The following is a 57,671-nucleotide window of genomic DNA, read 5'->3' as shown; positions in this document are numbered from 1 at the left end:
CAACCTCTTCGTGCTCAATGGCCTCGGCAACCGTATCAATGCCGTACAAATACGCTACTGGTGTCATAGCTGTATGAGCTCCGTTTAAAATCCTCACTTTACGAGTGCGATAAGGGGCCATATCATCCACCACCAGCACATTAAGACCTGCTAGTTCAGCCGGGAACTCCTTTTTAATCCACTGCGGTCCTTCAATCACCCAAAGATGGAATTGCTCGCCGACAACGACCAGCTTATCCTCATAGCCCAATTCTTCTGTAATCTCAGCGATGGTGTCTCTTGGATATCCAGGAACAATGCGATCTACCAAACTACAGCAGAAGGTGTTGGCTTCATTCATCCAGTTTACAAAGCCCTCTCCCAGATTCCACAGGTCAGCATATTTCAAAATAACCTTCTTAAGCTCATCCCCATTTCGGTCAATCAGCTCGCACGGAATGATGATAAAACCTTTAGAAGCATCACCGTTAAAAAATTCAAAACGCTTATACAATAAGGCCGTCAGTTTACCTGGAAAACTGCTCTGCGGAGCATCGGTTAACTTGTCGCCTGCTTCAAAAGCAATTCCCGCCTCAGTGGTGTTGGACACGATAAAGCGCAGCTCTGGATTCTCGGCAAGCTTCATATACTCCTCATGCTGGGCAAAAGGATTAAGCGTTCGTGTAATACAGTTGATGACCTCATGTTCTTTTACCGCTGCTCCATCTTTGATTCCTTGGAGATACAACGTGTATAAACCGTTCTGAGCATTTAGCATTTCTGCAAGTCCGTTACCCAGCGGTTGTACAACCACCACGCCACCATTGAAATCTGTTTTTTGATTCATGGTATGAATCTGCCAATCTACAAAAGCGCGCATGAAATTGCCTTCACCAAATTGCAGAACCTTCTCAGGATATTGCTTGTAAGCTTTCCAACTATCACTATTTAATCTGTTCATATAAACGCCTCCTATTTATAAATGCACACGTGAAACTAATTAAATATGCTTTAAATACAATGTTTATATTATTTTATTGTTAATTTATGCACACGTGAAAATTTTAGTTTAAAATCCTTCACAAGTGAAAGGATCATGCTGCTATGCGCAGCTTTTTGCTTCTACAGTTTCCTAACCGATTCTCTCGCAATAAACTTCGTATCAATGGAGGTTAGCCCGTCATTCTCCAAAGGTTCTTTAATTAAGCTTAGCAGCTTGCGGGCTCCTTGCTCGCTGATCTTCTCAATAGGACGTTTAACTGTGGTAAGCGAAGGATTCGCAAAGAGCGAAAATCCAATATCATCAAAACCAACAATAGAAACATCGTTCGGCACCTGCAGCCCGCGCTCAAACACAGCTTTCATAGCCCCGATCGCCATATCGTCATTGGAACAGAATACTGCCGTCGGCGGTTTTTCCAAATCTAGCAGCTTGCCCATCGCCTCATATCCACTTTGCATATCGTAATTACCATTTCTCATATAATCGTTACGAACAGGGATATTATGGTCAATCAAAGCTTTTATAAAACCGTCTCTGCGTTCCTGCGTGGATTTAAAGCCCTCAACACCTTCAATGATCGCAATGTCTTGATGCCCGGACTCAATCAGGTGTTTGCCTGCATGATAAGCGCCTTCCCGATCATTCGAGATGATATTAATAATGGAGCGATCATCTAACTGCCGATTCAGCACAACGATTGGAATGCCTTGCTGGACAACATGGTAAATGAATTTATTATCTGCTTCACTCTGGCTCATTAGAATAATTCCATCAAAGCGTTTGTGATGAATAGAGGAATATTCCGCATAATCGTCGATCCCACGGATGAACAGATTATACTCTACATCTATGACACTATTTACACCACGAATCGTATCAGAGAAGAAACCAGACGTGGTGCCGTTGGCGATACTCGTGAAGAACAAGCCAATGGTGTATGACCGCTGCATCACAAGGCTTTTGGCATTGTAATTGGGGACATAACCCACTTGCGCAGCGATCTCGGCAATTTTTTTACGTGTAACTTCTTTAATTAGGGGACTGTTGTTAAGTGCTCTTGATACAGTTGTATGTGAAACATTCGCCAGTTTGGCGATATCCTTGATTGTAGGTGCCATGGGTCAACCTTCCTTATCAAACGGGTTTGGCTCTTCCATGTAAGGATATCATAACGATTACCTAGTCACCAATGCCTGTTTCGAGAAATTGAAATAATGATCAGCGTTATTGTAACAGATATTCTCAATCATACTACCCAGTAGCTCCATATCCTCCGGAGCTTCTCCATTCTCTACCCAAGAGCCTACAAGATCACATAGGATTCTTCTAAAATACTCATGTCTGGTATATGATAAAAAACTTCTGGAGTCTGTTAGCATCCCGACAAACTGGCTAAGCACACCGAGGTTAGCGAGCGTCTTCATCTGTTCCAGCATGCCATCCTTATTGTCATTGAACCACCATGCCGTTCCGAATTGAATTTTCCCTGGAATACCGCCCCCTTGGAAGCAGCCCATTAAACCAGCAATGACATGATTATCATTAGGGTTCAGTGAGTACAAAATGGTCTTAGGCAGCGCATTCTCACGGTCCAGCGCATCTAACAGACCTGCCAGCGGTTTAGCAATCACGCCATCATTAATCGAATCATAGCCGGTATCAGGGCCGAGTCGTCCGAACATTACGCTGTTATTATTGCGTAGCGCATGGATATGGAATTGCATCGCCCAATCCAGCTCGTTGTACAATTTGCCAAGGAATACTAATGTGAACCCTTTATATTTCTTTTCTTCTCTCTCACTTACAGTGCCTTCACGAAGAGCTTTGTTGAATATAGCCGTAGCTTCCTCCAAGGTAGCAGGCTCAAACATTACTGCATCCAAAGCATGATCGGATACACGGCCCGCTCTGGCATGGAAGAATCTCACTCTGCTCTCCAATGCTTCTAGAAACTGACCATAATTCTCAACATCCATTCCTGAGACTTCGCTTAGCTGGGCTACCCAAGGCTTGAAGGTAGGACGATTAATCTCAAGGGCTTTATCTGGACGAAACCCCGGAACTACGCTGGCATCGAATCCACTCAAGCTGCTGATTTTTTCATGATATTCCAGAGAATCTACTGGGTCATCGGTGGTGCATACAACAGTTACTTTCGATTTAACAATTAGATCTCTCGCTCCATATCCTTCACCTTGCAACTGTCTGTTCACTTCATCCCAAATCTTCGGAGCATTAGCCTCATTTAGCAAATCATATACTCCAAAGAAACGCTGCAACTCAAGATGTGTCCAATGATAGAGCGGATTCCCGATAATCTTAGGAACGGTTCTAGACCATGCCAAGAACTTTTCATAGTCACTAGCATCACCAGTAATGAACTTCTCCTCTACACCATTTGCCCGCATCACTCTCCATTTGTAATGGTCGCCATACAGCCAAGCTTCGGTAATATTGTTGAACGTCTTGTTCTCATAGATCTCTTGAGGACTGAGGTGGCAATGATAGTCGATAATAGGCATATCTTTCGCATGATTATGAAACAGCTTAATGGCGGTCTCGCTCGACAACAGGAAGTTCTCATCCATGAATTTTTTGCTCATGAGGTTTGCTGCTCTCCTTTATAATCATAATGGGAGTTACGATTAGTTTAACGTGAACATTTTTCAGATTATGATATTTTAACTTATTTATTTCTTTAAATTATAATAATTTGGTTTCTAAATATGTTCTAATTGTTCACGTTAACATTATCTCTTATTGTAAACGTATTTTTAAAATGCGCAAGCCCTTTTCGAAAGACATTGTTACAGTTATTTTAACAGCACCCAGCTTCCTGCTACAAAAAAAGCAGGCGCCCCTTTAAGATAAGGATCACCTGCTTGAATTCATTCCGATTAAATTTAGTTATATTAACTACCCAAGTTTTCGCTCCAGTCATGTACCATTGTGCCCTCAAGATATTTCTCAGCGTCCATTGCTGCCATACAGCCAGTCCCTGCTGCGGAGATCGCTTGACGGTAACGGGTATCCTGTACGTCGCCGCAAGCGAATACACCCGGAATGTTCGTCTCGGTAGTACCTGGATTTACTACAATATAACCATTGGTATCGGTCGTAATCTGACCGCCCAAGAATCCGGTATTCGGCGTATGACCAATAGCGACAAACACGCCGTCCGCTTCGATGAGTTCTTCAAGCCCTGTATCATTGTTTCGAACCGTCAGTCCCTTAACTCCAGACTCGCCGGTTGTTACTTCAAGCGGTGTACGGTTAAGTGCCCACACAACCTTACTGTTATCGCGTGCGCGGTCCTGCATAATTTTTGAAGCTCTGAGCTCATCACGACGATGAACCACGGTTACGCTAGAAGCAAATCTTGTTAAGAAGCTGGCTTCCTCCATCGCAGAGTCTCCACCACCGACCACGATAATCTTCTTGTTCCGGAAAAAGAAGCCATCACAAGTAGCGCAAGTGCTGACCCCACGGCCCACATTCTCCTGCTCCCCTGGTATTCCTAAATATCTGGCAGAAGCACCGGTAGAGATAATTACCGACTCTGCCTCTAATACACCCAAACCATCTACTGTCACTTTAAATGGACGCTGTGAAAAATCCACTGAATCCACCCAACCATTCTTGAATTCAGCACCAAAACGTTCAGCCTGCTTCCGCATGTTGTCCATTAAATCCGGGCCGAGAATCCCTTCGGGAAAACCTGGAAAGTTCTCCACTTCCGTTGTCGTTGTCAGTTGTCCACCTGGCTGCATCCCTTCAATTACAAGTGGGTTAAGGTTGGCACGTGCCAAATAAATAGCAGCAGTAAGCCCGGCCGGGCCTGTTCCGATTACAATCGTTTTGTACATAACAGTGGCCTCCTCACAATAGGGTTTATGCATCAAGAATTTAGATATTTTCAGTAAACGGGGGAAGACTGTCGCTCACACTTCCCTGAAAACTACATTCATCATCGATACGCCGAGCATAACGACTGACCATCGACACGGATACGTCATAACGCTGAGCTACCTCGCGGTAGGTGACTGGAAGGTTATGCATTTTTGCGATCAGATATTCTAAAGCAGCACACCAGCCTTCCGTTTGACGGATAAAAGGAACATCTGGATATATGCTACTCACGAATTGCTTCCAAAGTAATTCAGCATCTTTTTTCTGAACGGCATCAAATCTCCGGTCCATCATACTTACCGTCTGGTCGATGACTTTTTGCCAATCTTCTCTCCATTCTGGCAATCCCTTCAGACGCGCAGTAGGCGTTTCTTTGGCTTCCTGAAGTACATTTTCCTCCGGAACACTACCAATCAGTCGCTGCAGGCTCAGAAGCGCAGCTTCCTGCAGCTTTTCTTCCTGCAATGGCTGTTGCTTCAGAAGTCCTTGTAGAATCTCGGACATTTCTTCATCCTCAATCCAGCGCAGAGCTTCCGTAACCTGAAGCTTCGTATTGGCATCACCGTAGCGAAGTGCCCAGAAGAAGGAAGATCGAAGCAGTGGATTATTCCGCACCTCTTCAGCAAAGCTGCCTTTGTTGTCTTTCCACAGCTTCAGCTGCTCTTGAAATGGGAGCTGATAGTTGTAACTGATTGGAGACAACGCCTTGCCTTCCCCCTGCGCTTGCTGCAGTTGGGCCAGAAAAAATCTCGGCACAGCCGATTCCGGATCCAGCTTAGCAGCTTTTTGCCAGCAACGCTGAGCCTCTGCATAGAGACCGCTATTACTTGCTGCTGCCGCACAGTAATGGTACAAACTGGCGTCACCGCCGACTTCCTCATCTTTCAGCAGGCGCCGAAAATGACCATAGGCGGTTCTATGCCGTCCCAGAATCCCCATCGTAGTGGCCATCTTGAATAAATGCTCCTGGTGAAAAGGAATAGTCGTCTCTAGCAGACGTAATAATCCAGCCAGTTGCCCGCGGTCACCTTCATACTGCAAAAAGATCGCCAAGTTACAAAGTGCGTGCAAATTCCCAGAGTCCTGTTCAAGCACCCGCATAATGCATTCTTTGGCTTTGGTAAAACGACCCATATAGAAATACGCAAGGGCTAGGTTGTTATGCGCCGCCAAGAAGTCTGGCGTATTGCTCACAATCTCTTCAAGCAAAGTTACGGCTTGTGTAAACTTGCCTTCCTCCAACAGCGCTCGGGCCCGCTCATGCTCTATTACCCCTTCCCGGCTTCTAATCCGGATAAGTGGTGCAGGACGATCGAGCTCATATTGCAGAAGTTCCATCAACTCTTCCGATTCGGCCAGAAATTCACCGTTCACATCTTCTTCGAGATAAGTAACAAGTGAGCGTTCTGCCTCCTCATAGCTTTCCATATTGGCGAAGTTGTTAGCCATATAGAAATAACATTCCGTCATTCCAGGATCAATATTCTCCAGCACATGGGTCAAAATGTCGTTAGACGCCTCATAATTACCCATCTCTGATAATACGCCTGCTACGTTACAATGATTTACCGGGTTCTCCGGTTCGTACTCTACAGCTTTGCGAAAATTCTTTAATGCCTTATCATATTGAAAGCGATCCAAGGACCGAACGGCTCTTTCAAAGAAAAAATTGGCATTCAGAGTGACAGGAATAACATTACCATTCTCCTCATACTCTGAAGTTCTCTCCATCATGGAAGCAAGGCACCCCCTTATAAGAAGCTTCCTTTTATACTAACGAAAAAATAGGAGGACGGCGCCCAATGGGGTATACCGGAGCTCCAAACTTAATCGCTATTCCGTTCCCTTTATGGGTGCGGCTATCTTCACACAGTATACCACATGTGACCGCGAGATTCTCAAGTTGAGAAAGACTCTACCACTCTACAAACAGCAACTTTTTCACATAAAAATAAAAAAGACGGGGAATTAAATTCCCGCGTCTCTGAAAAGCTTATCGATCGAACCGCCCTCAAGAATAATACGTGTAGCTTGTGCAAGCATCGGTGCCACCGATAATACCGTAAACCGACTTGAATGATCATCTGGCAGCGCAATAGAGTCCGTAATGACCACTTCCTGAACAGAGGGATGGTCAAGCCGCTGCAGCGCAGGTCCTGAGAACAATCCATGCGTTGCACAGACGATACTGTCCTTCGCACCTCTCTCTTTCAGACCCTCAACCACATTCACGATGGTAGTCCCTGTATCAATAAGGTCCTCGATAATGATCGGTGTACGTCCCTCGACATCACCAATGACATGAGTGATTACAGATTCATTATGGGCTGGACGCTTCTTGATCATAATGGCAAAAGGTGAATCCAGCTTATTTGCCAGCTTCTCAGCCATAGATGCACGTCCGGCATCCGGAGAAACAATGACCAAATCAGACATAGCCTTGGCCTTCAAATGGCTGCTGATCAAATCGAGAGCAGTCAAATGATCGACCGGAATGTTGAAAAAGCCTTGAATTGCCGCTGCATGCAAATCGATAGTAATTACACGGGTTGCGCCCGCGGTCGTAAGTACATCCGCTACCATCTTAGCCGAGATCGGTTCACGAGGTGCAGACTTACGTTCCTGTCGAGCGTATCCATAATACGGCACAATAATGTTAACTGTACGTGCTGATGCCCGTTTAGCAGCATCTATCATCACGAGCAGTTCCACGAACATCTCATTAATGGGATGGGATAGGGATTGCACCAAAAATACGTCGCAGTTCCGGATGCTCTCTTCGTAATGCACGTAAATCTCGCCGCTCATGAAACGGGTCAGCTTAATCTGCCCCAATTCAACACCAAGTCGCTCTGCAATATCTGCCGCCAGCTTTGGATTCGACGAACCGGAAAAAATACGTAATTGTTGATGATGCATAATACCCTCCTGCGGATTATAAATTATAGTTTGAACGGAACAGTGGTACGACGGCGTCCCTCAAATACAGCCAGCTCACGGAAGCCTGTGTGCCAAAGCATGCTACGTGCCTCTTGCAAGCCGTCACCAAGCTTGGCAGGGTCATGTGCATCCGAGCCGAGCGTAAGCGGTATACCGAGCTTTAAAGCCTCCTGTAGCAGATGTTCCGCCGGGAACATCTCAGCACATGGCTTGGTAAGTCCTGAAGCATTCAGCTCCATGGCGATTCCGCTATCCGCTATAACCTTTAAGGTTTCCAGCTCCAGCGTTCTCACCTCTGCTTTACCTTCTGGTGTCTGAGGACCATAGCCGAACCGTTTAATAACATCCATATGTCCTATAATATCATATAATCCTGATAACGCCGACTTCTTTACAGCATCATAATAAAGGCGATATACCTCTAGTTCATCCTTGCCTTCCCAGCCATCAACCTGTCGATAATCCGTGATATCCCACTCCCCGAGAAAATGCACAGAGCCTATCAGATAATCCCATGGGTAAGGAGATAAAATCTCACGAATTTGATCCTCGTAGCCTTCAATATAATCTGCTTCCAGCCCTACCCGCAGGTCTATGACTCCGCGGTAGCGTTCCTTCAGCGTCAGGCATTCCTCCACATAACGAGGCAGTTCAGCCATTGGCATGGCCATTTCAGGGTAATAGCTAGCAGGATCAACATGGACGAGCGGCAAGTGGTCGGATAACCCTAGCTGCTGAAGACCAAGCTGTATCCCACGCTGCACATACTCCTCAAGCTTGCCCACGGCGTGACCGCAGCGCTCATGATGCGTGTGGTAATCGATATGCATCCGTCAGTTCCCTCCCTAGTACTGGTCCCGGCGTGGGCGCTCGTGGCGGGTACTCAACTCTTCCATGATTTCATCCAGCGGAAGCTTGCGCTCCTGTAGCAGTACTAGTAAGTGATAGATCAGATCACTAACTTCAAGACGCAGCTCGGCATTATCTTTATTTTTGGCGGCAATAATCGTTTCAGAGGCTTCTTCGCCTACCTTCTTAAGGATCTTATCGACACCTTTATCGAACAAATAAGTTGTATACGCGCCTTCCGGACGCTCTACTTCCCGCTCAGCAATCACACGCTCCAGCTCACCAAGAACAGCAAAACGCTCACCATCCGTAAAGCTAGTAGCTACCGATTTCTGAGATTCCTTGGCTTGGTTATTCAAAGGAATGTCACGGAAAAAGCATGACGTAGCTCCAGTATGGCAAGCTGGTCCTTCAGGGACAACCTTCACGAGCAGTGTATCACTATCGCAATCATAGGATATGGAAGTAATCGCTTGTGTATTGCCTGAGGTTCCACCTTTGTGCCAAAGCTCGCTGCGTGAGCGGCTCCAGAACCAGGTCTGGTCACTTTCCAATGAGAGCTGCAACGATTCCGAATTCATATAAGCAACCATCAAAACTTCTAGTGTGTTAGCATCCTGCACAACGGTAGGCACCAACCCCGCTTCATTCCAGCGAATGCCGGCCAGTGCTTCTTTTTGGCTAATGGATGTATTCTTTTCTGTTTCGCTCATCGGATCTCTACCCCTTTTTGCTTCAAGTCAGCCTTTAAGTCGTTAATGGCAATCTCTTTATAGTGAAAAATGGTCGCCGCCAGTCCCGCATCGGCTTTCCCTTCCGTAAATACATCGTAAAAATGCTCCTTCTTTCCAGCGCCGCCAGAAGCAATCACAGGAATACTAAGTAAATCGCTTACTGCTGAAGTCAGCTTCAGGTCGAAGCCATCTTTCGTCCCATCTGCATCCATACTTGTGAGCAAAATTTCACCTGCACCCAGCTTTTCAGCTTCCTTGGCCCAGGTCAGAGCACGGATGCCAGTGGGCTTGCGACCACCATGTGTATACACTTCCCATTCACCAAATGCCTCGTTATATTTAGCATCTATTGCTACCACAATACATTGAGAGCCAAAACGGCGTGCACCTTCCAGAATTAACTGTGGATTAGTGATAGCAGCCGTATTAATGCCGATTTTGTCTGCACCTGCACGAAGAATCCGCTTCATATCATCAGGTGTAGAGATCCCGCCGCCCACTGTAAAAGGAATGGCGATTTCACCTGCGGTCTGCCGCACAACCTCAATCATGGTCGCCCGGCCTTCTACGGAAGCCGATATATCGAGAAACACAAGCTCATCTGCACCCTCACGGTCATACAGCGCTGCCAGCTCTACCGGATCTCCGGCATCACGCAGATTCACAAAGTTAACGCCTTTGACTACCCGTCCGTCCTTAACGTCAAGACAGGGGATGATACGTTTTGCTAACATTATTAATCCCCCTTTCCATGTGTTTGCCTAAAACATTTTGATCCCCCTAAATCCCGCTCCACTCACTCTATAATCACTATGTTCCCACGATTCTTGCTCTAGCAGGACGACGGGCTCGCGACAACCGCAAGACCACATTCATTTAGGCGATCTGTGGGCTCGCGCTCATGATATAATCGGTTCATTTAGTTGCACAATGTGCAGTTATTTGACCGTCCATCCAGCAAACTAGGCATTTAACTGCATTTCGTACAATTAAATCTGGGAATGAACTTAAATATAAGCTCAACTCTCATTTATAGCTGCACGAAATACAATTAAATTAGCAAACACGCTCATAATTGGAATAATAGTTGTATGAAGTACACTTATATCATCCCTCTGAGGAATAATGTCCGGTTCTACTAACTTAGTCGCTCGGCAGCTGGTGGCTTATAAGCCTAGTTCAGCGTTCTATTGCGCAAAATATAACAAAAACCAAAAATAAGACTTTTCACAGAGTAAGAACGAGTTAATTAGTCAGGTTCGTCAACTAACGCACATACTCAGCACTATTTCTGCCCGAGCGCCTGCAAAGCTTTGGAAAGATCAATATTGCCCGTGTACAACGCCTTGCCAACAATAGCTCCGCCCACACCGCTGCCGCTGTGTACATTCAGACGTAACAGATCATCAAGACTGGTGACTCCGCCGGAGGCGATCACCGTTTTACCGCTGATCTTCGCCATGGACACAATGCCCTCCACGTTCGGACCCTGCATCATCCCGTCGCGGGAGATGTCGGTGTAAATAAACGTCTCGGCTCCTTTTGCAGCCAGTTCCTTAGCCAGATCCTCAGCACGTACCTCAGAGGTGTTCAACCAGCCATGTGTCGCAACATAACCGTTGCGCGCATCAATGCCGATAGCTACTTTATCACCGTATTTAGCCAATACCGCTTCAGTAAAAGCATGATCGTTAATCGCAGCAGTTCCGATAATAACCCGACTAACACCAAGCCCAAGCAATTTGTCCACGTCCGCAAGATTACGAAGGCCACCGCCCACCTGAACAGGCACATTAGCATTAGCAGCAATAGCGCCGATAATCGCATCATTCACAGGATGACCTGCTTTCGCGCCATCTAAGTCCACCAGATGAATGAACTTTCCGCCCTGCTCTTCCCATGATTTTGCCACCTCCAGTGGGCTATCATTGTATATCGTTTCCTGACTGTAATCCCCCTGCTGCAGCCTGACACATTTTCCATCCCTGATATCAATCGCCGGATATACAATAAAAGAAGACATTTGGCGCTCCCCACTTTCGTTACATTATATTTATAGCGCGGCTTACGCCCGCTCTCCCTTTAATTTCAAAAAATTTCCCAGCAGCTTGATTCCCAGCTCCCCACTTTTTTCAGGATGGAACTGCATGCCGAACACATTATCTTGCCCCACAATAGCTGTGACTGGGTAACCATAATCGGTGACTGCCAGCAGATCACTCTCATTCGCTACAAGCGCGTGATAAGAGTGCACAAAGTACACATGACCCTCATCAAGATCTGCAAAAAGCGGACTTAGCGGCTGCCTAAAGCTCAGCTTGTTCCAACCCATATGCGGTACCTTATAGCCATCTCTAGGAGCGAAACGCACCACCGAGCCTGAGAGAATATCAAGTCCCTCATGGCTGCCATGCTCTTCACTGCTGCTAAACAGTAGTTGCATACCAAGACAGATTCCTAGCAGCGGCTGGGTTCCGGCAGCTACCTGTTTGACCACACGATCCAAACCACTTTCCCGCAGCTGCTCCATCGCATCGCCAAATGCACCGACACCAGGCAGAATGACACTATCAGCAGCGAGAATTTGCTCGGCTTCCCCCGTCACTACACACTCATAACCGAGACGTTCTACCGCCTTGCTCACACTGTGCAGGTTGCCCATGCCATAATCGACGATTGCAACAGTCATGCTACAGCACTCCCTTCGTAGAAGGCACACCCTTCACACGTGGATCAATCAGTGTCGCTTCATCGAGTGCCCGTCCGAGCGCCTTGAATACAGCCTCAATCATGTGATGTGTGTTAGAACCGTAGTGTACGATCACATGCAGCGTAATCCGAGCTTCCAGCGCGAACTTCCATAAGAATTCCTGAACAAGCTCCGTCGAAAAGCTGCCCACCTGCTGTGAAGGATACGTTGCGCGATATTCAAAGTGTGGGCGATTGCTGATATCGATCACAACCTGCGCCAACGCCTCATCCATCGGTACAAAAACACTCGCATAACGTTTGATTCCCTTTTTATCACCCAGTGCTTCGTGCAGCGCTTGACCTAGGCAGATCCCGATGTCTTCAACCGTGTGGTGATCATCAATTTCGATATCTCCCCGCGCCTGTACTGACAGGTCAAACTGGCCGTGCTTCGTAAATAGGTCCAGCATATGATTCAGAAATGGAACATCCGTCTCCAGCTCGGAAACTCCACTTCCATCTACGTTAAGAGACAGCTTGATATCCGTCTCGTTTGTTTTACGGCTTAATCCTGCTTGGCGCAAGGCCTGTTCATTATTGTTCTCCATATCCGTCTCCACCTTTTCCTTCGTTCTTGAGTCGAATCTCAATGGCTCGTGCGTGGCCTTCTAACCCTTCGCGACGCGCCAGCTCTATAATGGTCTTTCCATCCCGCAGGAGGGCTTCTTTACTGTAATAGATCAGACTTGATTTCTTTATAAAATCATCCACATCCACTGGCGATGAGAAGCGTGCCGTACCATTGGTCGGGATAATATGATTCGGTCCGGCAAAATAGTCGCCCACAGGCTCCGAGCTATACGCTCCCAGGAAGATCGCTCCAGCATTCTCGATGCTGCCCACAAGGCCCATTGGATCCTCGACAACGATCTCTAGATGCTCTGGTGCCAAACGATTCACTACGGAGATTCCCTCCTCCATAGATTCCACAACAATGATCGCACCGTAATTTTCTACGGATGAACGGGCGATCGCCTGTCGCGGCAGCTCCTGTAGCTGACGCTCCACTTCAGCAGCCACGCTATCCGCCAAGCTCTGCGATGGCGTGACTAGAATCGCCGAGGCCATCTCGTCATGCTCGGCCTGCGAGAGCAGATCCGCTGCGACATAGGCCGGCTCAGCGGTCTCATCTGCGAGCACGACAATTTCGCTTGGTCCCGCGATACTGTCGATGTCCACGGCACCATATACCTCGCGTTTCGCTAGCGCAACGTATATATTGCCGGGCCCACATATCTTATCTACCGGCGCTATGCTCTCCGTCCCAAAAGCCAAAGCAGCTACCGCCTGCGCTCCGCCCACACGGTAGATTTCATTCACCCCTGCTTCTGCAGCAGCAACCAGGATGTAAGGATCAATCCCTTCTTTGCCGCCGGTGGATGGCGGGGTTACCATAACGATCTCCGGCACGCCTGCGATCTGTGCAGGGATCACGTTCATCAGCACCGAGGAAGGATAAGCTGCCTTACCACCAGGAACATATACCCCTACCCGCTTCAGCGGACGAATAATCTGTCCCAGAATCGTGCCATCGGGCTGAAGATCCATCCACGAATTCCGTTTCTGTCTAGCATGAAAAGCCCGGATATTTGCTGCAGCCGCTTGAATAGCGGATACGAAAGATTCTTCTACCCGGCCATACGCCGCCTGAAGCTCTTCCGGCGTTACCCGCAGCTGATTCGGCGTGAGCGTGACCCGATCAAATTGCTCCGTGTAGCGAAGAAGCGCCGTGTCTCCTTCTTTTTTAATCGCGAATACAATTTCCTTTACCGCCTGATTTTGCTCTGGCGTTCCATACTCGACTTCTCGCTCTAGCTTAAAATCCTTGCTCGATACAACCTTCATCGCCGGTTCCTCCCTTTACCCCTTAACATCTGTCACCTACCGCAAATTTGGTTCCCCTATAACCGCCTGTAGTCGGTCACACAGCTGCTGTATCTCTTCATTTTTCATCCGATAGCTCACACGATTGGCCACAAGACGGCTCGTAATTTCGAATATGCTCTTCATTTCAATTAATCCGTTATCCCGCAGCGTTTGGCCCGTCTCTACCATATCCACGATACGATCAGCGAGACCAATCAGCGGCGCAAGCTCAATTGAACCATTCAGCTTCACGACTTCAACCTGCTGTCCCTGTTCCCGGAAATACTTTGATGCCACATTCGGATATTTCGTAGCTACACGCTGCTGAATCCCCGGCTGCCAGTTCGGCAATCCAATGATCGACATCCGGCATCGAGCGATGCCAAGATCAAGCAGCTCATATACATCACGATCTTCCTCCAGCAATACGTCCTTGCCCACGATTCCAATGTCGGCCACACCATATTCTACATATGTAGGTACATCTACTGGTTTAGCTAATATAAACTCCATGCCTGCCTCAGGCAGCGGAATAACAAGCTTGCGGGATGCCTCACCATCCGGTGGAATCGGGAGACCTGCCTGGCGGAACAGCTCAGCAGCCTTTTCATAAATCCGACCTTTTGGCATAGCGACCTTCAAAATCTGTGCCATCGTTAAGTTGCCTCCTTTTCCATTTCCATACAAAATTTATCTTAACCGCTCATTCTTGCTAGCGATATCTCAGCCATGCTCACTTACAAAAGATACAAAGGTATAGATTTCGCCGTACCGCATACCATCTGCTTCGATCGTATCCGTATCTAGACGCTTCACCGTTTCAAGCTCTTCTGGACCTGCTGCCAGTCTAGTCACTACTGCGTGCCCTTCCGACCGTAAGCGTGTTGCCTCTTCCAGACCTTCTTTTCTGCGAGTAGCATCATATTGGATCAAGATAGGCAGCTCTTCCTCTTCGCTCGATCCAGCCACACCATCGAGGATACGATTCGTTTTTAAAGAAAAACCTGTAGAAGGGATCGGACGTCCAAACTGCTGAAGGAGATTATCATATCTGCCTCCACTACATACCGGAAACCCTAATTCCGCTGCATAGCCTTCGAAAGTCATCCCTGTATAATAAGAGAAGTCCCCGATCATCGTCAGATCGATCAGCACATGCTGTGATACGCCGTAAGAGACCAGTACCTCCCACACCTTGCATAAATGATCTATCGAATAACGGGCAAGCGGATGATCGCTAAGCTCCAGCGCCTGTCCACAAATCTCCTTACCTCCACGCAAACGTAACAGTCCATCCAGTTCATTCTTCTGAGCTTCCGTCAGATCCAGCCGGCGTAAGGTCTCCCGAAAAGAGACGTAGTCACGGCCCAACAAATGGCTTTTGAGCTCCTCCTGAGCCTCCGGCAATTGTGGAAGTGCCTCTTGAAATAATCCATTCAGAAAGCCTACATGCCCCATAGCGATTTTAAAAGACTTCACACCCGCAGCCTGCAAAGATGAAATTGCGAGCGCCACTACTTCAGCATCAGCCTCAGGTGAATCGTCACCTACCAGCTCGACCCCTGTCTGGAAAAACTCCGCTTCCCGCCCTGCTTCTTCCTCAATGGCACGGAAAACATTAGCGTGATAGGACAACCGCAATGGCAATGGCTCATCCTTTAATAAAGATGCCACAACACGGGCAACCGGAGCTGTCATTTCAGAACGAAGCACTAGCGCCTGACCACGATTGTTGAGCAATTTATAAAGCTTTTGGTCGGACGTAGAGCTAGCCACGCCAACTGTATCGTAATATTCTAGCGTCGGAGTCATCATTTGCTGATAACCCCAGCGACTCATGCAATGCAGTACATCATTCTCAATTTTGCGTAATTTCGTTACGGCCCGGGGCAGATAGTCCCGAACGCCAGACGGCTTCTCAAATCCCTTTGGTTTGGACATCTTCATTGTTCACCTCGTCAGTTATCATTAGATACTGTTTATATTTACTTTACTATGGTAAAGTGGTAGCAAATTAAAGTATTTTCAATATCGTATCATGGTCACTGCTTTTTCGTCAATCTAACGGGGTAAAGCTATGACTTCAATTCTAATGCTTGTATGCTTAAAGCTTGTCTACCTAGGTTGAATTGTTCACAAAGAAAATCTAAATCAAACACTTATGTACTTCGAACCAATACTTGGGAATCCCTTTATTTTGCCTCCACGTTTATCCAATACTATAATGAGCTAATATGATTGTACTTCATAATTCTGTAATTAGTGTTCTAAAAATCTACTTACAACTAGAAAGAAGGGCTAATGCGTGACTAAATCCTATATGATTGGCGTTGATATTGGAACTACAAGTACCAAAGCAGTTCTCTTCGAGGAAAAAGGAGCCATAGCTGCACAAGCTAATGTAGGATATCCCTTACATCAGCCCTCACCCTCAATAGCGGAGCAGGACCCAGAACAAATCCTGAGTGCAGTCTTCCATACTATCTCTAAAGTTATGCGGCAAAGCGGTGTATCTGCGGATGAAATCCTATTCGTCTCCTTCAGTTCAGCCATGCACAGTGTCATTGCAGTTGATAAACTGGGTAAGGCCCTAACTGCCTGCATCACATGGGCTGATAATCGCAGTGCCGGATGCGCACTTCGTTTGAAGGATGAGCTAAACGGTCATGAATTGTATCTACGCACAGGTACACCTATACACCCAATGTCTCCGATCACCAAGCTAATGTGGCTTCGTGAAGAGCAGCCTGACGTATTCCAACAAACCTATAAATTTATTTCCATTAAAGAATACATATTCGCAAGATTGTTTGGCGAATACGTCATCGATCATTCCATTGCCTCTTCCACAGGCATGCTCAATCTAGAGAATCTAGAGTGGGATAAAGAAGCTTTAGAGATTGCTCATATTACAGCGGATCAACTCTCGCGGCTTGTTCCCACCACACAGATCATGCAAGGGCTGCTCCCTGGTCTAGCTGAGGAACTTCTGCTGCTCCCTACAACCCCATTTGTTATTGGCGCCAGTGACGGCGTCCTGTCCAATCTCGGCGTAGGTGCAATTGAACCCGGTGTAGTTGCCGCTACGATTGGTACGAGTGGAGCAATTCGTACCGTGGTGGATCACCCGCTCACCGATCCCAAAGGACGGACCTTCTGTTATAACTTAACCCCAAAACATTGGGTGATTGGAGGACCCGTCAATAATGGTGGCATGCTGTTCCGCTGGGTACGAGACGAGTTCGCGGCCTCTGAAGTTGAAACCGCCAAACGACTAGGCATTGATCCTTACGAGGTTCTGACTCGCATTGCAGAGCAAGTTCCTGCGGGAAGCGGTGGACTTTTATTCCATCCTTACTTGACTGGAGAACGAGCGCCGCTGTGGAATCCGGATGCCCGCGGCTCCTTCTTTGGCCTTTCTATGAACCACTATAAGGAGCATATGATTCGCTCAGTACTAGAGGGCGTAATCTTCAATATGTATATGGTTCTCCTTGCTATGGAAGAGCAAATCGGACGCCCAAGCAGAATCCTTGCCACTGGCGGCTTCGCCCGCTCCTCAGTATGGCGGCAGATGATGGCTGATATCTTTGATCAGGAGGTTGTCATTCCGGAGAGTATCGAGAGCTCCTGCCTCGGTGCGGTTGTACTTGGCCTTTATGCTACGGGTCGTGTAGATTCCTTTGATGTGGTGTTTGACATGATTGGTTCAACCTACAAACATGATCCATTGGATGAACATACCAAAATATACAAGCAGCTGCTGCCGATCTATATTTCTGTCTACCGTAGTCTCGAAAGCCAGTATCAAGCCATTGCAGAATTTCAGCGGGAACAAGCTGGAGAATAAGGCAAAAATAAAAAGCGTCGGTTTGCCCACATATGTGGGCAAACCGACGCTTTTATATTTCCTTGCAATAGACTATGCACTTTTTGATTCTGCTTTTGCTTTCTGTGGACCCGAGCCGAAGATGATCCAAGCCGATTTAATATATCGGAAGGCAAAGGCCACTACCACCCATGAACCTAACAACGCAAAGAGCCAACCCCCAGCAATCGCTGCGGTATATGCAAGAGAACCCCCGTGAAACGGTAATTTTCTATAGAAAAATAGCAGTAACGGATGCAGTAAATAGATTCCGAAAGAGCAAGCTCCGGCAGATAACAACAGTCTTGTAATCAGGCTTCGGCCCACTCCGTACAATAAGAAGGAGACTTGTAGCAACACCACACAAGAGAGTAGCGCATGAAGGTTAGAGAATCCCTCATACCATAAACTATTGATGACTGTTTTCTTCGTATAGTTGTTAAACCATAGCTCAACATGAACAACCCCAGCTACGATCCACAACAACCACAACGTAATCCATACCGGACCTTTACCGGCGCGCCAGCCTTCACGTGAAGGTACCAGCCATTTTTTCAAAGAAGGATAATATACTGCAATCCCAGCACCCAGCAAGAAATACGAGAAATAAGTGATTGCCAGACTCCCCTTGGACAACTGCCAATACCCGTTATTAGTCATGTATTTATTCAGAAGCACAAAACCCCATTGTAGAGCCAATCCGATTAGCGGTGCCCAAGCCGCCAGACGACGAACCTTTTGCAGACACCACAGAATGAGCGGAAACAATACGTAGAACTGAATAATGATAATAATATAATACAAATGCGTGTATGCTGTTCCTGTCCACAAATACTTCCAAAGCTTAGAAGCCATCTCCCCTGGAGGTAAACTCCATGTATGTCCCGCCGTCATTTTTAATGCAAAATACAACAGTGAAAATAGTACATAAGGCACGATAATATAAAGCAGCCTTCTACTGTAGAACTTCCCCAGCGTCTTTCCGCCCAGAGGACGATCAATATAGTTATAGAACAGCACGAGCCCACTCAAAAATATGAATGAAGGTACAGCAAACTGGCTGAATTTATTAATAAATAAGAACGGATGAAACATGTTTGTACCTAGTGTCTCCGCCAACGTTCGTGAAGTAGCATGAATAGCTAGCACTGCAAAAATAGCAATCGCTCGAAAAATATCCAGCTGCGGAATTCTTTCTTTTTTTCTCATTATCTTTCCTCCTGTTAAGCTCCGCATCAAAATGATGCCAAATCAAGTATTAACCTTCCTCATCTCCTCCGAGGCATGTCCTGACTTTACCTTCCAACTAGACTCTAGAGACCGAGGAATACTCCCCAAAAAGATCCATGACTTAGGAATTCGGCGAAAAGCAAACTGCACCATGAACCAGCTTCCTCCCAGTGCAACTACAAGTCCTCCATAGATGAAGAAAACATAAGTTAGCGACTCTAGGGGAATATGATATCGGAACCTACGATATATCGCCAGCAATAGCGGATGAATCAAATAAATTGCAAATGACAACTCACCTAAACGAGTCAAGAAAGCAACGATCACACGAGGGGCCTTACGATAAAGCAAAAATGTAGCGTACAACAGAACCAATGCCGATAACATCGTATGAACATTCCATAACAGCTCGTACCACAGCGAATCCGTCCACACCCCAAAATGGCGGGCTACATACCATAGCTGCACATGGATAAAGGCTGCAATTAACCACAAGCTAACTAATAAGGCAGTCCATCTCTTTTGCTTGTCAGCCAGCTCACTCCATGGCTTTATCAGCCACAGCTTCACCTTCTCAAAGCGAATGGCGAGATAAGCACCCATCATATAATAGGCCAGGTAGGAGATCGCCAAGCTCCCTTTTTCAACAATGTGCAGTTCGTACTTATTCCAAAAAATAAAACCCCACTGAAGCGCCAAACCCACCGGTATCGCCCATTTCATTAAGAAGCGGGAACTCTGCAGTAGCTTAAGCAGCACTGGAAAAAGCAAATAAAACTGAATGCTAATAAAGACAAAATACAAATGCGCATATGCGGAACCCGAGAATAACGCTCTAGAAAAGCTTAACAAGTTATCTCCAAGGCTCTGCATCAATCGTCCGTTCACATATAGAGTTAGTGCATAATAGCCCATAGAAGCTAGCAAATAAGGCAGTAAGATATACTTTAATCGTCGACGGTAGAAATTAATGATCAAGCTACGTGTCACAGGACGACCATAATAATTATAAAACAATACGAAGCTGCTAAGGAAAATAAATGAGGGCGTACCGAATTTAAAGAAAATGTTAATCCAGTTCAGCCAGTAATAATAAGGTGAATGCAGTGCCTGCTCTCCAGCAGCAAAAGATGAGGCATGCACATGCAGCACTCCTAATATAGCTAGAGCTCTGAAAATATCCAGCTGGGGCAGCCTTTCCTGTCTCACAGTATTCATATTAAATTCCTCTTCTCTACTATGATGGTTGTTCATAGAGACGCTAAGCGGAATGTGGAAACTGAACATACCAGGAAGTCTGCACTTGCTGAATTTACATTCTGATATTTGACGCTGAATGCCTAGCGTGGGATTTACGTGATTACTAAGGTTAATTATACCGCCTACATCCGAATAAAAAACTTAAGAAGATCTTAAAGTTTTCTTAATATGCTTCTCCAAGACGCAAGAAACCCTGCAGATCCTGCGCTAAAAAAACGCAATATGAAACTGCAGGGTTTACGAAGCATCTTTTACACTTGTTCCGAAGAATGTTCCGATGAAGCTGGGCGTAGCTCTCGCAGTGGATTGCCTCCTACAAAAGAGCCAGCCGCCACGTTCTTGTGTACTACTGATCCTGCGGCAACAACTGCCCAATCACCGATGGTTACACCAGGAAGAATCGTTGTATTCGCGCCAATCAATACATTTTCACCAATCACTACTTCTCCCAGGCGATACTCCTTGATTAAATACTCATGCGCCAGAATCGTCGTGTTATAACCGATAATAGAGTTCTCACCCACCGTTATTTTTTCCGGAAAAAATACATCCACCATCGCCATCAGACCGAAGGAGGTATGCTTGCCTACCTTCATCCCGAGAATCCGACGATAGATCCAGTTCTTTAACGGTAGAATCGGGCAATAACGGGCAATCTGAATAAAAATAAAGTTGCGGACACCCTTCCACGGGCTGACCGTACGGTAAATGTACCAAAGTGAGTTATGACCTTCTACAGGATATCGGGTTACGTTTCTCACGATTCACTCGTTCCTCGCTCCACAATTTCTATAATATCCTTCATGTTATGGATGATATAGTCGGGATCATACTTGCGGAGAGTCTCTTCGCCTTTTAAAGACCACGATACTCCAGCCGCATATACACCAGCAGCTTTTGCTGACTGAATATCAACCGTACTGTCACCCACCATAAGAGTTTTACGAGGATCAACGCCAAGGTTATTGACTGCTGTTAGAACAGGCTCTGGATGTGGCTTTGGTTCAGTAACATCGTTCACCGTCACAATCGTATCCATGTACTTTAGCAAATCAAACATCTCAAGCGATTTAATCGTTGTTGGACGAATTTTTGTAGTCACAATCCCCATTTTAATTCCACGACGTAAGAGCTCTTCCATTGTTTCATTCACTTGAGGAAAGGGACGTACTAACTCATCGTGATGTTCATAATTATAAGAACGGTAGGATTTCTCAAGCGCACCACTTACATCCTCAAGTCCAGAGAAGACTCTCATCTGTTGCTGAAGGGTTGTGCCCATATGCGGAATAATCTCTTCCCTAGTGAGTGGAGCTAGACCATTATCCTTCAGCGCGTACATAAACGAACTAATAATTAGCTCATTCGTATCGACAATCGTTCCATCTAGATCAAAAAGAACGCATTCTATCATAAGCTTTACTGCTCCTTCTTATCTCCATCCGCTGGCTGTCCTTGCTCAGGTTGAGCCCCGTGACGAGCTTTCTGCGGTGTATTTACTGCGCTTTCAGGCACTATGGTATCTGCTTTGATTGGTTTAGTACATACGATAGGATCAGAATAATGTGCTTTAGGCTCTCCGGTGACCCTACGAATAATGATAAGCAGTACAGCTGCGACGATGATCAGTAGAGCAAGCAGCTGAGAAATACGAATATTTCCATAGCTTGGATCCAAGTATCCTTGCTCAAAACCTAACCATTCCATCGGTTTCCATAATCCGTTCATAAAGGACGCCAAGCCTGCGCTTCCATTAAACGCCAAGCTGTCTGTACGTATGGCTTCAATGAAGAAACGACCGATGGAATACCATATAAAGTAAGACATGAAGATCTCACCGGCTCGTACAAACTTCTGACGACGAAGAACCATTAGTAGCGCGATACCCAGTAAGCTCCAAAGAGATTCATACAAGAAGGTCGGATGATGAAAAGCATCCCCTATGTACATTTGGTTCACAATGAAGTCCGGTAAATGCAGTTTATCCCGTAAAAAAGACTCTTCAACCACGCTGCCGTATGCCTCTTGGTTGACAAAGTTTCCCCAGCGTCCAATCATTTGACCCGCAAGTAGTCCAGGTGCACAAATATCAACGATACGCCAGAAGGGGTAGCCTTTATAGCGGAAATAAATAATTCCGCAAATAATGGCTCCAATTAACGCACCGTAAATGGCGATGCCACCATTCCAGATCTTAAAGACATCTATTAAATTATCCTTATAATCCTCCCATTTAAACGCTACAAAGTAAATCCGTGCCCCAATAATGGCCGAAGGCACACCTAGCAGCAGCATATCCATAAAGAATTCTTGTGGTATACCAAACCGTTTGCCCTCGCGGATCGCAAGAAATAACCCCGCGAGTGCACCGAAACCTAGTATTAATCCGTACCAGTGTACTTGCAGTGATCCAATTGAGAAGACAATAGGATTTAGTGCTAATGGGAACATTCTCTCACACTCCTAATCGAGATCATCCATATCTTCAGATATGGTCGCAGTTAGCTTATTCGTGAACTGCAGGGCTGCATTAAAGCCCATTTGTTTCAGGCGATAGTTCATCGCTGCAACCTCTATAATAACTGCAAGGTTACGTCCTGGGCGTACGGGAATCGTTACAAGCGGAACATCTGTGTCAATAATCCGTGTCGTTTCCTCATCAAGTCCAAGTCGATCATACTGCTTGTCTTGCTGCCAAGCTTCCAATCTAACAACAAGTGTAATCCGTTTATGATTACGAATGGCACCCGCACCAAAAAGTGTCATTACATTAATGATACCTACTCCACGGATCTCCAGTAAATGACGGATTAACTCAGGGGCTGTACCATGCAGCTGGTTATCTGAAGTCTGACGGATCTCTACGGCATCATCAGCAATCAATCGATGACCGCGTTTTACAAGTTCAAGGGCTGTTTCACTTTTACCAATCCCACTACTACCCGTAATTAGCATACCTACACCATATACATCACAAAGTACGCCATGAATAGTCGCCGTAGGAGCTAATTTTCCTTCTAGGAAGCTCGTCAAACGGCTGGAGAAAATAGTCGTAGCCATCGAGCTGCGAAGTACTGGAAGGGCCTTTTCATTACTTATGTCAATTAACTCCTGAGGCACTTCCAAACCACGTGTAATTACAATACAAGGTGTGTTATCATTGCAAATTCCACGAAGTCGGCTTTTCCGCTCAGCTTCGGGCAGCATGGAGAAAAAAGCGAGTTCTGTTTTGCCTAGCAATTGAACACGTTCTTCTGGATAATATTCAAAATAACCAGCAATCTCTAGTCCAGGGCGATTCAGGTCATCGACCGTAATGGGTCTCTTTAGACCTTCCTGGCCGGAAATAACCTCTAATTGAAAATGCTGTACCAATTCAGATACTTTTACTTTCTTAGCCATGTAATTTCGTCCTTTCGTCACCTGCGGTATTTGTCCGCTTACTGCGTCCGGTTGGCAGCGATCTCTTTACATTCCGGAGGTAATTCTCCTGCTATCTTAATTGATAACGCTTATGAATGCAATCTTAGCGCCTAACCAAACAGGGGCCATCTAAACAATAAAGCCACCCTTTCGGGTGGCTTTATCAAGAGAGAAAAGATCTTTACAATCTTATCCCAACAAAATGTTAGCTTCGGATTCTTTATCAAAGAAGTGAATTTTGTTCATATCAATAGCCAATTTAGGCTTGCTGCCTTCGCGAGTAGTGGAACGTCCATCTACACGAGCGATTACAGTAGATTTACCAAGGCCGCTCAAGTAAAGGAGCATTTCGTGACCAAGGTTTTCAGTAACATCAACCAATGAAGTGAAGATTGTGTTCGGGGAAGCTTCCAAGAATACTGGCTCTTCATGGATATCTTCTGGACGAACGCCCATGATTACTTCTTTACCGATGTAACCTTTGTTGCGGATGATTTGAGCTTTTCCGCCTGGTACTTCAACATCAAGGTTCTCAGCACGGAAACGGATAGAACCGCTCACTTCGGACAAAGTACCATTGATAAAGTTCATTGTAGGGGATCCGATAAATCCAGCTACGAACAAGTTTGTAGGTTCATTGTACAACTCTTCAGGGGAAGCTGCTTGTTGAATGATACCATCATACATAACTACGATGCGATCACCCATTGTCATAGCTTCTGTTTGGTCATGCGTTACGTAGATACAAGTAGTTTCAAGGCGCTTAACCAGTTTAGTGATTTCAGCACGCATTTGACCACGAAGTTTAGCATCCAAGTTGGAAAGAGGCTCATCCATCAAGAAGACTTGTGGATCACGTACGATAGCGCGTCCCAAAGCGACACGTTGGCGTTGACCACCGGAAAGCGCTTTTGGTTTACGATCTAGCAAATGCTCGATATCAAGAATTTTAGCAGCTTCGCGAACTTTCTTGTCGATTTCATCCTTCTTCACTTTACGAAGTTTCAAACCGAAAGCCATGTTTTGGTATACGCTCATATGCGGATACAGGGCGTAGGATTGGAATACCATCGCGATATCGCGGTCTTTAGGTGCAACGTCATTAACTACACGATCGCCAATGTACATTTTACCTTCGGAGATTTCTTCCAAACCAGCGATCATACGCAAAGTTGTGGATTTACCGCAACCGGAAGGTCCAACCAATACTAGAAATTCCTTATCTTTAATATCAAGATTGATATCGATTACTGTTGCTTTATCTGAACCCGGGTATTTTTTGAAAATATGCTCTAAACGTACGCCTGCCATTGTATTTCCCCCTCGAGTTAATTATTAATTAGTTAATATAAAAATTCTGTTTCCTTGTACATTTATATTACCCCAGTCGGGACACTATGGCTATTTGTAAGGTTCACAAAAAACCTATTTCCTTTTCGTCACTTTATACAAAAGCATAGTAAGCTTAACAATAGCAGCGTCCCCAAAGCTTCGTACATCTGCTCCGGTCTCTTGTTTTATCTTATCCAGACGGTAAAGCAGCGTATTTCGATGGATATACAACTTCTTGGCGGTTTCACTTACATTACAGTCCATCTCAAAAAAGGTCTCCAAAGTCAGCAGCATTTCTTTATCTGATAGTACAGAGGAGTAGTCACCAATTTGTCCAAGTAACTGTTTGCGGCGTACATCAGGAATGCTGTTAACCAGACGTTCCAAATGCAGTTCCCAAGGTAAATGAATATACTCTCCTACTTGAAAAATACGACCGAGTACAATCGTCTCCCTGAGCAAAGCTACAGATCCAGTCAATCCCTTAACAGGGACTATAGCCGGAGCTACTGCCAAATGGAATACCCCTACCCATTCACTAGCTATCAGCTCATGTAACCCCATACTAGTCTGTGCTAGAAGATCATCTACACTCTCTTCTTCATCATCCTTATCATCCCCGCCCGTAAGTAATTCTTTACGAGCTAAAATTAACCATTCCTTCTCTTGAAGGGGAATGAGCAGAATTTCGTTCTCAAAATAGCTACGCAGTAATTTCATCAGTGAACGATAAGAGATCTGTGGACTATGGGCAATCTCACTACTTAGGAGGAATGGAATCATATCTCCGAACAGACGTCCCTTTAGGGTGATCTCATCGGGAATTTCAGTGTCATTCTTCTCTTGCTCTAGCTCCGTGTTCAACCAAGCGCCAAGCTGCCGTGCCTCCACTTCACCTTCTTCTCTAAGCCCTGTAGCTTTAAGTGCAATAGCAAAATTTCGAACTGCATAGTTGACCAGTTGTACTTCCAGAGAGGTGAGCCCCTCCATTTCTACCCAGACAGCGGTTATACGTCCGTCACTTTCATACAAAGGTGCCCAGAGATGACCCTCATGGATTACCAGCTGATCCTGTCCTTCTAATCCCATGCTAAAAAGAGAAGCTGAATGCTGCCTCCCTAACTGCTTGATTCCGGTTCTCTTTCCGGTGAGCTGCTCTAATTTTTTCCGCAATGTCTCACTATCCATAGTCACCATGCTCCACCACTTTTGCTCTTTTCGCCTATTTTAGCATATTCTCTTATATTATGTTAATCGCTACAGTAGCGCGCTACTATAATACAACCATAAAACACAAAAAAAGCCACCACCATAAGGTGATGACTTTCTGTTTGGGATGAGCCATGAAGGACTCGAACCTTCGACACCCTGATTAAAAGTCAGGTGCTCTACCAACTGAGCTAATGGCTCATAAATGGTGGGGGATGATGGATTCGAACCACCGAACACGTACGTGAGCAGATTTACAGTCTGATGCGTTTGGCCACTTCGCTAATCCCCCAGGGAAAAGTGGCTCGAGACGGATTCGAACCGCCGACACGAGGATTTTCAGTCCTCTGCTCTACCGACTGAGCTATCGAGCCATATTAAATTGACATAAAAATAAAGTGGTAGCATTAAACTTCCCACCCTAGTCTTGTGGAAAAAATGGCGGAACCGACGAGATTCGAACTCGCGATCTCCTGCGTGACAGGCAGGCATGTTAGGCCAACTACACCACGGTTCCGCATTGATAATAATGGTGCCGGCGAGAGGACTTGAACCCCCAACCTACTGATTACAAGTCAGTTGCTCTACCAGTTGAGCTACACCGGCACGGTGTAAAAAGTAATTCTAAAAAAGTAATAATGGTGGAGGCTGAGGGGATCGAACCCCCGACCCTCTGCTTGTAAGGCAGATGCTCTCCCAGCTGAGCTAAGCCTCCAGGTATTATGGTAGCGGCGAAGGGGATCGAACCCCCGACCTCACGGGTATGAACCGTACGCTCTAGCCAGCTGAGCTACACCGCCACAATAATTAGAAATGCTATGGATTGAAAATGGCGGAGAGAGTGGGATTCGAACCCACGCACCGCTTACGCAGTCTAACCCCTTAGCAGAGGGTCCCCTTATAGCCACTTGGGTATCTCTCCAAACGATATCAGTACCACAGCAATCCAAACAGGAATTTGACTCCCTGAAAACTGAATCCGAATTGAATTTGCGTTTTAAGTATAGGATAAGCCCTCGACCGATTAGTATTGGTCAGCTCCATGCATTACTGCACTTCCACCTCCAACCTATCTACCTCGTCGTCTTCAAGGGGTCTTACTAATTGGGAAATCTCATCTTGAGGGGGGCTTCACGCTTAGATGCTTTCAGCGCTTATCCCGTCCGTACGTAGCTACCCAGCCATGCTCCTGGCGGAACAACTGGTGCACCAGCGGTACGTCCATCCCGGTCCTCTCGTACTAAGGACAGCTCCTCTCAAATTTCCTGCGCCCACGACAGATAGGGACCGAACTGTCTCACGACGTTCTGAACCCAGCTCGCGTACCGCTTTAATGGGCGAACAGCCCAACCCTTGGGACCTACTTCAGCCCCAGGATGCGATGAGCCGACATCGAGGTGCCAAACCTCCCCGTCGATGTGGACTCTTGGGGGAGATAAGCCTGTTATCCCCAGGGTAGCTTTTATCCGTTGAGCGATGGCCCTTCCATGCGGTACCACCGGATCACTAAGTCCGACTTTCGTCCCTGCTCGACTTGTAGGTCTCGCAGTCAAGCTCCCTTATGCCTTTGCACTCTTCGAATGATTTCCAACCATTCTGAGGGAACCTTGGAACGCCTCCGTTACTCTTTAGGAGGCGACCGCCCCAGTCAAACTGCCCGCCTGACACGGTCCCCGTACCCGGTAAGGGTACTAGGTTAGAACCTAGATACGATCAGGGTGGTATCCCAACGGCGCCTCCACCGAAGCTTGCGCTCCGATTTCTACGGCTCCCACCTATCCTGTACAGATCGTACCCAAATTCAATATCAAGCTGCAGTAAAGCTCCATGGGGTCTTTCCGTCTTGTCGCGGGTAACCTGCATCTTCACAGGTATTAAAATTTCACCGGATCTCTCGTTGAGACAGCGCCCAAGTCGTTACGCCATTCGTGCGGGTCAGAATTTACCTGACAAGGAATTTCGCTACCTTAGGACCGTTATAGTTACGGCCGCCGTTTACTGGGGCTTCGGTTCATAGCTTCGGGTTACCCCTAACCACTCCCCTTAACCTTCCAGCACCGGGCAGGCGTCAGCCCGTATACTTCGCCTTGCGGCTTCGCACAGACCTGTGTTTTTGCTAAACAGTCGCTTGGGCCTTTTCACTGCGGCCCCCTCGTGCTATTCACACTACCGGGGCACCCCTTCTCCCGAAGTTACGGGGTCATTTTGCCGAGTTCCTTAACGAGAGTTCTTCCGCGCGCCTTAGAATTCTCTTCTCGCCTACCTGTGTCGGTTTGCGGTACGGGCACCTTCTCCTGGCTAGAGGCTTTTCTTGGCAGTGTGAGATCATGACCTTCGCTACTGTAATTTTCGCTCCCCATCACAGCCCAGCCTTAACGATGTGCGGATTTGCCTACACATCAGCCTCACTGCTTAGACGGACATATCCATCAGTCCGCGTCACTACCCTCCTGCGTCACCCCATCGCTCATAGCGGATTACGGTGGTACAGTAATTTCAAACTGTTGTCCTTCGACTACGCCTTTCGGCCTCGCCTTAGGTCCCGACTTACCCTGAGCGGACGAGCCTTCCTCAGGAAACCTTGGGCTTTCGGCGGATCAGATTCTCACTGATCTTTTCGTTACTCATACCGGCATTCTCACTTGTATGCTGTCCAGCGCTCCTTACGGTACACCTTCAACCCACATACAACGCTCCCCTACCCCAGATACATACGTATCTAGCCATAGCTTCGGTGGTGTGTTTAGCCCCGTTACATTTTCGGCGCAGAGTCACTCGACCAGTGAGCTATTACGCACTCTTTCAATGGTGGCTGCTTCTAAGCCAACATCCTGGTTGTCTGTGCAACTCCACATCCTTTCCCACTTAACACACACTTGGGGACCTTAGCTGATGGTCTGGGCTGTTTCCCTTTTGACAATGGATCTTAGCACTCACTGTCTGACTCCCGGCAATAAGTATATGGCATTCGGAGTTTGACTGAGCTTGGTAATCCTTGCGGACCCCGCACCCAATCAGTGCTCTACCTCCACTACTCTTATACCGAGGCTAGCCCTAAAGCTATTTCGGGGAGAACCAGCTATCTCCGAGTTCGATTGGAATTTCTCCGCTACCCCCACCTCATCCCCGCATTTTTCAACATGCGTGGGTTCGGGCCTCCAGTGCGTGTTACCGCACCTTCACCCTGGACAGGGGTAGATCACACGGTTTCGGGTCTACGTCCACATACTCAATCGCCCTATTCAGACTCGCTTTCGCTGCGGCTCCGTCTTCTCGACTTAACCTTGCATGTTAAACGTAACTCGCCGGTTCATTCTACAAAAGGCACGCCATCACCCATTAATAGGGCTCTGACTTTTTGTAAGCACACGGTTTCAGGTTCTATTTCACTCCCCTTCCGGGGTGCTTTTCACCTTTCCCTCACGGTACTGTTTCACTATCGGTCGCCAGGTAGTATTTAGCCTTAGCAGATGGTCCTGCTGGATTCATACGGGGTTTCACGTGCCCCGCACTACTCGGGATCCGTCTCGGAGAGAACACAGTTTAGGTTACAGGGCTTTTACCTCTATCGCGGGCCTTTCCAGACCTCTTCACCTACCATATTCCTTTGTAACTCCATGTGAGACGTCCCACAACCCCTAAGAGCAAGCTCTTAGGTTTAGGCTGTTCCGCGTTCGCTCGCCGCTACTGACGGAATCACTATTGTTTTCTCTTCCTCAGGGTACTTAGATGTTTCAGTTCCCCTGGTCTGCCTCTACATCTCCTATGTGTTCAGAGATGAGTAACTGCGAATTACCACAGCTGGGTTTCCCCATTCGGACACCCCCGGATCAAAGCTTGCTTACAGCTCCCCGAGGCAGTTTCGTTGTTCGCCACGTCCTTCGTCGGCTCCTGGCGCCTAGGCATCCTCCGTGTGCTCTTATTAGCTTAACCTTGATTTTTCCTAAGAAAAATCTCACTAATAACATTTACTTGTTTACACAAGTTGCTAAAAGATGTTCTAAAACGCAAATTCGTTTCGGTATCCAGTTTTCAAGGATCAAGTTTAAAGAAGGTATTGAATTAAAAATTATGGTGGAGCCAAGCGGGATCGAACCGCTGACCTCCTGCTTGCAAGGCAGGCGCTCTCCCAGCTGAGCTATGGCCCCATAAAAGGATATAATGTCATATGGTGGGCCTTGGTGGACTCGAACCACCGACCTCACCCTTATCAGAGGTGCGCTCTAACCAACTGAGCTAAAAGCCCATATAACATATATAATATTGTGAATCAACCAAAGAATGGTTGTCCGCTTGGCGGCGTCCTACTCTCCCAGGACCCTTCGGTCCAAGTACCATCGGCGCTGGAGGGCTTAACGGTCGTGTTCGGGATGGGTACGTGTGGAACCCCTCCGCTATCGCCACCAAACGCATACGAAAGAGACTTGCTCTTTCAAAACTGAACACGAGTGAGTGTTCGAACCCTAAGGTTCTATTGTGGAAGCTTAGCTTCCGATTTGAATGTCTTCATTGCAGAAGACGATTCTCCATAGAAAGGAGGTGATCCAGCCGCACCTTCCGATACGGCTACCTTGTTACGACTTCACCCCAATCATCTACCCCACCTTCGGCGGCTGGCTCCCTTGCGGGTTACCCCACCGACTTCGGGTGTTGTAAACTCTCGTGGTGTGACGGGCGGTGTGTACAAGACCCGGGAACGTATTCACCGCGGCATGCTGATCCGCGATTACTAGCAATTCCGACTTCATGCAGGCGAGTTGCAGCCTGCAATCCGAACTGAGACCGGCTTTGATGGGATTGGCTTCACCTCGCGGCTTCGCTTCCCGTTGTACCGGCCATTGTAGTACGTGTGTAGCCCAGGTCATAAGGGGCATGATGATTTGACGTCATCCCCACCTTCCTCCGGTTTGTCACCGGCAGTCACTCTAGAGTGCCCAGCCTTACCTGCTGGCAACTAAAGTTAAGGGTTGCGCTCGTTGCGGGACTTAACCCAACATCTCACGACACGAGCTGACGACAACCATGCACCACCTGTCTCCTCTGTCCCGAAGGCCGCCACTATCTCTAGTGGATTCAGAGGGATGTCAAGACCTGGTAAGGTTCTTCGCGTTGCTTCGAATTAAACCACATACTCCACTGCTTGTGCGGGTCCCCGTCAATTCCTTTGAGTTTCAGTCTTGCGACCGTACTCCCCAGGCGGAGTGCTTACTGTGTTAACTTCGGCACCAAGGGTATCGAAACCCCTAACACCTAGCACTCATCGTTTACGGCGTGGACTACCAGGGTATCTAATCCTGTTTGCTCCCCACGCTTTCGCGCCTCAGCGTCAGTTACAGCCCAGAAAGTCGCCTTCGCCACTGGTGTTCCTCCACATATCTACGCATTTCACCGCTACACGTGGAATTCCACTTTCCTCTTCTGTACTCAAGTCACCCAGTTTCCAGTGCGACCTCAGGTTGAGCCCAAGGTTTAAACACCAGACTTAAATGACCGCCTGCGCGCGCTTTACGCCCAATAATTCCGGACAACGCTTGCCCCCTACGTATTACCGCGGCTGCTGGCACGTAGTTAGCCGGGGCTTTCTTCTCAGGTACCGTCACTCCGGTAGCAGTTACTCTACCGGACGTTCTTCCCTGGCAACAGAGCTTTACGATCCGAAAACCTTCATCACTCACGCGGCGTTGCTCCGTCAGACTTTCGTCCATTGCGGAAGATTCCCTACTGCTGCCTCCCGTAGGAGTCTGGGCCGTGTCTCAGTCCCAGTGTGGCCGTTCACCCTCTCAGGTCGGCTACGCATCGTCGCCTTGGTGGGCCGTTACCCCACCAACTAGCTAATGCGCCGCAGGCCCATCCCTCAGTGACAGATTGCTCCGTCTTTCATTCTTTCTTCAGGAGAAAAAAGAAATTATCCGGTATTAGCTACCGTTTCCGGTAGTTATCCCAGTCTAAGGGGCAGGTTGCCTACGTGTTACTCACCCGTCCGCCGCTAAGTCATTTTGAAAGCAAGCTTTCAAAATGACTCCGCTCGACTTGCATGTATTAGGCACGCCGCCAGCGTTCGTCCTGAGCCAGGATCAAACTCTCCAATTAGTATTGAAAAGAGCGATATGCTCATTTTGAAACATCTGACGAGAAAATTAATTCTCTAATTTTGGATTTCACTTTCGTGATTTCCTACTCACTCGTTGTTCAGTTTTCAAAGATCAATGTCTCATCTTTCGTTGTCGTTGCTTGTCAGCAGCGACCTTTATAATATATCACAGCACCTTTGTTTTCGTCAAGCGTTTTTTTAATTTCTTTTTTCGCTTACCGTTTCAGCAAGTTGTTAATCAACATCTTGTCCAAAGGGGCGAGACTTAATGTATCATATTTTTCAAACTCACGTCAAGCATTAAAACAAAATAATTCTTAATCCTATTAACATTACTACGCCTGGAAGGCCAAGAACCGTTACTGCGCCTATGGTTGCGGGATTCAGGGGAATATGAACTTGTGTGATTAAACCCGAGAAATTCACTACATATATCGCGAGCGCAGCCAGTACCAAATGAGCTCCGAACAGACTAAGCCATCCAAAGCCAAGTTTTTTCCGGAATACAATTACACTCAACAATACAACCGATATGACCAGTACTCCTATAGCTAACATTCTTAGCATGTTGATCCCTCCTATATTTCCATATGGTTAGCGCCTACATCTGACTGCTATTTAATCCAATGCTCTTTGCATGTTTGAGATGTATCTGATACTTGCGCTCTGCTGCCTCTAAAATATAAATCGCATAATCAATTTGATCTTGACCCAACGCTTCATCAAACATTAGGTACGCTCTCTCCCACTCAGATTGCGCCTTACGAACCTCCAGCAACGTTTCCCAGCCCTCCGTATCTTTTCTACCCTGTTCTTCATCTGCTCCCCGCCACAATGAGGTCCACCATCCCATTACTCATTCCTCCTCAGAATAATTTCGATGCAAAATTACATCTCGTTATTCTCATTCATATCGGGATAGGGACAAACTTAGAACAAAAAAAGGAGACCCAGGGGGCCTCCTTTTGAAAAACACGACTTTAGAGCTACTAGAATAGCTCACGACGACCTTCCAACGCTTTGGACAAGGTAACCTCGTCGGCATATTCAAGATCGCCACCAACAGGCAAGCCATGGGCTATTCTGGTGATTTTAATCTCAAAAGGCCGAACTAGACGAGAAATATACATCGCCGTTGCCTCACCCTCAATGTTGGGGTTAGTCGCCATGATAAGCTCACTCACTCTTTCATCACTCAAACGAGTCAATAATTCCTTCAAGCGAATATCATCAGGGCCTATACCTTCCATAGGTGAAATCGCACCCTGAAGAACGTGATAATACCCATTAAACTCTTTGGTTCGTTCTATTGCCACCAAATCCTTGGAGTCTTGGATCACACAGATTACTGAAGGATCTCTAGTTTTGTCCTGACATATCTTACACGGGTCCGTATCCGTAATATTACAGCAGACGGAGCAATAATGAAGATTACGCTTGACACTTACTAGCGCTTTAGCAAAATCAATGACGTCATCCTCTTTCATGTTAAGCACATGAAAAGCTAACCGGGCGGCTGTCTTCGGCCCAATCCCGGGCAAGCGCGTAAAAGCATCGATCAGCTTGGCTAGCGGTTCGGGATAATACAAATTAATAATTCTCCTTTAGACGAAAGTGGAGTGAGTGAATTAGAACAAGCCTGGGATCTTCATTCCACCAGTAAATTTACCCATATCATTGTTCGCAAGGTCTTCAGCTTGAGTCAAAGCATCATTAACTGCAGTGATTACCAAATCCTGTAGCATTTCAACATCTTCCGGATCAACAGCTTCTGGCTTGATTTGGATAGAAAGCAACTTTTTGTGGCCATTAACTTGAACTGTAACTACACCGCCACCTGATGAGCCTTCAATTACCTTGCCACCTAGTTCTTCTTGAGCTTTAAGCATTTGCTCCTGCATTTTCTTAACTTGCTTCATCATTTGGTTCATATTATTCATACATCATCTCTCCTTTGGAATGCGCAATTTGCGCTAGTATGCTTACATTACTCTTTTATGACAACAAGGTCTTCTCCAAAAAGCTGGATAGCCTCATCAATCCAAGGTTCAGATTTCGCATCTGCAGTATCATGTTCATGCTCTAGCCGCAACTCTTCTTTGCTAGGCTGTTCCACTGACTTTTGAGCGGCTTCGTTCCAATCGCGCTGCATTATAGTTACCAGTCTATAAGGTTTACCAAGACGCGCTGCAAACACATTCTCAATGACCTGTCTGTTTGCTGGCTTCTCCGTTGTATCACGATGAATCGTGTTCTTAAACGCAACAAGCACAGCGTCGTCCATTACAGATACAGGTTCTCCGTCTACAAACCACGCATGAACCGTTACCTTCTCCTCTTTTACCCCTTGCAAGACAAGACTCCACTGTTTATAGATAGCTGCAAAATCAGGACTATCCTTACCAGCAATAAACTTATCAACATTTGGAGGCATTTTGGAGGTTGCAGAGATTCTAGGCGCAGAACTTGGAGTCGGATTCGATTTCGCAGAAGAGGCACCATCTCGCCCACCTCCGGAAATACCACCGGACTGCAATGCCTGCTCCAGCTTTTTCTCCAGCGCAGTAATCTGTCTCTTGAGCAGATCCAGTTCACCAGAGTGGACTGCAGGAGCATTCACCCCTGATCCAGCCTGCAATGCACCTAACGGAGCAGCTGATGCGGTCTCACTTTCCTCTTGCTGCAAGCTACAAAGCTTCATCAGCGCGACTTCAAACAAAGTCTGCGGATGAGTAGCATATTTCATTTCACCCAGGTACTTATTAAGTGTATCTACGATCTGAAACAGACGATCCCGGGAAAATGCGGTGGCCATATCTTTAAACTCGGCGGGATTAAGCACTCGCTCCGTCAGTTGATCAGCCCCAGGTACCATCTTAATCATCAATAAATCACGGAAATAATACATAAGATTCTCTAGACATTTATCAGCACTCTTACCTTCATGCATAAGCTGTTCAACAAGCTCCAGCAGAAGACCCATATCACCTTCCAATATGGCAGTGGCAAGACGTGCAAATTGCTCAGAGGGTATCCCTCCGGTCATCCCCAGGACTTGCTCGTACGTAACTTTGCCATCTGTAAAAGATGAAATCTGATCCAGCAAACTCACTGCATCGCGCATACCCCCATCAGAAAGGCGGGCAATATACTGCAATGCGTTAACATCGGCTGTAATCCCTTCCTTCTCACAGATAGCACTTAGATGTGCTGTCTGCTCTTCCAAAGCTACTCTGCGGAAGTCAAAACGCTGACAACGAGAAATGATCGTCGCTGGCAATTTATGAGGTTCCGTAGTCGCAAGGATGAACATTGCATGTGACGGCGGTTCTTCCAATGTCTTTAATAGCGCATTAAATGCTTCTGTTGTCAGCATATGCACTTCATCAATAATATACACTTTACGGCGCACCTCGGTAGGTGCATATTTCACCTTGTCCCGGAGGTCGCGAATCTCTTCTACGCCCCGGTTGGATGCCGCGTCTATTTCCTGCACATCCATCACATTACCCGCAGTGATTCGCAAGCAGGAAGGACACTCGTTGCAAGGCTCCGGACCTGGCCCACGTTCACAATTGACCGCTTTCGCTAAGACTTTAGCAGCACTTGTCTTACCAGTTCCCCGCGGACCACTGAACAGATAGGCATGCGAAACCCGCTGTTCACGAATTGCGTTCTGCAGCGTTTGGATAATGTGCTGTTGTCCAACCATGTCTTGAAACGACTGCGGCCGCCAAGCACGGTACAGCGCGATATGTTCCACTATGCATTACCCTCTCTTAGGCTGCCTCTTTCCCGGCATTTGTCGCAAATTTATTATACTATATTCATCGGCTATTGACCAAAAACAAAAAGCATCTTTGCTTGTGGCAAAGATGCTGTTATAAACAGAATTATAAACCGTGCACCTGTTATTGATGACTACGATCCAAGCGGCAACCCTACATGACTGCTCGGGCTAGGCCACCCTCCGGCACAAGAGTAAACTTACTTATGGCTGCTTCCTTCCGGACCTGACCAGGTTCATAAGCACTCATTGCGGAGGACCCAACCGTCAACACAGCCCGTAGGAACCAAGGCCTCACATCGATAGCACCTCTAACAGGAATTCAACCTCGCTACAGCGGATTGCGAGTTACAGGGCACCGCTACCTCCCCGTCTAGCACGGCGAAGATAAGTATAGCTCACGCTCGGACAAAAATCAACTCCAAGACATAAAATGAGCCCCCAGCGAGAAAGCTGGGAGCTCGATCTAACCATTAAGCCGCTAAGCGGCTATTCCAATTAGATACCGTATTTCTTCTTGAATTTATCAACGCGACCGCCGGCATCCAGGAACTTCTGCTTGCCAGTGAAGAAAGGATGGCAGCTGGAGCAAATTTCAACACGAAGCTCTTGTTTAACAGAGCCAGCTTCGAAAGAGTTGCCACATGCGCAGGTTACCTTAGTTAAGTTATACTTTGGTTGAATTGCTGCTTGCATTTTGAATTTCACCTCTCATGCCCTAAGCCTCATGCGGACCCAGAGTTATATGATTACACTGTGGTATTTTAGCACGAAAAATTCAATTGATCAATATGTTTCATTGGTAATTCATTGGTACATTTAATCTATTAAATGTTGAGTTGCCGTTGCTTTACCCGAGCCATATTTGCTGGTGGTACATGTGTGTAAGAACCAATAACAACATCCGGCAATTCGTCCCGGAAAATTTCCAGCATCGTCTTCATGCCGAGAATTTCACCCTTAGCAGGAGGAATTAACTCCAGATAACTCTCTGGATCAATGTTCAGATTACGCATCTGAATAAGCTTCAGATCCGTACGTCTTACAAACTCCACCATTGCCTCAATCTCTTCTTCGCGATCAGTTACTCCAGGGAAAATCAGATAGTTGATCGATGTGTAAACACCTTGCGAGGCAGCATATTTCAAAGACTTCTCTACATTAGCCAATGTGTAGCCACGTGGTTTGTAATAAGCATTGTAATGATCATCTAGAGCACTAATCGTGCTGACACGCATCAAATCCAGCCCAGCATCGACGATTCCACGAATATGATCGCTTAAACCAGCATTGGTGTTGATATTAATGTAGCCCATGTCAGTAATCGAGCGCACTTCACGGATTGCTTCTATAATAAGTTTTGCCTGCGTAGAAGGCTCACCTTCACAGCCTTGTCCAAAACTGATAATCGATTCAGGCGTCTTCAAGTGCTCCAACATAACTTGTGAAATTTCATTGACCGTTGGTCGGAAATTCATACGAGTCTGCGGAGACACAAAACCACTATCATCAGGTTGCTCAGAAATACAGCCAAAACATCCAGCATTACATGAATAAGAGACAGGTACACCGCCCTCCCAACGCCCTAAGAAGGTGTTGGAGGAAGTCAGGCATTCATAACCAAGCGCACAGTTAGAAAGATGCTCATAGAGACGGTTATCAGGATATTTGGCAGTCAACTCGCCAACGCTTACCTCAAGATCCTGTTTATCACAGTTCAGTGGGTTCCACTTCTCCGGATTATCGGTTGGATCCGCCGCAACATAGAACCCGCCATCCTTCCACACTACAGCCGAATACCCAAACAGAGGAAGCTTGTAAGACTTATCTGTCTTTACATACCCAGGAAGACACAAGCGAGTATAGCCCTGAGGCAGCAGCGCGCCTACAGCCTGTGAGCCATCCGGCAACGCCATCATTTCACCTGTCTCAGGATCCATACCCACAGCCCGCGTACTAGGCAAGCCCACAAGAGTGGCGCCTTCAGGCAGCGGAATCAACTCTTCCTCCAACATTTCAACGATCATATCCCCACTACGGGCTAACCCGTACAGTTCTGGATGATCATATACGTTTCCTTGCCCGTCGGCATATACCAAATACATGTTAGTCTCCTCTTATTATCAATTCTCAAGTTGTAGGTACTGAAGAAGTCTTTGCCCGTGTTGTGCGACGAGCAGCCGTACCACTGTTGGAAGTTCCTCCGCTACTTGCAGTTCCATTTGGCGATTGTTTAGCTCCCGCAACGTCAAATGATGCTAAGAATTCAGCATTAGTCTTTGTATCACGCAGCTTTTTGATGAATCCCTCCACAAAATCGTAGGATTCATTCATATTTTTGCGAATCGCCCAGATCGTATCAAGCTCTTCTTTGCTCAAGAGCACTTCTTCACGACGTGTACCTGAACGACGAATATCAATAGCAGGGAATATACGGCGTTCCGCCAATTTGCGGTCCAAATGAAGCTCCATATTACCAGTACCCTTAAACTCTTCATAAATAATGTCATCCATACGTGATCCGGTATCAATTAAAGCAGTTGCTAAAATAGTCAGTGAACCGCCCTCTTCTACATTCCGTGCAGAGCCAAAAAACCGTTTCGGCCGATGAAAGGCTGCTGGGTCAATCCCCCCACTAAGCGTGCGTCCAGATGGTGGAACCACAAGATTATACGCACGTGCAAGACGGGTAATGCTGTCTAAAAGAATAACTACATCCTTCTTGTGCTCAACTAAACGAAGAGCTCTTTGCAACACAAGTTCGGCCACTTTAATATGATTCTCTGGAAGCTCATCAAACGTCGATGCAACCACTTCGCCTTTTACTGAACGCTGCATATCAGTTACTTCTTCGGGACGCTCATCTATTAGCAATACAAAGAGTTCAATCTCAGGATTATTAGTGGAAATACTATTGGCAATTTCTTTCAAGAGGAGCGTTTTTCCTGCTTTAGGAGGTGCTACAATCAAACCCCGCTGCCCCAAACCTACAGGAGCGAGCAAATCCATTATTCGGGTAGACAAATGAGTAGGGGATGTTTCAAGCGGTAGCTTGTCTTGCGGATAAAGTGGTGTTAATGCTGGAAAATGTAGTCGCTCCGCTGCGCTAGCAGGGTTCTCGCCATTAACGGCATTGACTTGAAGCAGGCCAAAATATCGTTCATTTTCTTTCGGCGTCCGGCATTTCCCAGATACAAGATCTCCGCTTCTGAGATCAAACTTCCGAATTTGTGAGGCTGAGATATAAATATCTTCAGCGCTAGGCAAATAGTTAATCGGCCTTAGAAATCCATAGCCCTCGGGTAGAATTTCCAGTACGCCTTCCATAAACATAAGACCGCTTTGCTCTGCCTGTGCCCGAAGGATCGCAAAGATCAGTTCCCGTTTCTTCAGCTGTCCGTAATAAGGGATCTGGTATTTCTTGGCCAGCTTATACAACTCGGTCAGCTTCATTTCTTCCAGATCGGAAATTTGAAGATCCATGTAATAACCACCTATTCAATTTTTAAATGAGTTCTTCCTAGTCTATCTACTAGGCAAAAATATGATTCTATTAAAATGCCCATTAGGATATTAATACCCAATTTGGAAGGATATATGCGGTAAATAAGCAAATAAACCTCCTTCCAAACGGGATATCCTAATTTTATTCGTTCTCACGCCAAACATGAGCACCAAGTTGTCGAAGGTTGCTCACTAAATTATCATAACCACGGTCAATATATTCTACGCCGGTCACCTCGGTGATCCCATCCCCTACTGTCAATCCAGCAATGACAAGAGCAGCGCCTGCCCGTAAATCAGTCGCTTTCACCTTTGCAGCGTTAAGCTTACCACCCTCAATAATTGCAGAACGGCCTTCAACGCGTATTTTCGCGCCCATCCGTACCAATTCTGGCACATGTTTAAAACGGTTGCTGTAGACGAAATCGCTAAGCACACTAACGCCTTCCGCCTGAGTCAACATACTTGTCATAGGAGATTGTAAATCTGTAGGAAAGCCAGGATAGGTCAACGCTTTGACATCTGCGTGCTCATATTTAGCTCTACCTATAACGCGAATACTTTCGTCAAGCTCTTCAATCTCAACGCCCATCTCTAAAAGCTTGGCCGTTAAAGCTTCCAAGTGCTTAGGAATAACGTTATCTATCAACACATTACCACGCGTAGCCGCAGCGGCAATCATATAAGTTCCTGCTTGAATCCGATCGGGAATAATGGAGTGACGGCAACCGTGCATCTCCGATACCCCTTCAATTCTGATGGTTTCTGTACCGGCGCCTTTAATAACAGCGCCCATAGAGTTCAATAGGGTTGCTACATCTATAATCTCAGGCTCTTTAGCCGCATTTTCAATAATTGTGGAACCTTTGGCACGTGAAGCCGCCAGCATGATGTTAATAGTGGCACCTACGCTTGATACGTCTAAATAAATCTTCGCACCGCGTAGCTCTTTAGCATATAAGTGGATAGAACCATGTTCGTTGGTAACTGTTGCTCCCAGTGCCTCGAATCCTTTGATATGCTGATCGATTGGACGAGGTTCGAAGTTACAACCACCGGGTAGACCTATTGTCGCTTCTTTGAATCTTCCAAGTAGAGCTCCCATCATATAATACGAAGCTCGAAGTTTCTTAACCGGACCATTAGGCATAGGTATAGATACAATACGCGAAGGATCAATTTTCATCTGGTTGCCTGACCAAGATACACTTGCGCCAAGCTCTTGCAAGATTTCGGAGTAAACGGCTACATCACTAAGGGACGGTAAATTATCAAGAACAACTTCAGATTCGGCCAAAATCGCCGCAGGAATAAGTGCAATAGCACTATTCTTTGCTCCACTGATGGTTACAACGCCCTCTAGCGGACGTCCACCGCCAATCATTAATTTTTCCATAGATTTATCAATTTCCCCCTACGTGTATTGCAGCTGTGTGGGCAATACGTGCTGTGGACTTTTAGTGATGAAAATGGAAAGACACCGGCTAAGCGGTGTGCTTTCCTCATCAAACTATTCAACTGGGCAGAGCTACCCCCTGCCCTTTACAAATTGCTTGTCCACCTGTGGCGGAAGCTAACAATGATTAGGCTTTGTTGTTGGATCCAAATTCGCGGATTTTACCGATAACGGTTTCTTTGATCGCATCGCGACCTGGTGCGATGAATGTACGTGGATCGTAAGCATCAGGTTTAGCAGCTAGAACTTCGCGGACAACTTTTGCGAACACGATTTGGTTCTCAGTGTTTACGTTGATTTTGGAAGTACCCAAGGAGATAGCTTTCTTGATGTCATGTTCAGGAATACCTGTACCACCATGAAGAACCATTGGGATGTTAGTAGCGTCGCGGATTTCTTCCATTTCTTTAAATCCGAGGTTAGGCTCGCCATGGTAAGGTCCATGAACGGAACCTAGTGCAGGAGCCAAAGTGTCGATACCTGTTTCTTTAACAATACGTACGCACTCATCAAGCTTAGCATACATGATGCCGCCGATAACGTCGTCTTCTTGTCCACCAACAGTACCTACTTCTGCTTCTACAGAAACACCTTTAGCGTGAGCATATTCAACGACTTTTTTAGTCATATCAATGTTCTCATCGATTGGGTGGTGGGAACCGTCGATCATTACGGATGTAAATCCAGCATCAATTGCTGCTTTACATTTATCAAAGCTAGATCCATGGTCAAGGTGGATCGCTACAGGAACTGTGATATTCATATCGATAATTAGACCTTCTACCATTTTAACAACAGTAGTGAAGCCGCCCATGTGACGTGCTGCGCCTTCGGATACACCAAGGATTACTGGTGATTTCTCTTGTTCAGCGGCACCAAGAATAGCTTGTGTCCACTCCAAGTTGTTAATGTTGTACTGACCTACTGCGTATTTTCCTTCAAGTGCTTTGTTCAACATGTCTGTCATAGATACTAATGGCATGGTTTCATCCTCCTAAGAATGTTGGTTGGCTATGTTTTTAAACCGACATCACATACAGGCTTATTATAACACATCCTGAGTCAAATACTAAATAGGATAAACAAAAAAATGTCCCGGTGGGACGATTTTTATCCAGCCCGTATAGCATTTGCACTCAAACTGTTTATAATCACCATAACCAAATAGAATCGATACAGAAAATATCACTTTAACTGCATTGATCTACAGACTTATTATGAAGATGCATATTGACCGCTACCCGCATTTCATCGATGTCAAATGGCTTTGTGAAATGCATCAATGCGCCTAGCTTGGTTGCTTCCTTAATCATATCCAGCTCCCCATAAGCGGTCATCATTATGACCTTAATAGATGGATTTAGTTCCTTCAGATGCTTCAGAATCTCGAGTCCATCCATTCCCGGTATTTTCATATCGAGCAAAACCAAGTCAGGAGACTCACTGCGAACAATGTCTAAGGCCAATTTTCCGTTAGCTGCTTGAAATGTCGTATATCCTTCGCTATTGAACACTTCCATAAGAAGAATCCGAATCCCATTCTGATCATCGACAATTAACACTTTCTTTTTTTCCATATAATACCCTCCCAGAGATTAAGCCAGATTGACTATACCGCGCTCTCCACAGCTAACGGCCCCTTCAGAAACTAACCCATACGAAACCTATTATTCGTGCTTCACTGCTCAAATCCTGCTAATTGGATAAAATGGGTAAATAAAGAGTCTGAATTACAGTGATGTCATTTACGGAGCTCTTCAAAATGGACAAACAGGCATAAACACCTTCGGCGTCCCTATAAGGACGGTAAGCGTTTAAGCGAAAAATATTAGACATATAGGATAGATGAACAACTTATACTTTCGAATAGTTAAAAAAAAAGAGCCTCCTATGGGAGGCTCTTCAGGTTTGATATAAAACCCGTAGGTTCCAATTATATTTACAAAATTACTGCTGTTCGGAATGAGTCAAAGAAGCTTTGACGAAATCACGGAACAACGGTTGTGGACGGTTTGGACGTGAAGTGAATTCCGGATGGAATTGAACCGACAAGAACCAAGGATGTCCCGGAAGCTCTACGATCTCAACCAAACGGCCATCTGGAGAGGTTCCGGAAATAACCAGACCTGCTTTTTCAATCTCATCACGGTACGTATTGTTGAACTCATACCGGTGACGGTGACGCTCATAAACCAGTTCATCATCGTAGCAAGACATTGCCAGGGAACCCTCAGCAATCTTACAAGGATACAAGCCAAGGCGCATAGTACCGCCCATATCTTCAATATCCTTCTGCTCAGGAAGCAGATCGATCAGTGGATATGTTGTGTTCGGATCAATTTCGGAGCTATTCGCACCTTGTAGACCTAGAACAGAACGGCCATATTCGATTACGGAAACTTGCATACCTAAGCAAATTCCGAAGAAAGGTATCAATTTCTCACGGGCATAACGAATCGCGGAGATTTTACCTTCAATTCCCCGATCACCGAAACCACCAGGAACAAGAATACCACCAATACCACGCAGCATTTCATCCACGTTCTCATCCGTAATTTCCTCTGCATTCACCCAGCGAATCTTAACCTCTGCATTAGCAGCAAAGCCTGCGTGTGAAAGTGATTCAACAACGCTCAAATAAGCGTCATGCAGTGCTACGTACTTACCAACAATCGCAATTTCCACTGTTTTTTCAAGCTTCTGAATCCGTTCAAGCATACTTTCCCATTCACGCATATCTGGCGCAGGTGTTGTAAGCTTCAAATGATTAACAACAATCTCGTCCAATCCTTCATCACGAAGATTCAATGGAACTTCATACAACGTTGAAGCATCGCGGCATTCCACAACAGCATTAGCATCAATATCGCAAAAGAGTGCGATCTTCGCTTTCATATCTGCGGAAAGCTCATATTCCGTACGGCACACGATGACATTCGGTTGAATACCGATACTGCGCAGCTCTTTAACACTGTGTTGTGTCGGCTTTGTCTTCACTTCTCCAGCAGCCTTGATATAAGGAATCAAGGTTACGTGGATATACATCACATTTTCCCGTCCGATATCACTCTTGATCTGACGAATGGCTTCCAGGAACGGAAGACTTTCAATATCACCTACGGTTCCACCAATCTCTGTGATTACAACATCAGAGTTGGTCTCGCGGCCTGCACGGAACACGCGTTCTTTGATCTCATTCGTAATGTGTGGGATAACTTGTACAGTTCCGCCCAAATACTCTCCACGACGTTCCTTGCTGATTACGGATGAATAGATCTTACCTGTCGTCACATTGTTGTTCTTTGACAGATTAATATCAATAAACCGTTCATAGTGTCCAAGGTCAAGGTCAGTCTCCGCACCGTCATCGGTTACGAATACTTCACCGTGCTGATAAGGACTCATCGTTCCAGGGTCTACGTTAAGATACGGATCAAATTTCTGAATCGTTACCTTTAGACCTCTGTTTTTGAGCAGCCTGCCCAGCGAAGCGGCGGTAATGCCCTTGCCCAGGGAAGACACAACGCCACCCGTTACAAAAATATACTTTGTCACTGTAAAACCCTCCTAAATAAAGTCCAGACATAAAAGCGGCGCATGGTGTTTATCGTAACCCGTTTTACTATCATCAAAACAGGGGAAATCAAAAGTTTGATTCACCGGGGAAAACATAAAACGTTGTCCCGCAAATTACATAAAACTACAGCTACTTTGCATCTAAAAAAACAAAAAAGTGACACCCGTAGAACCGGGGCACTTTTTATTTTAAGAAACGCGTTTATTAACTTACATGATAAGCCCATGCAATAGTTTACTCTGACGTTCCCCCACTGTCAAGGGAGGAATTATACCATCAGCAAGACTCTTTGAAATTATTTATCTTACTTGTCAGCTTCTGCATCGTCTTCATCTGAGTCATCTTCTGCATCGTCTTCATCTGAGTCATCTTCGTCTATGTCATCTTCATCGATCACGACATCTTCGTCGACTTCTTCTTCGCTGTCGTCGTCGGAATAGAGGTCGTCGCGATCTTCGTCGATAGCGTCGAAATCCTCTTCTTCAGCAGCGTAGTTTTCTTCTTCTTCAGCAAAGTCGTCATCTTCCAAATCATCGTCTTCATCGTTGATGATACGCACGCGTTTGGTGTTACCAACCGGATCATCAGAGCGCTCTAGAGGATACCAGCGTTTCAATCCCCAAAGGTTGGTTCCGACACAGGCAAAACGCCCATCAATGTTAATCTCGGTATATAACTGGGCAATAGTATCTTGGCTTTGTTGATCGGTCATGCCGCGCAACTTGGCTACCTCGACCATCAGATCACGGTAATAATACGGTGTATTGGCTGCCTTAAGCACTAGAAAGGCCAAATCCACCATCGGCATTTCTTTAACTTTCTCAGGGTCTAGCTTTAAATTGAGTGGCGTACTCACTAAAGGACACTTCCTCTCACGCATTGTTCACATTACGGTTTATTTCAATAATATCCATTAACAAAACTAAGTAAAACCTATTTGACAACAAATTGCAAGTCAAAAGCGGTAACAGCTGACAGAAAGAGCCTTCAGGCTGTTATCCATAGCAGAAACCTGTCTCCATCTTGAAGAAGGATAAGCCCATAACATATGTACCTGTGTGAAACTTATAATTCCTTTTAAATAAAAAAAGGCGGAGGAAACCCTCCGCGCATGACTGTATCCACGCCAAGGATCGGCTCCTTACGTGATGTTACAAAGAGAGTGTTAATCTCTTCTGTCTATTTTATGTAAAGCGCCGTCTTTTGACACGATGGGCAGCCCATTTCGTTAAAAAAGGGCAAGTTCCCATTCGGACCCCCTCTTCCACTCATACAATATGGCAGCAGGGCACCGAGGAGGGGACAGCGAAACCTATGGACTATTACAAATTTTGGCACATGCTTCTTGAAGAAATATCGGTTGCCCCCAACAATGGTGAGCGGCGTATTCTTACCTTCAATGATCCCCGCCAGTATGCCGGGGCATTCACACAATGGAAGGCGCTGAAAGCGAAGCAGCCTGAGCTGCGGCAAGTGCAGGTATCTCCGCTGATTCGGGCCTTTTTTGTGCCTGCTGCCGGAGCTGGAAAACTAATGAACCGATTTGCAGATCTCCTAAATGTCGAAGAGGATCTACAAATACAAATCCATTCTATAGCTAACGAAAAAAGCGGAACCGCTACACTCCCTTGGGGAGTAAAAGCCATTCATGCTCCTCAGGCATGGTCCAAATCAACTGGAGTTCACGTCAAAATCGGCGTAATCGATACAGGAGCTGATTACCGCCATCCCGATCTGAAGCATTCATTAGCCTCTGGGGTCAACCTACTACACCGCGGAATGTTGCCGCTGGATGATAACGGGCACGGAACTCATATCGCCGGGACCTTAGCGGCAGCAGGGGGAAATCGTGGGATGATGGGTGTAGCACCACGGGCACTACTATATCCAGTCAAGGCTTTTGATCATAGTGGATCAGCCTATGTGTCTGATATTGTGCTGGGTATTGATTGGTGCGTGCAGAACAAAATAGATATCATCAATATGAGCTTCGGAATGAAAACTAGAAGCAAAGCGCTTCACAATGTGGTTATTAAAGCGTACCGAGCCGGAATCGCTGTCATCGCCTCATCCGGGAATGATGGAAAACGTGGCGGAGACTACCCCGCACGTTATCCTGAGACGATTGCCGTGGGTGCCATCGATAAAAGACATCGTGTTGCTGGCTTCAGCAACCGCGGTTCTTATATCGATGTCTATGGCCCCGGCGAAGGCGTGACCTCCTGTTGGCTGAAGGAGGGCTACAAAGAGATGAGCGGCACCTCCATGGCGACCTCGCATGTCACGGGAGCCGCTGCACTGCTGCTCGCGGTGCGACCGGGGCTCTCGCCAAGGGAGCTGAAGCTGCTCTTGCGCCGCACCGCGTCCCCGGTGCGGCTGCGCAAGGGGCAGCGACGCGCATCCCTTGGCGGCGGCGCTGCCGATGCCCTACGCCTGCTGAAAGCAGGAGTGAGGGCCAAGCGGGCGGTATCCGCGAACGTATAGACCCCACCCGGGCACCGGGTGGGTCACTCTGACGTGAGCGCAGCTTGTGCCGGTGCGAAGAACGGCACAAAATAAAATCCGCCTCCCAGAGAACCGGAAGGCGGATTTTTTGTCGTTTGATGTTGAATTACATGCGGTCTGGTGCGGAAACACCAACAAGACGCAGGACATTAGCAATGGTGGTACGCGCAGCACCAAGCAGTGCAAGTCGTGCCACGGTTTGAGCGGCATCCTCAGTGATTACACGTTCAGCTTTGTAATAACTGTGGAACATCGCAGCCAGCTCATATACATAACGGATGAGGCGATGTGGAGCATAACCTTCAGCCGCAACAGCAATTTCTGCTGGGAGCTCACCAATTTTGCGCAGCAGGTCATATTCATGCACTGCTGTCAGCTTGGAGAAGTCAATCTCAGCGTAATCAGGAATGGAGATCCCTTGCTCCTCTGCCTGACGGAAGATGCTGCAGATACGCGCATGCGCATATTGAACGTAGAATACAGGGTTCTCATTAGAAGTAGAGATCGCCAAGTCCATATCGAAATCGAGATGGGAATCCATGCTACGCATGGTGAAGAAATAACGAATCGCATCGATTCCTACTTCTTCCATCAAATCTTCCATCGTAACCGCTTTGCCGGTACGTTTCGACATTTTAACCTTTTCACCATTCTGGAACAGGCTGACCATCTGAGCAATCAGAACCACTAGCTTCTCAGGATCATTGCCAAGTGCTGACATCGCCGCTTTCATCCGCGGAATATAGCCATGATGATCCGCACCCCAAATGTTAATCATTTTATCGTAACCACGGCCATACTTATCGCTGTGATAAGCAATGTCCGGTGTAAGGTAGGTGTATGTGCCATCGTTCTTAATCAGAACGCGGTCTTTATCATCGCCATACTTAGTCGTTTGCAGCCAGGTTGCCCCATCCTGCTCATAAACTTCTCCACGATCACGAAGCTCATCTAGCGAGCGTAACACTTCTCCGTTCTCGTACAGGGAAGTCTCACTGAACCAGATATCGAAGTTTACGCGGAATAGTCCCAGATCACGTTTGATTTTATCGAGCTCTTTATTAAGTCCATAAGTCCGGAAAAAAGCTGCGCGGTCACTCGGGCTCATTTCGAGTAGTGTATCACCCTTTTCAGCCACAAGCTCTTTAGCAAATCCCTTAATATCCTCGCCATGGTAACCGTCTTCAGGCATTTCTGCTTCTTGGCCCAGCTCCTGCAGGTAACGAGTTTCAATGGATTTGCACAGGTTGACCACCTGGTTACCGGCATCATTAATATAATATTCCCGTGTCACCTGATAGCCTGCATAATCAAGTACGTTGCAAAGCGCATCGCCGACAGCAGCACCACGAGCATGTCCTAAATGAAGGCTACCCGTTGGATTAGCGCTGACGAACTCCATTTCAACCTTCTGACCTTGACCGATGTTAATACGGCCATAATCATCACCCTGCTCAGCAACAAGGCTGATAATTGGATACAAATAATTCTTGGACAACGTAAAGTTAATAAAGCCTGGTCCGGCAATCTCAGCTTTTTCAATAGAAGCGCTGCTAGTATCCAAATGTTCTATAATTGCCTCAGCAATTTGGCGCGGGTTACGTTTTGCGATTTTGGTCAGCTGCATAGCAGCGTTCGTAGCCAAATCACCGTGTGCCTTATCTCTTGGTACTTCCAGTACGATATCCGGAACCTCTTCCGGTGCAACAATTCCTGCATTTACAATTGCATCGGCAATGGCTTCTTTTACCCGTTCATTCACTAGCTCCAACGGATTCTTTCTCTGTGTCATAATTTCGGTTCCTCCTGTATATGCAAACTAATAGCAAACTTTCCTGACAATTCCTCGTATACGTACAAATCATATTCCCATGCAACCGTTAGGGAGCGCCCTTCGCGCACCACGTCCAGCTTGTTCGTTTCTGTAGAAAGATTAAACTGTGTATATGGTGAACGATAGAATCCCGGCAGACGCCGTCCGGATTGAAAGCTCTGTTCCGACTGTATCCCACCGTGGCGGATTAGCTTTAGCTGTTTGCCTGCAATCTTTATTGTTGTACGAACAGAAATTTCCTCTCCTCGAGGGCCTTGCTCTAACTCTTCATATTGAATATATAGATGCGGTCCTTTGGATACTACCTCTCCATTCGCTTTCATAACATTCCGCTGACCATCTTGAAGGCTCACGAGCGTAATAGAGACGTCATATTTGTTAGACTGTAGTTCGGGCATCACACGTTCCTCCATTCTGCAAGCCTCTGCATTCTGCATAAGAAAAACGCCTGTCGTAAAACTTAAACATTTTTATATTCATTCAAAGGCCTATTCGCTTTCCCATTGTACACTATATCCAGTTCAAAGAAGCATTTCAATCTCAGAATCCATTAGATCTAGCTTAGCTCATAAAATTTTACCATATTGATGGATAAAAGCACACTTGGAACATGTAGTAAAACTGTACACAAGTGCAACCAACTTCATAATCACAAAAAAAACGGTTCCCTTAGGAACCGTTTAGAAAACTAAAAGCTATGCTCGCCGCTACCTTTACTAACCCGCCCGTTACAAGGACAAAATTTTCAACGAAAATCTAAGTTGCCAAGATGCGCCGCCATCTTTAGTTACATATAACGATGAATAATCGCGTTCGCGAACGGCTAGCCAGCCTTCTTTATTACTAGTGAACGAGATTACTCCTTCATACCCAGCAATCGTCGGAAGATTGGTCCACTGCTTGCCACCGTTATATGTGCGTCCTACCGCTACTTTTTCTGCTGCGTCGGAATAACCCACCAAGAAGGTCGTATTGTTCCCTATCAGCTCCAAATTTCCCGGTCTGCCAGACGCAGGCCCTTTATTTACTACAGCTCTTCCATTACCCGGAGCAGGCCCACCCCCAGCAGTTTCCTGAGCGATCACTCTATTCCAGCTTTTACCCTTATTCGTACTTGTATATAGGGAGTATGAGGTTTGACTCATCCCTGAGCCGCCATAGAGAACCACATCAACTTGATCTCCCTTTGAAGTGATTTGCCCATACTCTGGATCGGTAAAGGCTACCTTTAACGATAAACTCCAAGTTTTTCCACCATCTGCGGTCTTCATTATCCGGTAGCTGGTTCCAGGCACAGTTACAACGGCCCAGCCGGTATTACGATCACTGAAATAAACACCGCGTGTATTGGATGGGGTTGAAATCTTACTCCAGCTAAGTCCCCCGTCCTTGGTGTAATACGTTGATGCCCTGTTATACCCGAAACCAATCTTACTGTCGATAAAATCGATTCTTTCAAAGCTAACAGCTTTATTCGAAAGTCTTTTCCATTCTGAGCCGCCATTAGAGGTGCTGATTAAATATCGAGCTTGACCGTCTTCTACAGAAGCAAGGGCAAAACCATGCACGTTATCGGGAAAATCAATCTGCTTAAAGCTCCATTGGCCTTCATAAATTTCTTGAAAATTGCAGCCTCCATCAGAAGTGCCAATCATAAATCCATTGCCTGCTGCCCGTCCGATATCTCCATTCAGAAACTGAACATCAGAAAAGGTAAGCGGTGTGGATACGTCTCCTGAATGCTTGTTTTGCAGAGACTGTAGTAGCCCATGATCTCCAGTGCCGCACGCCGCTGGTGTAGCCGATGCCGCAGCATGTACAGAAGAAGCTGATGCACCCCAGCCTGAAACCATTATTAGCGTCGCCGAAAGGGCGGTTATTGTCGTTCTGTGAATCTTCTTCGTCCAGTTCATAGTGACACCTCCTATTGTATATATACCCTAGCTTTTAATCTCTACTCTTTTATACCTCCTGAAGCACGCATGATCCACCATTGAATAGTCACAAAATGGAAACAGTTTGTCATCTCCTATTTAAATCTCCTCCAGCGATAGTCCCTTTAACAGATCACCTAGTTATACAATGAATATCCTTCCAGTTCCTTTCCCATAATACAAGGAGAAGGGAGTCTGGTGTCATGTCACGTGAATCAACGAGTCCACCCAAACGAAAAAGCCGCTTCCGCCGTTTATTCCGGCTGCTGGTAGCCATGATTATATTGTTTCTACTGACCACGGGAGCTCTGCTCGGTTACCTATACCAAAAAGATCTCCCTCCCATTGGCGACGATGTGCGCTCCAAGCTACTCGACTCCAGGGGCAATATTCTTGCCACCTTTACCTCAGACGGGCGTAGCCGTGAACCGGTCAAATTAAGTCAAATTTCTCCCCTGCTCATTGAAGCCACACTAGCCGTCGAGGATCGTAAGTTTTACGAGCATTCCGGATTTGACATGAAGGGGATGGCTCGGGCCGTGCTCGTCAATCTGGAAGAGGGAAACCGAACGCAGGGGGCTAGCACGCTAACTCAGCAGCTCGCGAGAAATCTTTATCTCTCCCACGAGAAGACGTGGACGCGTAAAGCTAAAGAAGCCTTGTATACGATGCAGCTCGAGATGAAATACAGCAAAGATGAAATCTTGAACATGTATTTAAATAACATCTACTATGGCCATGGTGCCTATGGCATTGAAGCAGCCTCTCAAATGTATTTTGGTAAATCTGCAGCAGACTTAGACTTGGCAGAGAGTACCATGCTAGCTGGGATTCCAAAAGGACCAACCTATTATTCGCCGTACAATCATTTAGACAACGCTAAAAAACGCCAAAAAATCATTTTGACTGTCATGACCAATTTAGGAGAAATCACACAAGAAGAAGCAGGACAGGCTGTTCAGGAGGACTTGAACTTAAAGCCACAAGGCCAGAAGGATACCACTGTGGTTGCACCTTATTTCAGAGATTATATCCGCAATCTGGCCACAGAATCTCTTCACATCAGCAGTGATGAGCTGGAACAAGGGGGACTAAATGTTTACACTACCCTTGACCCTGACATGCAGCATGCCGCAGAACAAGCAGTCGACAAAGAGATGGATCAAAAGAGTGATCTGGAGACCGCTCTTGTTTCCATTGATCCTCGCACTGGCTACATTAAAGCTATGGTCGGCGGAAAAAATTATCGTACCAACCAATACAACCATGCTCTAGCCACCACACGTCAGCCTGGCTCGTCCTTTAAGCCGATCATGTATTTAGCAGCACTCTCTTCTAAAGAGATGACTGGTCTTTCCGTTTTCAAAAGCCAGCCAACGATGTTCCATTATGATAACAATCGCAAAACCTACCAGCCTCGGAACTTCGGGGATAAGTATCTGGGCGAAATCAATATGCGACAAGCCATTGCAGCATCCGACAATATCTATGCCGTGAATACGATCATGAAGATCGGCGCGGATAAGGTGAGCGAGATGGCAGGCAAGATGGGCATTGATAGTCCGCTTCAAAGCGTGCCGTCACTGGCACTCGGCACCTCACCGATCAGTCCGCTAGAAATGGCTGCGGCATTCGCTGTTATTGGAAACAGTGGTCAGAAAATGCCCACCACAGCCATTCTAAAAATAACGGATTCTAATGGTATGGTGCTGTATGAAGCACCACAGCCAAAGGGTGAAGCCATTGTAGAGCCTTCTGCCGCCTATGTGCTGACCCGTTTAATGGAGGGAGTATTTGAGACTGGGGGGACAGGAAACCGCGTAGCTTCTATAATCAAACGTCCGGTAGCCGGCAAGACTGGAACTACGGATACAGACGGCTGGATGGTAGGCTTCACCCCCGAGCTGTCCACTGCAGTTTGGGTTGGATATGACAAGGGGCGCGACATCACAACTACCGATGGCCGACGGGCAGCTCCAATTTTCGCGGAGTTTACTGAAAAAGCGTTGGAAAATATTCCGCCTAAGATTTTTCCCATTCCAGATGGCGTAGTCAGTGTATACATCAATCCGCAATCCGGTAAGCTAGCTACAGCAGCCTGTCCCGAAAAAGAACTGGAGACTTTCATTAGTGGAACTGAGCCCACCGAATACTGTGATCAACATGGCAAAGCTCCCGCTGTCGATGATGTACAAAGCAAAGTAGATCCTGCTGAAGAAAGTCGTTCCCTGTGGAACAATATTAAACGCTGGTGGTTGAATTAACCTCTTCATTAATTGAAGAGGTTTTTCTTTTTTATTACTTATTTATTGTAGAATCCATAGGATGGCCAAACTCGATTTTCACTTCTCCCACAAAGGATGTAACCGCTTCATTAATTATATTCACCCCATTCTCTTAACTCACAATTACTGCTATAATAGTTAGTAGCAACCAAAATATAAAGATGTAAATGAGGGACATGGGATGAAGGATACAGGCATGATCCGGAGTTTAGACAGTCTTGGGAGAATTGTGGTTCCCGCAGAAATCCGTATGACTCGTAATATCGACATTGGTGATCCTATCGAATTTTTTATATTAAACGATAACACCATCATACTCAGGAAGTACACCTCGACAGAATGTACGTTTTGCAGAAGCCACGACCATGTCACCTACTATAAAGAGCAATTTATTTGCAGTAGCTGTCTAAAAGAAATTGCCGACCCTGAACGCATGTCTCAAGTGCCTGAGGCGCGCCAAGATTTTGCAGGCGAAGTGTCAGAACACAGCAGCACGATCCGGAAGACGAAGACAGAGGATATGTGCCAACGCCTGGAGCGGGCCATAGAAGAACATCCATATGCCAATCAGAAAGAGCTTGCTGAAATTCTTGGGATCAGTCAAGCCAGAGTAAGTCAACTCAAACGCAAACTTAGTACGGCAGGCAAATCGTAAACTAATTCATTGTGTTCAATTCAAAAAGGCTTCGACTCTCCTATTTCAGGATGTCGAAGCCTTTTTTCTGTATCAGGTAACCTTGACCGGGTAATTCATTCCTACTCGTTCAGTGTAGCCTTAAGCTCATCGGAGGACGCAGTCCACCATGCCTCATTATGAGAGATCAAGAGGGATTTGAGAGCAGCTTTTTCAACTGCGCCAAGCCCTCCCACATCGATTTTGCGTTTTAGAGCAGCATCCAACTTATTGACATGCTCGGCGAGAATTTTCCAACCACGACGCGCTTCCGTATCGATCCACATTTCGCAGGCCGTTATTCCACCATAGAATTGACTATCCTGTGTACGGTCCACTGCTACCCATACTACCCAAACCTGTCTACCATTAGGTACATCTTCACGGTTCATGGAGAATTTAATCCCCTTTTCAACCTTACTCTTGGCATGCATGGCACCAATATCAATGACTGCTTCACCGCCATCAATAATGACAGGCGATACGTTATTGAGCTCTATAGAGCCTGCTCCAAAGCCTTTATGTTTACTTTTGGCATTCACAATATTTAAGGCAATCTGTTTCTTGCCCTCCGGTTGTATGTTGTCCACGAGTGCACACCCTTCCTCTTACGAATAATTTAATTTTAGCTAATAATGCGGCGATTGCAAACATATACATCCCGTAGATGCTTGTCACGGGAGGAATCACACTATGAAGTCACTGTCATTAAGGTACATCATCATCTTTGCGACCCTGGCCACCCTCGTGCTATTAGGAGGCATATGGGTCTATTCGGGGGATAACTCCACATCTTCTGTTACTAGCTTTGTTTCAAAAGAGGCCAAGTCCTCAAGCGGCACAGCTCCTGCAGCTGCACCACAACAGACACTGCCTGAAAGCGCCCCCGTTCCAGCAGAAGAGGCATTAAGTCAACGAGTTGTCGAGTATCACATCGATGTTCAGCTTGTTCCTGATACAGAAACCTTAATCGCTTCTGAGACGGTAACCTGGACACACCCCGGTGTAAAACCGGTAAGTGATCTATATTTTCATATGTATCCAAATGCTTTTGCTTCACCAGATACTACCTTTATGAAGGAGTCCGGGGGAACGCTCAGAGGTGACACCATGCCAGAGAACGGCTTCGGAAGTATGACTTTAACCGATTTGCGCACAACAGAAGGAACATCACTAATGCAAAGAGTGCAATTTGTACAACCCGATGATGGTAACGTCAACGATAAGACACTCCTAAAGGTACATCTCCCACAGCAGGTTAATGGTGGAGAAAGTGTCACGCTTAAACTCCAGTACGAGGTCCAGCTCCCCAAAATATTTGCCCGTATGGGCGCATCCGGCAATTTCGTGATGGCTGGGCAATGGTTCCCTAAACTTAGTGTATACGAGCCTATGGGCACACGTGGGGTTAAGGAGGAAGGCTGGGATTTGCATCAGTACCACGGCACCTCTGAGTTTTACAGCGATTTTGGCATCTTTAATGTAACGATTGCGGTTCCTTCCGACTACACGGTAGCTTCGACCGGATTTCCTGTGAAGAATGCCAAGCTAAAGCAAGATCAAAAAATATATCAGTTCTACGCTGACGATGTCCATGACTTTGCGTGGGCGGCATCCCCTGATTTTACAGTAGCCGAAGAAGCCTTCTCTACGCCAGAAGTGCCTGGTGTACGGATTAAGGTGTATCTCGATCCATTACACAAAGACTTAAAGGAACGATACCTTCAGGCCGCTAAGGCAGCTCTGACCTACTTCAGCAAATGGTATGGTCCTTACCCCTACTCGACTCTGTCTATTATCGTTCCGCCTAAGGAGGGGAATGGGGCTGGAGGAATGGAGTATCCAACACTCATTACAGCATTTGGAGCCACAGACTCTTCTCCTGACACCTCACTTGAAAGAACCGTCGTTCATGAAATTGGCCATCAATACTTTTACGGCATGGTAGCCAGCAATGAATTCGAAGAGGCTTGGCTAGATGAAAGCTTCACTTCTTATGCTGAAGACAGACTCATGGAGCAAGAATATGGCATCAAAACGAATCTCCCTCTTCAGTCCAGCTTGGTGACCAAATCAGAGCCGCTAAATTTAGAAACATGGAAATATACCGGGGCAGAATCCTATAGCCGGAATGTGTATATTCGCGGAAAGCTAGTACTTAAGGATATTGAACGCCAAGTAGGCACTAAGGCAATGAACAGCATCATGTCCACTTACGCACGTAAATTCCGTTTCCAGCACCCCACTACGTCTGATTTTCAAAAAGTCATTGAGAAGGTAACCAAAAAATCATGGCAGCCTTATTTCGAAGATTATATTTATGGTGGTGGTGCTCCTGATTTCTCAGTAGATACGATTACGATTAAAAAGAATGGCAACAGCGATGCTCAGAGCTATGAATCCATAGTAAAGATTACAAACAAAGGGAGCCATTACGTTGACGTTCCCATTAAATTCACATTCGCCGATGGCTCTGCTACAGAGCGGGTCTGGAGCGGTGAAGGAGCAGAGACTACCTTCCAATTGTTAAGCGATAAGCTTCTGCTCTCTGCTGAGGTTGATCCTGAGCATACCATTCTGTTAGAAAACAAACATCTTAATAACTTCAGACTGGCGGAAATAGAGCCCAAAACGCTCTCCCGCTGGACATTAAGTGTAACTAAACTAGTTGAAACCGTGCTCGGAACTCTTGTCTGGTGAGGTGAATGATTGTGAGAACATCGATAACCCGCGGCTGGCAAAGCATGAAGGAGCAATTTTATATTCTGATTCTGCTCTTCATCTACCGACTGCTCTGGGGCTACTTTATGTACGGCTTCATCCGATCTGCTATCGTTCCAATTCTACTACGTTATCCAGATAAAGACGCTGGAGGCAGCGGAATGGGCAGACTACTCTATTATGTCGAAGGGCAGTTCAGCTTGAACACAGATCCTGCGATACGTACTTGGTTATGGATGTTCCTAGGACTTGTTGTCTTACGACTGCTACTCTCCCCCTTCATAAGGGCAGGATTACTGCATGAACTCCATCAGGAGCGAAAAGGAGAGCGTGGCCTGTTCTTTTTTCCCGGTATGAAGCTTTATGGATTTCCAGTGTTTATCTTCAGTCTAATCGAATGGGTGCTGGCTCTACTTCCGTTATACTGGCTTGCTCCAAAAATGTACGGGCTATTCTTGTCCTCCTTTCTGAACTACTCTTTGTTACTTCATTTAGTTCCATACGTATTGGCATGGCTTATATACATCTTTATCGTGCGCCTGTTCCTTCTATATATGCAGTTTGGTTATACCAGCGGCACGGGGATGTTCTCCTCCTTATTCATTTGCTTGAAGTCGCTGATTCCGGCAATAGGAATTTCAATCATACTTGGTGCAGCAGGCCTGATCCTTTTGCTAGTGTGCGGACTAACGGGTATCTTCTGTCCTGGCCTACCAGCACTTCTTATTCGTCAACTTTCATCACTGCCCTCAACACTCTTCAAAATGTGGGGAATTTCAGCTCAATATCATCTATGGCACAGTAAAGCATTTCCACAATAATTTGAAGCATTACAGAACATAATATAAGAGTCCCGGTTCCTGAATCAGGAGCTGGGACTCTTTCGCGTTATAGACAAATTATGAGGATTTGCAAAATCGTAAAGACTTTGTTACAATAAGTCCTGTTCCA

At 46.3% G+C, this 57,671-nt stretch carries 46 protein-coding genes, 10 tRNA genes, 3 rRNA genes and 1 other RNA gene (1 of these 60 only partly in view); 6 read left to right on the top strand and 54 right to left on the bottom strand.

The genetic code is table 11. The features are described 5' to 3' along the window. The 15 genes from NST34_RS00845 to NST34_RS00775 form a co-directional block, all read right to left on the bottom strand. Positions 1-940 carry the 5' portion of a tagaturonate reductase gene (locus NST34_RS00845; RefSeq protein WP_341126951.1) on the bottom strand. Its footprint begins 530 nt before the window's first position, so 940 of the gene's 1,470 nt are visible here — the first part of the coding sequence; the start codon lies at positions 938-940; the stop codon falls past the left edge of the window. Between the two features lie 161 nt (positions 941-1,101). Then, positions 1,102-2,100, bottom strand: a complete 999-nt coding sequence (locus NST34_RS00840) for a LacI family DNA-binding transcriptional regulator (protein ID WP_341126950.1) — start codon at positions 2,098-2,100, stop codon at positions 1,102-1,104. Between the two features lie 57 nt (positions 2,101-2,157). Next, positions 2,158-3,585 (bottom strand): glucuronate isomerase, encoded by a 1,428-nt coding sequence (gene uxaC / locus NST34_RS00835; RefSeq protein WP_341126949.1) that lies wholly within the window; start codon positions 3,583-3,585, stop codon positions 2,158-2,160. A 309-nt stretch (positions 3,586-3,894) separates the two neighbouring features. Next, complete coding sequence (gene trxB / locus NST34_RS00830; protein ID WP_149647951.1) at positions 3,895-4,848, bottom strand: thioredoxin-disulfide reductase; 954 nt, start codon at positions 4,846-4,848, stop codon at positions 3,895-3,897. Positions 4,849-4,888: 40 nt separating this feature from the next. Beyond that, positions 4,889-6,625, bottom strand: a complete 1,737-nt coding sequence (locus tag NST34_RS00825; protein ID WP_341126948.1) for a tetratricopeptide repeat protein — start codon at positions 6,623-6,625, stop codon at positions 4,889-4,891. Between the two features lie 234 nt (positions 6,626-6,859). Next, on the bottom strand, positions 6,860-7,810 hold the full coding sequence (locus tag NST34_RS00820) for a ribose-phosphate diphosphokinase (RefSeq protein WP_042123288.1): 951 nt from the start codon (positions 7,808-7,810) through the stop codon (positions 6,860-6,862). Positions 7,811-7,833: 23 nt separating this feature from the next. After that, positions 7,834-8,661 (bottom strand): histidinol-phosphatase HisJ, encoded by an 828-nt coding sequence (gene hisJ, locus NST34_RS00815; RefSeq protein WP_341126947.1) that lies wholly within the window; start codon positions 8,659-8,661, stop codon positions 7,834-7,836. A gap of 15 nt (positions 8,662-8,676) precedes the next feature. Next, positions 8,677-9,393, bottom strand: a complete 717-nt coding sequence (gene hisIE, locus NST34_RS00810; protein WP_341126946.1) for a bifunctional phosphoribosyl-AMP cyclohydrolase/phosphoribosyl-ATP diphosphatase HisIE — start codon at positions 9,391-9,393, stop codon at positions 8,677-8,679. Continuing rightward, positions 9,390-10,148: an imidazole glycerol phosphate synthase subunit HisF gene (hisF, locus tag NST34_RS00805; RefSeq protein WP_042123282.1), complete on the bottom strand. Its 759-nt coding sequence runs from the start codon at positions 10,146-10,148 to the stop codon at positions 9,390-9,392. Before hisF ends, hisIE begins: the two co-directional genes overlap by 4 nt. Before the next feature lie 551 nt (positions 10,149-10,699). Next, positions 10,700-11,437 carry a 1-(5-phosphoribosyl)-5-[(5-phosphoribosylamino)methylideneamino]imidazole-4-carboxamide isomerase gene (gene hisA / locus NST34_RS00800; protein ID WP_341126945.1) on the bottom strand — a complete coding sequence of 246 codons (738 nt, stop codon included), beginning with the start codon at positions 11,435-11,437 and terminating at the stop codon, positions 10,700-10,702. A gap of 42 nt (positions 11,438-11,479) precedes the next feature. Next, positions 11,480-12,103, bottom strand: coding sequence for an imidazole glycerol phosphate synthase subunit HisH (hisH, locus tag NST34_RS00795; RefSeq protein WP_341126944.1), 624 nt, complete (start codon positions 12,101-12,103; stop codon positions 11,480-11,482). Between the two features lies 1 nt (position 12,104). Continuing rightward, the gene (gene hisB / locus NST34_RS00790; RefSeq protein ID WP_036687073.1) at positions 12,105-12,713 is read right to left on the bottom strand and encodes an imidazoleglycerol-phosphate dehydratase HisB; all 609 of its coding nucleotides are present in this window, start codon (positions 12,711-12,713) and stop codon (positions 12,105-12,107) included. Continuing rightward, complete coding sequence (gene hisD / locus NST34_RS00785) at positions 12,700-14,010, bottom strand: histidinol dehydrogenase (protein ID WP_076286830.1); 1,311 nt, start codon at positions 14,008-14,010, stop codon at positions 12,700-12,702. Before hisD ends, hisB begins: the two co-directional genes overlap by 14 nt. 36 nt (positions 14,011-14,046) lie before the next feature. Further along, the gene (gene hisG / locus NST34_RS00780) at positions 14,047-14,685 is read right to left on the bottom strand and encodes an ATP phosphoribosyltransferase (protein WP_042123270.1); all 639 of its coding nucleotides are present in this window, start codon (positions 14,683-14,685) and stop codon (positions 14,047-14,049) included. A 69-nt stretch (positions 14,686-14,754) separates the two neighbouring features. Continuing rightward, positions 14,755-15,972, bottom strand: a complete 1,218-nt coding sequence (locus NST34_RS00775) for an ATP phosphoribosyltransferase regulatory subunit (protein WP_341126943.1) — start codon at positions 15,970-15,972, stop codon at positions 14,755-14,757. A gap of 379 nt (positions 15,973-16,351) precedes the next feature. Between NST34_RS00775 and gntK the strand changes: the two genes are divergently transcribed. Next, complete coding sequence (gene gntK / locus NST34_RS00770; protein WP_341129491.1) at positions 16,352-17,881, top strand: gluconokinase; 1,530 nt, start codon at positions 16,352-16,354, stop codon at positions 17,879-17,881. 72 nt (positions 17,882-17,953) lie between these two features. Here gntK and NST34_RS00765 read toward each other — a convergent pair whose 3' ends face one another. The 35 genes from NST34_RS00765 to rpoE all read right to left on the bottom strand — a co-directional run bounded on the left by NST34_RS00765 (position 17,954) and on the right by rpoE (position 45,624). Then, complete coding sequence (locus tag NST34_RS00765; RefSeq protein WP_341126942.1) at positions 17,954-19,108, bottom strand: acyltransferase; 1,155 nt, start codon at positions 19,106-19,108, stop codon at positions 17,954-17,956. A 42-nt stretch (positions 19,109-19,150) separates the two neighbouring features. Beyond that, the gene (locus tag NST34_RS00760) at positions 19,151-20,347 is read right to left on the bottom strand and encodes an acyltransferase (protein WP_341126941.1); all 1,197 of its coding nucleotides are present in this window, start codon (positions 20,345-20,347) and stop codon (positions 19,151-19,153) included. A 293-nt stretch (positions 20,348-20,640) separates the two neighbouring features. After that, positions 20,641-21,150, bottom strand: a complete 510-nt coding sequence (locus NST34_RS00755; RefSeq protein ID WP_179086715.1) for an acyltransferase — start codon at positions 21,148-21,150, stop codon at positions 20,641-20,643. Then, positions 21,147-21,803 (bottom strand): pyrophosphatase PpaX, encoded by a 657-nt coding sequence (gene ppaX, locus NST34_RS00750; RefSeq protein ID WP_076286834.1) that lies wholly within the window; start codon positions 21,801-21,803, stop codon positions 21,147-21,149. Before ppaX ends, NST34_RS00755 begins: the two co-directional genes overlap by 4 nt. 5 nt (positions 21,804-21,808) lie before the next feature. Continuing rightward, positions 21,809-22,840 (bottom strand): prolipoprotein diacylglyceryl transferase, encoded by a 1,032-nt coding sequence (lgt, locus tag NST34_RS00745; protein WP_042183990.1) that lies wholly within the window; start codon positions 22,838-22,840, stop codon positions 21,809-21,811. Between the two features lie 12 nt (positions 22,841-22,852). After that, positions 22,853-23,791 carry an HPr(Ser) kinase/phosphatase gene (gene hprK, locus NST34_RS00740; RefSeq protein ID WP_042183988.1) on the bottom strand — a complete coding sequence of 313 codons (939 nt, stop codon included), beginning with the start codon at positions 23,789-23,791 and terminating at the stop codon, positions 22,853-22,855. Between the two features lie 210 nt (positions 23,792-24,001). Continuing rightward, positions 24,002-25,123 carry an ABC transporter ATP-binding protein gene (locus tag NST34_RS00735; RefSeq protein WP_042123255.1) on the bottom strand — a complete coding sequence of 374 codons (1,122 nt, stop codon included), beginning with the start codon at positions 25,121-25,123 and terminating at the stop codon, positions 24,002-24,004. Between the two features lie 114 nt (positions 25,124-25,237). After that, the gene (locus NST34_RS00730) at positions 25,238-26,341 is read right to left on the bottom strand and encodes a PucR family transcriptional regulator (protein ID WP_339302258.1); all 1,104 of its coding nucleotides are present in this window, start codon (positions 26,339-26,341) and stop codon (positions 25,238-25,240) included. A 140-nt stretch (positions 26,342-26,481) separates the two neighbouring features. Next, positions 26,482-26,554 (bottom strand) — tRNA-Lys (locus tag NST34_RS00725). A 5-nt stretch (positions 26,555-26,559) separates the two neighbouring features. After that, positions 26,560-26,645 (bottom strand) — tRNA-Tyr (locus tag NST34_RS00720). Between the two features lie 9 nt (positions 26,646-26,654). Continuing rightward, positions 26,655-26,727 (bottom strand) — tRNA-Phe (locus NST34_RS00715). A gap of 65 nt (positions 26,728-26,792) precedes the next feature. Continuing rightward, a tRNA-Asp gene (locus NST34_RS00710) sits at positions 26,793-26,870 on the bottom strand. A 13-nt stretch (positions 26,871-26,883) separates the two neighbouring features. Then, a tRNA-Thr gene (locus tag NST34_RS00705) sits at positions 26,884-26,959 on the bottom strand. A 33-nt stretch (positions 26,960-26,992) separates the two neighbouring features. After that, positions 26,993-27,068 (bottom strand) — tRNA-Val (locus NST34_RS00700). Positions 27,069-27,076: 8 nt separating this feature from the next. After that, positions 27,077-27,153, bottom strand: a tRNA-Met gene (locus NST34_RS00695). Positions 27,154-27,183: 30 nt separating this feature from the next. Next, positions 27,184-27,275, bottom strand: a tRNA-Ser gene (locus NST34_RS00690). A gap of 82 nt (positions 27,276-27,357) precedes the next feature. Continuing rightward, a 23S ribosomal RNA gene (locus NST34_RS00685) occupies positions 27,358-30,286 on the bottom strand. 139 nt (positions 30,287-30,425) lie between these two features. Continuing rightward, a tRNA-Ala gene (locus NST34_RS00680) sits at positions 30,426-30,501 on the bottom strand. A 21-nt stretch (positions 30,502-30,522) separates the two neighbouring features. Further along, positions 30,523-30,599: transfer RNA gene (locus NST34_RS00675), tRNA-Ile, on the bottom strand. Positions 30,600-30,644: 45 nt separating this feature from the next. Further along, positions 30,645-30,761: ribosomal RNA gene (gene rrf / locus NST34_RS00670) — 5S ribosomal RNA — on the bottom strand. A 124-nt stretch (positions 30,762-30,885) separates the two neighbouring features. Then, a 16S ribosomal RNA gene (locus tag NST34_RS00665) occupies positions 30,886-32,443 on the bottom strand. The 16S, 23S and 5S rRNA genes sit together here with 10 tRNA genes alongside, the layout of an rRNA operon. A 301-nt stretch (positions 32,444-32,744) precedes the next feature. Then, a complete protein-coding gene (locus NST34_RS00660) occupies positions 32,745-33,002 on the bottom strand; it encodes a pro-sigmaK processing inhibitor BofA family protein (RefSeq protein ID WP_371915754.1) in 258 nt (85 codons plus the stop codon). 43 nt (positions 33,003-33,045) lie between these two features. After that, the gene (locus tag NST34_RS00655; RefSeq protein ID WP_052404100.1) at positions 33,046-33,297 is read right to left on the bottom strand and encodes a DUF2508 family protein; all 252 of its coding nucleotides are present in this window, start codon (positions 33,295-33,297) and stop codon (positions 33,046-33,048) included. A 136-nt stretch (positions 33,298-33,433) separates the two neighbouring features. Then, a complete protein-coding gene (gene recR / locus NST34_RS00650) occupies positions 33,434-34,033 on the bottom strand; it encodes a recombination mediator RecR (protein WP_042123249.1) in 600 nt (199 codons plus the stop codon). A gap of 39 nt (positions 34,034-34,072) precedes the next feature. After that, positions 34,073-34,384 carry a YbaB/EbfC family nucleoid-associated protein gene (locus tag NST34_RS00645; RefSeq protein ID WP_042183982.1) on the bottom strand — a complete coding sequence of 104 codons (312 nt, stop codon included), beginning with the start codon at positions 34,382-34,384 and terminating at the stop codon, positions 34,073-34,075. Positions 34,385-34,431: 47 nt separating this feature from the next. Next, entirely contained in the window at positions 34,432-36,207 is a 1,776-nt protein-coding gene (dnaX, locus tag NST34_RS00640) for a DNA polymerase III subunit gamma/tau (protein WP_076286903.1), read from the bottom strand. Between the two features lie 137 nt (positions 36,208-36,344). Further along, positions 36,345-36,613, bottom strand: an RNA gene (gene ffs / locus NST34_RS00635) — signal recognition particle sRNA large type. 116 nt (positions 36,614-36,729) lie between these two features. Beyond that, a complete protein-coding gene (rpmE, locus tag NST34_RS00630) occupies positions 36,730-36,927 on the bottom strand; it encodes a 50S ribosomal protein L31 (RefSeq protein WP_042123239.1) in 198 nt (65 codons plus the stop codon). 131 nt (positions 36,928-37,058) lie between these two features. Next, a complete protein-coding gene (locus tag NST34_RS00625; RefSeq protein ID WP_042183978.1) occupies positions 37,059-38,336 on the bottom strand; it encodes a radical SAM protein in 1,278 nt (425 codons plus the stop codon). 25 nt (positions 38,337-38,361) lie between these two features. Further along, positions 38,362-39,714 (bottom strand): transcription termination factor Rho, encoded by a 1,353-nt coding sequence (gene rho / locus NST34_RS00620; protein WP_042123234.1) that lies wholly within the window; start codon positions 39,712-39,714, stop codon positions 38,362-38,364. Between the two features lie 163 nt (positions 39,715-39,877). Continuing rightward, positions 39,878-41,131: a UDP-N-acetylglucosamine 1-carboxyvinyltransferase gene (locus NST34_RS00615; protein WP_042183976.1), complete on the bottom strand. Its 1,254-nt coding sequence runs from the start codon at positions 41,129-41,131 to the stop codon at positions 39,878-39,880. A gap of 187 nt (positions 41,132-41,318) precedes the next feature. Continuing rightward, positions 41,319-42,173, bottom strand: a complete 855-nt coding sequence (gene fba, locus NST34_RS00610; RefSeq protein WP_036679934.1) for a class II fructose-1,6-bisphosphate aldolase — start codon at positions 42,171-42,173, stop codon at positions 41,319-41,321. 208 nt (positions 42,174-42,381) lie between these two features. Continuing rightward, positions 42,382-42,768: a response regulator gene (locus NST34_RS00605; protein WP_042123230.1), complete on the bottom strand. Its 387-nt coding sequence runs from the start codon at positions 42,766-42,768 to the stop codon at positions 42,382-42,384. A gap of 370 nt (positions 42,769-43,138) precedes the next feature. Beyond that, positions 43,139-44,746, bottom strand: coding sequence for a CTP synthase (locus tag NST34_RS00600; protein WP_076286902.1), 1,608 nt, complete (start codon positions 44,744-44,746; stop codon positions 43,139-43,141). A gap of 326 nt (positions 44,747-45,072) precedes the next feature. After that, positions 45,073-45,624, bottom strand: a complete 552-nt coding sequence (rpoE, locus tag NST34_RS00595; protein WP_042183972.1) for a DNA-directed RNA polymerase subunit delta — start codon at positions 45,622-45,624, stop codon at positions 45,073-45,075. A 458-nt stretch (positions 45,625-46,082) separates the two neighbouring features. Between rpoE and NST34_RS00590 the strand changes: the two genes are divergently transcribed. Beyond that, positions 46,083-47,252: a S8 family peptidase gene (locus NST34_RS00590; protein WP_339268117.1), complete on the top strand. Its 1,170-nt coding sequence runs from the start codon at positions 46,083-46,085 to the stop codon at positions 47,250-47,252. A 127-nt stretch (positions 47,253-47,379) separates the two neighbouring features. On the opposite strand, the gene argS is transcribed toward NST34_RS00590, so the two are convergent. From argS to NST34_RS00575, 3 genes are all read right to left on the bottom strand, one after another. Next, complete coding sequence (gene argS, locus NST34_RS00585; RefSeq protein WP_076121339.1) at positions 47,380-49,065, bottom strand: arginine--tRNA ligase; 1,686 nt, start codon at positions 49,063-49,065, stop codon at positions 47,380-47,382. Then, positions 49,062-49,505 carry a DUF1934 domain-containing protein gene (locus tag NST34_RS00580; protein WP_143764154.1) on the bottom strand — a complete coding sequence of 148 codons (444 nt, stop codon included), beginning with the start codon at positions 49,503-49,505 and terminating at the stop codon, positions 49,062-49,064. Before NST34_RS00580 ends, argS begins: the two co-directional genes overlap by 4 nt. A gap of 330 nt (positions 49,506-49,835) precedes the next feature. Further along, complete coding sequence (locus NST34_RS00575) at positions 49,836-51,020, bottom strand: hypothetical protein (protein ID WP_341126940.1); 1,185 nt, start codon at positions 51,018-51,020, stop codon at positions 49,836-49,838. A 224-nt stretch (positions 51,021-51,244) separates the two neighbouring features. Between NST34_RS00575 and NST34_RS00570 the strand changes: the two genes are divergently transcribed. Together NST34_RS00570 and NST34_RS00565 are read left to right on the top strand one after the other, a co-directional pair. Beyond that, positions 51,245-53,305 carry a transglycosylase domain-containing protein gene (locus tag NST34_RS00570; RefSeq protein WP_076286898.1) on the top strand — a complete coding sequence of 687 codons (2,061 nt, stop codon included), beginning with the start codon at positions 51,245-51,247 and terminating at the stop codon, positions 53,303-53,305. Positions 53,306-53,507: 202 nt separating this feature from the next. Next, positions 53,508-53,981 carry an AbrB/MazE/SpoVT family DNA-binding domain-containing protein gene (locus tag NST34_RS00565; protein WP_076286897.1) on the top strand — a complete coding sequence of 158 codons (474 nt, stop codon included), beginning with the start codon at positions 53,508-53,510 and terminating at the stop codon, positions 53,979-53,981. Between the two features lie 101 nt (positions 53,982-54,082). On the opposite strand, the gene NST34_RS00560 is transcribed toward NST34_RS00565, so the two are convergent. Next, a complete protein-coding gene (locus tag NST34_RS00560) occupies positions 54,083-54,589 on the bottom strand; it encodes a YwhD family protein (RefSeq protein ID WP_341126939.1) in 507 nt (168 codons plus the stop codon). A gap of 103 nt (positions 54,590-54,692) precedes the next feature. Between NST34_RS00560 and NST34_RS00555 the strand changes: the two genes are divergently transcribed. Further along, positions 54,693-56,699, top strand: coding sequence for a M1 family metallopeptidase (locus NST34_RS00555; protein ID WP_341126938.1), 2,007 nt, complete (start codon positions 54,693-54,695; stop codon positions 56,697-56,699). Between the two features lie 11 nt (positions 56,700-56,710). Next, positions 56,711-57,541, top strand: coding sequence for a hypothetical protein (locus NST34_RS00550; RefSeq protein ID WP_341126937.1), 831 nt, complete (start codon positions 56,711-56,713; stop codon positions 57,539-57,541). Positions 57,542-57,671 lie beyond the last annotated feature (130 nt).

The organism is Paenibacillus sp. FSL H7-0714 (assembly GCF_038003765.1).
Lineage (GTDB): Bacteria > Bacillota > Bacilli > Paenibacillales > Paenibacillaceae > Paenibacillus_AQ.
This window is presented reverse-complemented; position numbering and strand designations above follow the sequence as displayed.

Excerpts from the sequence above, each read along its gene's own strand:
- NST34_RS00840 (WP_341126950.1), bottom strand. The coding sequence starts at position 2,100 with ATGGCACCTACAATCAAGGATATCGCCAAACTGGCGAATGTTTCACAT.
- uxaC (WP_341126949.1), bottom strand. The coding sequence starts at position 3,585 with ATGAGCAAAAAATTCATGGATGAGAACTTCCTGTTGTCGAGCGAGACC.
- trxB (WP_149647951.1), bottom strand. The coding sequence starts at position 4,848 with ATGTACAAAACGATTGTAATCGGAACAGGCCCGGCCGGGCTTACTGCT.
- NST34_RS00825 (WP_341126948.1), bottom strand. The coding sequence starts at position 6,625 with ATGATGGAGAGAACTTCAGAGTATGAGGAGAATGGTAATGTTATTCCT.
- NST34_RS00820 (WP_042123288.1), bottom strand. The coding sequence starts at position 7,810 with ATGCATCATCAACAATTACGTATTTTTTCCGGTTCGTCGAATCCAAAG.
- hisJ (WP_341126947.1), bottom strand. The coding sequence starts at position 8,661 with ATGCATATCGATTACCACACGCATCATGAGCGCTGCGGTCACGCCGTG.
- hisIE (WP_341126946.1), bottom strand. The coding sequence starts at position 9,393 with ATGAGCGAAACAGAAAAGAATACATCCATTAGCCAAAAAGAAGCACTG.
- hisF (WP_042123282.1), bottom strand. The coding sequence starts at position 10,148 with ATGTTAGCAAAACGTATCATCCCCTGTCTTGACGTTAAGGACGGACGG.
- hisA (WP_341126945.1), bottom strand. The coding sequence starts at position 11,437 with ATGTCTTCTTTTATTGTATATCCGGCGATTGATATCAGGGATGGAAAA.
- hisH (WP_341126944.1), bottom strand. The coding sequence starts at position 12,103 with ATGACTGTTGCAATCGTCGATTATGGCATGGGCAACCTGCACAGTGTG.
- hisB (WP_036687073.1), bottom strand. The coding sequence starts at position 12,713 with ATGGAGAACAATAATGAACAGGCCTTGCGCCAAGCAGGATTAAGCCGT.
- hisD (WP_076286830.1), bottom strand. The coding sequence starts at position 14,010 with ATGAAGGTTGTATCGAGCAAGGATTTTAAGCTAGAGCGAGAAGTCGAG.
- hisG (WP_042123270.1), bottom strand. The coding sequence starts at position 14,685 with ATGGCACAGATTTTGAAGGTCGCTATGCCAAAAGGTCGGATTTATGAA.
- NST34_RS00775 (WP_341126943.1), bottom strand. The coding sequence starts at position 15,972 with ATGTCCAAACCAAAGGGATTTGAGAAGCCGTCTGGCGTTCGGGACTAT.
- gntK (WP_341129491.1), top strand. The coding sequence starts at position 16,352 with ATGATTGGCGTTGATATTGGAACTACAAGTACCAAAGCAGTTCTCTTC.
- NST34_RS00765 (WP_341126942.1), bottom strand. The coding sequence starts at position 19,108 with ATGAGAAAAAAAGAAAGAATTCCGCAGCTGGATATTTTTCGAGCGATT.
- NST34_RS00760 (WP_341126941.1), bottom strand. The coding sequence starts at position 20,347 with ATGAATACTGTGAGACAGGAAAGGCTGCCCCAGCTGGATATTTTCAGA.
- ppaX (WP_076286834.1), bottom strand. The coding sequence starts at position 21,803 with ATGATAGAATGCGTTCTTTTTGATCTAGATGGAACGATTGTCGATACG.
- lgt (WP_042183990.1), bottom strand. The coding sequence starts at position 22,840 with ATGTTCCCATTAGCACTAAATCCTATTGTCTTCTCAATTGGATCACTG.
- hprK (WP_042183988.1), bottom strand. The coding sequence starts at position 23,791 with ATGGCTAAGAAAGTAAAAGTATCTGAATTGGTACAGCATTTTCAATTA.
- NST34_RS00735 (WP_042123255.1), bottom strand. The coding sequence starts at position 25,123 with ATGGCAGGCGTACGTTTAGAGCATATTTTCAAAAAATACCCGGGTTCA.
- NST34_RS00730 (WP_339302258.1), bottom strand. The coding sequence starts at position 26,341 with ATGGTGACTATGGATAGTGAGACATTGCGGAAAAAATTAGAGCAGCTC.
- NST34_RS00660 (WP_371915754.1), bottom strand. The coding sequence starts at position 33,002 with ATGTTAGCTATAGGAGTACTGGTCATATCGGTTGTATTGTTGAGTGTA.
- NST34_RS00655 (WP_052404100.1), bottom strand. The coding sequence starts at position 33,297 with ATGGGATGGTGGACCTCATTGTGGCGGGGAGCAGATGAAGAACAGGGT.
- NST34_RS00645 (WP_042183982.1), bottom strand. The coding sequence starts at position 34,384 with ATGAATAATATGAACCAAATGATGAAGCAAGTTAAGAAAATGCAGGAG.
- rpmE (WP_042123239.1), bottom strand. The coding sequence starts at position 36,927 with ATGCAAGCAGCAATTCAACCAAAGTATAACTTAACTAAGGTAACCTGC.
- NST34_RS00625 (WP_042183978.1), bottom strand. The coding sequence starts at position 38,336 with ATGTATTTGGTATATGCCGACGGGCAAGGAAACGTATATGATCATCCA.
- rho (WP_042123234.1), bottom strand. The coding sequence starts at position 39,714 with ATGGATCTTCAAATTTCCGATCTGGAAGAAATGAAGCTGACCGAGTTG.
- NST34_RS00615 (WP_042183976.1), bottom strand. The coding sequence starts at position 41,131 with ATGGAAAAATTAATGATTGGCGGTGGACGTCCGCTAGAGGGCGTTGTA.
- fba (WP_036679934.1), bottom strand. The coding sequence starts at position 42,173 with ATGCCATTAGTATCTATGACAGACATGTTGAACAAAGCACTTGAAGGA.
- NST34_RS00605 (WP_042123230.1), bottom strand. The coding sequence starts at position 42,768 with ATGGAAAAAAAGAAAGTGTTAATTGTCGATGATCAGAATGGGATTCGG.
- NST34_RS00590 (WP_339268117.1), top strand. The coding sequence starts at position 46,083 with ATGGACTATTACAAATTTTGGCACATGCTTCTTGAAGAAATATCGGTT.
- argS (WP_076121339.1), bottom strand. The coding sequence starts at position 49,065 with ATGACACAGAGAAAGAATCCGTTGGAGCTAGTGAATGAACGGGTAAAA.
- NST34_RS00580 (WP_143764154.1), bottom strand. The coding sequence starts at position 49,505 with ATGCCCGAACTACAGTCTAACAAATATGACGTCTCTATTACGCTCGTG.
- NST34_RS00575 (WP_341126940.1), bottom strand. The coding sequence starts at position 51,020 with ATGAACTGGACGAAGAAGATTCACAGAACGACAATAACCGCCCTTTCG.
- NST34_RS00570 (WP_076286898.1), top strand. The coding sequence starts at position 51,245 with ATGTCACGTGAATCAACGAGTCCACCCAAACGAAAAAGCCGCTTCCGC.
- NST34_RS00565 (WP_076286897.1), top strand. The coding sequence starts at position 53,508 with ATGAAGGATACAGGCATGATCCGGAGTTTAGACAGTCTTGGGAGAATT.
- NST34_RS00555 (WP_341126938.1), top strand. The coding sequence starts at position 54,693 with ATGAAGTCACTGTCATTAAGGTACATCATCATCTTTGCGACCCTGGCC.